We start from the raw sequence: 57,671 nt of genomic DNA on the forward strand, positions 1-57,671 counted from the left end.
ATTTCCCTGCTCGAATTTCCCTGCTCTAGAGGCTTCAGGATATGCTTGAACTGCGAGGCGCGCCCGCCCTTTCTGCCTTCCGTCATGCTCGGCTGTTAACGGTGTTGCGTGAACGTGTTCCCGAGGTGGAAGCGCTGTCTGCCCACTATGTTCATTTTATCGATGTTCACTCCCACGACGAGCTAGATGACGCTGCCCGCGAACGCTTGGTGCAGTTACTGGATTACGGTACTCACTTAAACGTAGAGGTTCCTGAGCGCGCCCAGCGCTTTTTAGTAGTGCCGCGCCTAGGTACCCAGTCGCCCTGGTCGTCAAAAGCCACCGACATCGCCCACAACTGTGGCTTGCGCCAAATTAGCCGCATCGAGCGCGGCATCGATTACCGGGTCAGCTTCACCGCTATGCCGGACGAAGAGAGTTTGAGCGCGCTGGCGGCACTGCTGCACGACCGTATGACGGAAACCGKGCTAGCCGATGCCTCGGACGCCGCTAAGCTGTTTGCCCAACATGATCCAGCACCGCTGGGCAGTGTGGATATTCTGGAAGGTGGCCGGGACGCGCTGGCAGCGGCCAACCAGGCCTTGGGGCTGGCGTTGGCAGAAGATGAAATCGACTATCTTGTCGACGCCTTCAATGAGTTGGGGCGTAACCCCAGCGACGTTGAGCTGATGATGTTTGCTCAAGCCAACTCTGAGCACTGCCGTCACAAAATCTTCAATGCCGATTGGGTGATCGACGGCGAGCCGCAGAGCCACTCGCTGTTTAAGATGATCAAGAATACCTTTGCGTCATCGCCGGATAACGTGCTCTCGGCCTACAGCGACAACGCTGCGGTGATTAAGGGCAGCCAAGCCGGACGCTTCTTTGCCACGCCATTGACCGGCGTTGATGACGAGCGTGCGAACTACGCCACTCATCAGGAGCCCATCCATATCCTGATGAAGGTAGAGACCCACAACCACCCCACCGCGATTGCCCCTTTCCCGGGAGCGGCGACCGGCTCCGGTGGTGAAATTCGTGATGAAGGTGCTACCGGCATTGGCGGCAAGCCCAAAGCGGGCCTGTCAGGCTATACCGTTTCTAATCTACGCATTCCTGAGTTCGTGCAGCCCTGGGAGGCGTTTGATTACGGCAAGCCCGAGCGCATGCAGTCGGCGCTTAATATTATGCTCGATGGCCCCATCGGGGGCGCGGCGTTCAACAATGAGTTTGGTCGACCCAACTTAACCGGCTACTTCCGTACCTACGAGCAGGAGTCGCTTAACGATGGCGGCATCGAGCGGCGCGGCTTCCATAAGCCAATTATGCTCGCCGGTGGTTACGGCAATATTCGTGCCCACCACGTTCAGAAGGGCGATATCCCCGTCGGTGGCAAGCTGATTGTGATGGGCGGCCCGGCGATGCTGATTGGCCTTGGCGGCGGTGCAGCCTCCAGCATGTCATCCGGCACCTCTAGTGCCGATTTGGATTTTGCCTCGGTACAACGTGAGAACCCCGAAATCGAACGCCGCGCACAGGAGGTTATCGACCGCTGCTGGGCGCTGGGCGATCACAATCCGATTCGCTTTATCCACGACGTGGGCGCCGGCGGGCTTTCCAATGCGCTGCCGGAGCTGGTCAAAGACGGCAACCGTGGTGGCTGCTTTGATCTGCGTGCGGTACCCAACGCCGAGCCGGGTATGAGTCCGCTGGAAATCTGGTGTAACGAAGCGCAAGAGCGCTATGTGCTGGCCGTTGCGCCGGAAGATTTAGCCACCTTTGACGCGCTATGTAAGCGTGAGCGCTGCCCCTATGCGGTGGTTGGCGAGGCCTTGGACGCGCATCACCTTGAAGTGCGCGATGGCCACTTTGACAGTAAGCCGGTCGATTTGCCGATGAGCGTACTGTTTGGCAAAGCGCCTAAGATGCAGCGCGAATTTGAGCGCCACGAACCGGCGCTTTCCGGCATGATGCTTGATAACCTCGACCTGCGCGAAGCGCTGGATCGGGTGCTGCGTCTACCTACTGTGGCCTCCAAAAACTTCCTGATTACCATCGGTGACCGCTCAATTACCGGCCAAGTGGCCCGCGACCAGATGGTCGGCCCCTGGCAGGTGCCGGTGGCGGATGTAGCGGTTACCACGGCAAGTTTTGATACCCACACCGGGGAAGCCATGGCCATGGGCGAACGCCCGCCGGTGGCGTTGATCAATCCTGCAGCCAGCGCTCGTTTGGCCGTCGCCGAAGCGATTACCAACTTGGCCGCAGCGCCGATCGCCAAGCTAAGCGATATCAAGCTCTCCGCTAACTGGATGAGCGCCGCCGACCATCCAGGTGAAAACCAGGCGTTGTATGACGCCGTTTATGCGGTGGGCATGGAAATGTGCCCGGCACTGGGCATCGCCATTCCGGTGGGCAAAGACTCTATGTCCATGCGTACCGCCTGGGTCGATGAGAATGAGCAGGATGAAAGCGAACCTGAAGAGAAAAGCGTAACCTCGCCGCTTTCGCTGGTCGTCACGGGCTTTGCCCCGGTGACGGATGCCTTGGCGACGCTTACCCCGCAGATCAATCTGGATCAAGATGAATCGGATCTGATTTTGATTGATTTAGGCAGCGGCCAAAATCGTCTGGGCGGCTCTGCTCTGGCGCAGGTGTACGGCCAAGTAGGCAATGACTGCCCAGACGTGGACGACCCGGAAGATATCAAGGCGTTCTTCGAAGTCATTCAGGGTCTTAACCGCGACGGTAAGCTATTGGCCTACCACGACCGCAGCGACGGCGGCCTGCTGGTGACACTGTTGGAAATGGCCTTTGCTGCCCACGCAGGGCTAGAGATTAAGCTCGACTGGATGATCGATGAGCCGGTGGAGGCGTTGAACGCGCTGTTTTCGGAAGAGTTGGGGGCGGTGATCCAGGTTAATCGCCAACACACCGAAGAAGTGCTGGCGCAGTTTGCCGTTGCAGGTATCGAAACCTGCGGCGTTATCGCCCGTCCCCGCTATGACGACCAGGTGCGCGTCACGCTGTTCGAAGAGCCGCTGCTGGAAACCACGCGTCAACTTACCCAGCGCACCTGGGCGGAAACCAGTTACCGCATGCAGGCGCTGCGCGATAATCCCGAATGCGCTAAAAACGAATTCGACAATCTGCTCGATAGCCGCGATCCGGGGCTCTCGGCAACACCGACCTTTGATATCAACGACGATATCAGCGCACCGTTTKTGAATACTGCCAAGCCCGCCATGGCCGTACTGCGCGAGCAGGGCGTTAACGGGCAGGTGGAGATGGCCTGGGCCTTCGATAAGGCCGGGTTTGAAGCAGTGGATGTGCATATGAGCGACATCCTTGAAGGGCGCGTGTCCTTGGAAGAGTTCAAAGGCCTGGTGGCCTGCGGCGGCTTCTCCTATGGCGATGTGCTCGGTGCTGGCGGTGGTTGGGCCAAGTCGGTGCTGTTTAACGAGCGCGCCCGGGAGCAGTTTGCGGCGTTCTTCGCCCGCGACGACAGCTTCTCACTGGGTGTGTGCAACGGCTGCCAGATGCTGTCACAGTTGAAGACGTTAATTCCCGGCGCTGAAAACTGGCCGACCTTTGTGCGTAACGAGTCAGAACAGTTTGAGGCGCGGGKCTCCATGGTGCGGGTCGAGAAGAGCCCTTCGATCCTGCTTGCTGGCATGGAAGGGKCAAAACTCCCCATCGCCGTGGCCCATGGTGAAGGACAGGCGGCGTTCCGCGACAGCGCGCATTTGCGCAGCATGCAGTCGAGCAGCCAAATCGCCCTGCGTTACATCGATAACTATGGCCAGGCAACTACCCGCTACCCCGCCAACCCCAACGGCTCGCCTGCCGGCATTACCGGCCTGACTACGCCGGATGGCCGGGTGACCATTATGATGCCACACCCGGAGCGTGTCGCCCGCGCAATCACCAACTCCTGGCGCCCGGCAGGGTGGACGGAAGATGGCGCTTGGCTACGGCTATTCCGCAACGCTCGGGTTTGGCTCAACTGATACCAGTAGCGCTGCAAGTCACGCGATGGGAGTAGCGAACAGATTAACGGCGGTTTTTTGCCGCCGTTTATCTGTTACGTCAATTGTTAAGAGTGCTGTTGAGGCGTGCTCGCCGGTGTTTCATCTGCTCCCGKCGGCGGCAGTCCTAGCTTGGCTTCCAGTGTTTCAAGCTCTAAACGGTAGCGCTCAACGAGGTATTCAAAGCGCCCAAAGTCATGTCCGCAATCCATACAGAACACATGGGCTTGACCACGCCGTGTGGCGGGTAGGCGTTTTAAACGGCTACTGCATTCTGGGCATTCAGGGCTGAAATGATTAGTTGTCATGGCAAACCTCTTGATTAAACTTTCTCTCCACAACGCGGGAGATTAAAAGTGGATTTAAAACCTTCACTATTAAGATGCGACGAAAGTCGCAATAGTTCAATAGCAGGCTATTTAATTTGCCGATACCCAACGCCTCACGGACGTCTTCTCTAACGCCCCAGCTTCGCCCCTATCAGCAGGAAGCGGTAAAGCGCGTGGTGGTGCATTTCCGTGCCTCCAGCGATCCTGCTTTGGTGGTATTACCTACTGGCAGCGGCAAATCCCTGGTGATTGCTGAGCTGGCGCGCTTAGCTAGGGGGCGTGTGCTGGTGTTGGCCCATGTGCGCGAGCTGGTGGAACAGAACCACGCCAAGTACCAGGCCTATGGCCTTGAGGCGGATATTTTTAGCGCCGGTTTAAAGCGCAAAGAGGCGAGTCGCCAAGTGGTGTTTGGCTCGGTGCAGTCGGTGGTGCGCAATTTGGAGAGTTTTAACGACGCTAACTTTACCCTGTTGGTGATCGATGAGAGCCACCGCGTATCGCTTGATGAGGACGCCAGCTACCGCCAGGTGATTGAGCACCTGCGCCAACACAACCCGCAGCTTAAAATACTCGGACTCACCGCAACGCCGTACCGTTTGGGGCAGGGGTTTATCTATTATCGCCACCACCACGGCATGGTACGGGGCAGCGAAGAGAGCTTTTTCCGCGACTGCGTGTTTGAGCAACCGCTACGGCTGATGGTTAAGCAGGGCTATCTCGCCGCGCCCAAGCGACTGGATATGGCCATTGAGGGCTACGACTTCTCTGCGCTGAAGCCCTCTTCAAGTGGTCTGTTTGCGGAGGAGGCGCTTAATCGCGTGGTGGCGGGTAGCCGCGCTACGCCGGGCATCATCGGGCAAATTATCGAACGTGCGGTTGAGCGCCAGGGAGTGATGATTTTTGCCGCCACCGTATCCCACGCCGAAGAAATTATGGGCTATTTGCCCAGGGCAGAAGCAGCGCTTATTACCGGCGCAACGCCTTCCCAGGAGCGCACGGCGCTGATCGATGCCTTTAAAGCGCGGCAACTGAAATATCTGGTCAACGTGGCGGTGCTGACCACCGGCTTTGATGCCCCTCACGTGGATTTAATCGCTATTTTGCGGCCTACCGAGTCGGTCAGCCTTTATCAGCAGATGGTGGGCAGAGGTCTTCGCCTGTCGCCGGGTAAAAGTGACTGCCTGATCCTGGATTACGCCGGTAACCCCTGGGATATCTTCGCCCCGGAAGTGGGCGAACCAAAGCCGGATAGCGACAGTGAACCGGTTCAGGTAGAGTGCCCTGACTGCGGTCATGCCAATCTTTACTGGGGAAAGCGCGACGGTGATTTAGTGATTGAGCACTTTGGCCGTCGCTGTCAGGGGCTAATTGCAGATGATGAAGGAAGGCGGCGCCAATGCGACTTCAGGTTCCGCTTCAAAGTCTGCGATGAGTGCGGTGCCGAAAATGATATTGCTGCCCGTCGCTGCCACGGTTGCGAAAAACTACTGGTAGACGCGGATGATAAACTCAAAGACGCCCTAAAGCTGAAAGACGCCAAGGTATTGCGGGTAAGCGGTATGCAGCTGGAAGCGACCACCAACGGCCGTGGTCTGCCGCGCTTAAAAGTCACCTATCATGACGAAGATGGCACCCATCTTTCCGAGTGGTACGCGCTGGAAAGCCCCGCTCAGCGGCGTGCTTTCTATGCCGCCTTTCTGCGCTACCATCTGCGCGCACCGGGAGGTAAATGGCAGCCGCTAAGCCCCGAGGAAGTCGTCGCCGAACAGCGCCGCCTACGCCATCCTGATTTCGTCGTAGGCCGCAAAGTGGGGCGCCATTTCCAAATCCGTGACAAGCTGTTTGACTATGCTGGCCGCTACCGTAAAGCGGTGGAGGCGGGGTAGCATGTGCCTTGTGTCGATAAACCATCTATTATTCAATATTTAGGCTGTAAACTGCAGGAGCGCACGATGCCAACGGTGCTACGCTTGCAGGGTTTTAGGTTCTTCTTCTATTCAAATGAAGGTAATCCTTTAGAGCCTGCTCACATCCATATATTTAAAGCGGGCGCTGAAGCTAAATTTTGGCTCTCGCCTGATGTGCAGTTGGCGAGAAATGATGGCTTTGATGCCAAGGCGCTACGCACTATTACGACGATGATTATTCAACACCGCGATACACTAGAGGGGGCCTGGCATGACTACTTCTCCTAAGCGAGTTACGTTTGATGAGGATAATTTCTGGGTTGAGTTAAGCGATGGTCGCACGGTAGGCGTACCGCTAGCTTGGTACCCGCGCCTTCTTAAAGCCTCAGCCCAACAATTGGCGTGCTATGAATTGAGTGCCCGTGGAATTCATTGGGACGCGTTGGATGAAGATGTGTCTATTGATGGAATTCTGGCCGGGCAGGGCGATTTGACACGCCACCGCCAGGCTGTCGCCTGATTCCAAACATCCCAAGAGAGCCGACCCGCGTGAGCGAGACGCCAAGCGTTAATAGCGACATAGAAACACCTGATTCTCAGCCTAATGAGCCTGTGCAGGTGTCGTTTGGGCGTCTGTTTAATGAGCCGATTACGCAAATGCCAGAGGATTTATACATTCCTCCGGAAGCGTTGCGGGTCTTTCTGGAAACTTTTGAAGGCCCACTGGACTTGCTGCTCTATCTGATTCGCCGTCAGAACCTGGACATTCTAACCATCAATGTGGCCACCATCACCCACCAGTACATCGAGTATGTGGAGCTGATGAAGGCCATGGAGATTGAACTGGCGGGGGAGTATCTGCTCATGGCCGCCATGCTGGCTGAGATCAAGTCTCGCACGCTKTTACCCCGCCCGCCGAAGGCAGAAGGCGACGACGAGGAAGACCCCCGCGCTGAGCTGATCCGTCGCCTGCAAGAGTATGAGCGACTTAAAGAGGCCGCAGAAACGCTGGATACGCTGCCGCGTATGGGGCGCGACTGGTTTAGTGTGCAGGCGGGCTTGCCACCGCTGGAATCCCGGGTAATACATCCTGAAGTCGAGCTCGATGAACTGCTCAGCGCGCTATCGGATATTCTCAAGCGTGCCGAGCTGGTGCAGGCCCACCAGATCAGCCGCGAAGTGCTGTCCACTCGCGAGCGCATGCTCAAGATTATGGAGCAGCTCAGTCACGATGACGACCACCACCGCTATACCTCCTTTGAAGCGCTGTTTACCCTAGAAGAAGGGCGGGCAGGCGTCGTAGTGACCTTTATGGCAATTTTAGAACTGGCTAAAGAAGCCATGATAGAAATTGTCCAGAATGCGCCTCTGTCGCCGATTCACGTGCGCGCCCGGCGTGCGGCCCTTGCTGACGATGAGGAGGGAGCTTTTGAGGAGGGCGAGATAGAAGATGATGCCTATGGCGAGTCCGCTTTTGAGCCTGGCGAGGAGACGCCATGAGTAACGCCGTCACCGCGTTAGATGACATTGTTTTAGATGACATTATTGAAGCAGCGCTGCTGGCCGCTGGCGAACCTTTGCCTCTTGAGCGTTTGGAAACCCTTTTTCTGGAAGGCGAATGCCCAACGCGCAAAGAGTTTCGCGATGTGTTTGAGCGTTTACAGCAACGCCACTCCGGCGGTGCTCTAGAACTGCTGGAAACCGTTTCAGGCTACCAGCTACGCATTCGTCCGCGGCTTTCCCAGTGGGTGTCGCGATTATGGGACGAGCGCCCACAGCGCTACTCCCGGGCGCTACTGGAAACCCTGGCATTGATCGCCTACCGCCAGCCGGTTACCCGGGGCGATATCGAAGAGGTACGCGGGGTTAGCGTGAGTAGCTCCATTATGCGTACCTTGGCGGAGCGTGGCTGGATTCGGGTAGTGGGGCATCGAGATGTGCCGGGCCGCCCGGCGGTTTACGCCACCACGCGTAGTTTTTTGGACGATTTTGGCTTAAAAACCCTCGATGCACTGCCGCCCATGCACACGCTGGCCAGTTGGGAGGAGAACGAAATACCTGAGGAAGAGGGCTTGGTGTCCAATGGTGAGGACGCCAATGCAGCAAGTCTCCCCGATACACAGAGTGAAGCACTAGACGAAACGCATAAAACGGTGCAGGATGCGCCTCCCCAGAAAGATCAGATTACTGCGGCTGAAATAGCCGACAAGCACGCCGAGACGGCGTTAACCCAGCCGCTGAGTTTTGCCGATTTACAGGCACGGCTAGCGGCACGTGCGCAGCGCGCTGACGACGATGAGCGCGAGCGCACGGAGACTACCGATGTGAGGTCAGACGACCATGAGTCAGAGTGATAACACCACGCCCCCCACCAGCGAAAAGCTGCAAAAAGTCTTGGCCCGTGCAGGCCTTGGTTCGCGGCGCGAGATGGAAACAGCGATTTCCGCCGGGCGCGTTAAAGTGAATAGCCAGGTGGCCAAGCTGGGCGACCGCGTTGAGGCGCGGGACAAGGTCAGCTTTGATGACCGCCCAGTGGCGCTGCGTCCGGAAGAAGAGGCGCCGCGTCGGGTTATTATGTACAACAAGCCGGAAGGCGAGCTGTGCACCCGTAAAGACCCGGAAGGTCGACGCACCGTATTTGAACGTTTGCCGCGCCTGAAAGGCGAGCGCTGGATTGCGATTGGCCGCCTGGATATCAATACCAGCGGTTTGCTGCTGTTTACCACCGATGGCGAATTGGCCAACCGCTTGATGCATCCCTCTACCCAGGTAGAGCGCGAGTATGCGGTTCGCGTGATGGGGGAAGTGAAGCGCGAACATATCCTGGCCATGGTCGATGGCGTTATGTTGGAAGATGGCCCGGCGCGCTTTACCGATGTGCAGGAGTTTGGTGGCGAGGGTATCAACACCTGGTTCCACGTGGTGATTCTGGAAGGGCGCAACCGTGAAGTGCGGCGTCTTTGGGAGTCTCAGGCGCTGACGGTGAGTCGTCTGAAGCGCGTACGCTATGGCAATATCTTCCTCGATAAGCGGGCAAAAGCCGGCGAATGGGTCGAACTTACTCAGGATGAGGTGGATGACTTAGCCACGCTGGCTAACTTGGAAACCCGTAAAGTGCCAGCGCTGACGCCCGATGAGAAGAACCGCTGGAACCGTGATAAGCACAAGCGCAAGCCGGTACAGGCGCTGCGCAAGCCGAAAAGCAAAGCCCGTTAAACGCGGCTGTCTGAGCCCTCTCTTGGTCTCCGCTGTTAGCGTTTAGTCTCGTAAGCGTGTCTGCCCGCATTGAGTGATGTGAGCAGGCACGAAAATGGTTCATTATCGTAGAGTGAAGGCAAAAAACGCTTGCTATCAATAAGGTGTAAGCGTAGGATATGCATCCGTTCAGGCGGGTCGTTAGCTCAGTTGGTAGAGCAGTTGACTTTTAATCAATTGGTCGCAGGTTCGAATCCTGCACGACCCACCATTCAAACAGTTGATCAGTTTTTATGAAGTCAGTTTGAATTCAGTGATGAACGTTTAATGTAGGTAGCGTATGTGTGGTAACGCTAGTAAGTGAGTAGCAAAGCAAGTTTGGGTCGTTAGCTCAGTTGGTAGAGCAGTTGACTTTTAATCAATTGGTCGCAGGTTCGAATCCTGCACGACCCACCAAATTCAACGCCCTTGGCAGTTTACTGCCAGGGGCGTTTTGCTATGCAAGCAGAAAATTATCTGCTGTGACAAGTTGCTTGCAGCAAGCAGCAATTTCCCACCACAATAGTCTAGAATTGATTCTAAAGCGGTAGGCCTCCGCGAGAGACGCATCGGCCCACCGCGCACGCGAGCGGCATAGCATATGCAAGATATACTGCCTTATGCCGTGACTCAGTGTTTGACAGGGGGATTCCCTGTTCGTCGCAGTGGTAGACACAATGACTATTATGACTACGCAAGCAGAGCTCAGTGCTCAGCTACCCACCGCCTACTGTCCGACCCGTATTCCAGCGGAAGATCAGGCCCGGGTTGAAGAGATAAAGCGGCTTCTAAACGCCCATAACGCCGTTTTGGTCGCCCACTACTACACCGATGATGCCATTCAGCAGCTAGCGGAAGAGACCGGCGGCTGTGTCGCTGACTCGCTGGAGATGGCGCGCTTTGGTGCTCGCCATGACGCCACCACGCTGGTCGTTGCGGGGGTTAGATTTATGGGTGAAACCGCCAAAATACTCTCGCCTGAAAAGCGCGTGCTGATGCCTACCCTGGAGGCCACCTGCTCGTTGGATATTGGCTGTCCTGCCGATGAGTTCAGTGCTTTCTGTGATGCCCACCCTGACCGCACCGTGGTGGTGTATGCCAACACCTCTGCGGCGGTTAAAGCGCGTGCGGACTGGGTAGTGACCTCGTCGATTGCGGTCGAGGTGATTGAGCACCTGCAAGCCAAGGGCGAGAAGATTCTCTGGGCACCCGACAAACATTTGGGTGGCTACATCCAGAACAAAACTGGCGCCGATATGTTGATGTGGGACGGCGCCTGTATCGTCCATGAGGAGTTTAAGGCCAAGGGCGTTGAAGACCTTAAGCGCATCTATCCGGATGCCGCGGTGCTGGTGCATCCAGAGTCGCCGGAGCCGGTGGTTAAACTGGCTGATGTGGCAGGTTCCACCTCGCAGCTGATCAAGGCGGCTAAAGAGCTGCCCAACGATAAGCTTATTGTGGCGACGGATCGGGGTATCTTTTTCAAGATGCAGCAAGCGGTGCCCGACAAAACCCTGTTTGAAGCGCCGACAGCGGGCAACGGTGCCACTTGCCGCAGCTGCGCTCACTGCCCATGGATGGCTATGAACGCGCTGGATAATCTGGCGGGTGCGTTGCGCGAAGGGAGTGGTGAGATTCAGGTGGATGAAGCATTGCGCCTACAGGCCTTAAAACCCCTTGAACGCATGCTTAACTTCAATGCTTAGCGAGAAAAGATTAACCGAATGTCATTGCGAACAAAGTGAAGCAATCTCGGAGTGACTGCTACCGCAGGTTGAGATTGCCGCGTTGCTGCGCTCCTCGCAATGACATAGGTTTAGTTAAAATCTTCCAGGGTTTCGCGATACGCAATAAAGTCTTCTCGGCGTTGTTCTATTCTTGCCAACGCCTGCTGGTCATTTTCCCGCTCGGCGGCATCCCGGGCGATGGAGAGCTGGCGAATGCCGCGATCTACGCGGCCGGKCAGCTGAAGATACTCTGCGCGCGCTAAATGACCCCAGCTGTCATGGCCGCTGCGCCCGGCTGCTTCCGCCAGCAGGTTAAAGCCTTGCGGGTTTTCCGGGTTTTGCGCGGTAATATCGTTCAGCAGTTGATAAGCCGCCGGAGGGTCACGCTGCAGCTGCGCCTCAGCCAGGGTCAGCTGGGCAGGCAGGTAATTGGGTATAAAGCGTAGTAATCGCTGGCTGCGCTGAATGGCCTGGTCGTAGCGGCCAGCTTCCAGCGCGACGCTCGCCGCAGAGGCGGGTAGCATGGCATAGTCGGGGTGCTGATTGGCAAGTCTATCCAGCTGCTCCAGGGCGCTGTCGATTTGGCCGTTGCGAGCGTCGATTAGCGCGGCTAAATAGTTCTGAGCGGCTTGTTCGGCACCTTCCTGCGCAAGGCGTGAAGCGGCTTKCTGGGGAGTGTTGGCGTAAATACTCAGCAGTGCGCGGGCGCGCATCATGTCGTAGAGGGTGTCGCTGGTGTAAGCATCGGTGACATTGAGTTGGGCTGCGCGGGCTTGCGCGGCGCTTAAGCGATTATCGGAGACCGGGTGGGTGAGCAAGAATTCCGGCGGTGTATCGCCCTGCAGGCGGGCCATGCGCTGCATGGCCGAGAACATACGCACCATTGCCTGGGGGTCATAGCCCGCGTCGGCCATAGCCTGCAAGCCTATGTTGTCGGCTTCCTGTTCAAACAGCCGTGAGTAGCTGAGCTGATCCTGAATCAACGCCGCCTGAGAGCCCATGGCGGCCGCCATGCCAACGTCGCCGCCCCCACTGGCGGCAATCAGCATACCTGCCAGCATGGCCGCCATGGCGGGCAGTTGGGTTTGAGCCGCGCGGGCACTCCCGCGGGCATAGTGGCGTTGAGAGAGGTGGCCCAGTTCGTGGGCTAACACCGAGACAAAAGCCCCTTCATCTTCGGCAAACGCGAAGAGGCCCGAATTGATACCCACTACGCCGCCAGGTACGGCAAAGGCGTTAAGTGAGCCGTTATCGMCCATAACGGTGATCGTGCGCAGGCCGCTAATTTGGCTATGTGGGGCTAATCGGGCAATCAGACTTTGCAAATAATCATTGGCAATGGGGTCTTGCCACTGGGGGGCTTGGGCACGAAACTGGCGCAACCAGGCGCGGCCCAAGCGATACTCTTCATTGCTGACGGAGGTAGATGCCGCCCCTAAACTTGGCAGGCCATAATCGTTATTAGCCGCGCTGGGTGGGCTAAACAGTAGGCTGCCACAGGCACAAGCGAACGCACATATCCAGCCTGGGTAAGCGGTACGAAGGGTCGGCATGGCATCCTCTTAAGTAGTGGTTAAGTACAGCGGTCAGGGTATGCATTGATTGAGAGTGTGACATTGATAAACACGGGGAAGTGCCGTTAAATCGACTACCTAGTGAAATCAATCGCTAAAAGACAGTGTATGCCGCAGGGTTTATTAAACAACGTTTATGCAACAGCATTGATAAATCTATGTAGCCAATAGGCAGGTCATTTTGAGGGAGAGTGTATGTCTGAGCAAACCGGGGGCTTTCAACCCGACACGGTGCTTGACGCTTGTGGGCTGCATTGCCCGTTGCCATTGCTAAAAGCGAAGCAGGCTTTGTCGAGCTTGGCGGCAGGTCAATTATTGGAAGTACGTTCGACGGATGCGGGTTCGTGGCGGGATATGGCGTCGTTTACCGACCAGAGTGCACATACCCTGGAAGGTCGTGAACAGCGCGACGACGTTTATGTGTATTGGATTAGAAAAGCTGGGGATGCGCACCCATGACCCTGCGCACGATTCTAAAAAGCTGGGTGGAGCGTTACTTCTCAGACGAAGAGGCGCTGATCCTGCTGGTAGTGCTGGTGGCAGGCTTTGCAGCGATTATTTGGTTCGGGCGGATGCTGGCGCCCTTTTTTACCGCGCTGGKAATTGCGTTTCTGTTGCAAGGCGTAGTGGGGGCGTTTACCCGGCGAGGAGTGCCGCACCTGCTGGCGGTGATCCTGGTGTTTTTAGCCTTTATTAGTGTGCTGCTTACCCTGGCGTTTATTCTGATGCCGCTGATCTGGAACCAGCTAGTGGGGCTGGTGCAAGAGACGCCGCGGATGTTCGCCAGTGGCCAGGGGTGGTTGGATGAGTTACAGGCGCGCTACCCGAATATTATTACGCCGGATCAGATGCAGAGCTGGATTGGGGTGGCGAGCCGTGAAATCAGTCAACTGGGTCAGCGCGCCTTAACGCTCTCGCTGGCGTCGTTAGGCAATATCATGTCGCTGATTATCTACCTGGTGCTGGTGCCGATTCTGGTCTTCTTTATGCTCAAGGATCGCGACGTACTGGTCGGTTTTATACTTTCGCTACTGCCCCAAAAGCGCACTCTGCTATCGCGTATTTGGCGTGAAATGGATGATCAAATTGCCAACTATATCCGCGGCAAGTTCATTGAAATCATTATCGTGGGTACGGTAGCGTTCTTTACCTTTGCATTCTTTGGGTTGCCGTATACGGCGTTGTTGGCTGTGTTGGTAGGGCTTTCGGTGTTAGTGCCGTATATCGGGGCGGCGGTGGCCACGCTGCCGGTTGCTGCAGTGGCGGGGTTCTATTTTGGCCTTAGCGAGGATTTTGTCTATGTGCTGGTGGCTTATGGCGTGATTCAAGCGCTGGATGGCAACGTATTGGCGCCGGTTCTGTTCTCTGAGACCAATAATATTCACCCGGTTTCTATTATTGTGGCGGTACTGTTCTTCGGCGGGGTTTGGGGGTTCTGGGGTATTTTCTTTGCCATTCCACTAGCTACCCTGCTGAAAGCGCTGATCTACGCTTGGCCGCGCAGCATGCATGGACGTGATGCGCGGCAGGGCCTGCAAGCGCCGGCGGCTCAAGAGGTCGAGTAAGGTTTACCCATTACCCGTGGCGGGTCGGCACCGGGTAATGGGTTATCTGAAGGAGCGTTGGAAAAGCTAGCTAGCGGCGTTAAGTTGTTCAGCCGCAGCCAGCACTTCTTCAGCGTGGCCAGGCACTTTCACGCCGCGCCACTCCTGGGCTAGCTTGCCTTCCTTGTCAATCAGGAAGGTACTGCGTTCGATACCCAGATGCTCCTTGCCGTACATCTTCTTGAGCTTGATAACGTCAAACAGCGTGCAGACATTTTCATCTTTGTCAGAGATCAGGTCGAAATTGAAATCCTGCTTGGCCTTAAAGTTCTCCTGGGCGCGCAGGCCATCGCGGGAGACGCCAAGAATCACCGTATTCGCCGCGTCGAAGGCGGGTTTGCGGTCGCGGAAATCACCGCCTTCGGTGGTGCAGCCGGGTGTGCTGGCTTTGGGGTAGAAGTAAATAACCACTTGTTTGCCGCGTAGTTCCGACAGGGTCACGCGGGTATCCCCGGTGGCAGTGGCGGAAAAATCTGCGACAGACTGGCCGATTTCAACAGACATGATGAGATCCTTATTAACGTTGGATGTTAAGGGTGATTACACGCAAGCCAGGGGCTATTGTCAAAGCGCAAAACAGGGTGACGAAAAACTCACACCGCTTTACGCTGTACAGGCTCGAATCGCCTGAGTACCATTTGGCCTCTGTGCGAGTTGGGCACTTGGGGCAAAATAGCCCGATTGCTCTCAATACTTAGCACTTAAAACATGTAGCACTTAAAACACGTATCGCTTAAAACACTTGGCACTTAAAAAACACAGATAGTTGATATCACAATTTGGCTGGTGAGGAATAAACGGATGATCACAGGCAGCATCGTCGCCCTGGCGACGCCTATGAAGGTCAATGGCGACATCGACTGGGAGGCGCTTCGTCGTCTGGTGAACTTCCATCTCGACAATGGCACTGATGCCATTGTGGCTGCTGGCACCACGGGCGAACCTACGACCATGTCCTTCGCGGAGCACTTTGATGTGATTCGCAGCGTGGTAGAAGAGGTCAATGGCCGTATTCCCGTGATTGCGGGCACCGGGGCCAATGCCACTTCAGAGGCAGTAGAGCTGGCGCGCTACGCCGGTGAAGTCGGGGCTGATTACTGCTTGTCAGTATGTCCTTACTATAACAAACCCACCCAGGAAGGCCTCTACCAGCACTTTAAAGCGGTCGCTGAGGGCAGCAAGCTGCCGGTGATCCTGTATAACGTGCCGGGCCGCACCTGCTCGGATCTCTACAACGAGACCGTGTTACGTCTGGCCGACGTCGATAATATTATTGGTTTAAAAGATGCCACGGGGAACCTAGAGCGTGCAGAAGATCTAATCACTCGCCTAAAGGGCAGTGGTTTTATGCTCTACTCCGGTGACGATGCGACCGCCTGTGACTTTATGCTGATGGGTGGCCATGGGGATATCTCCGTCACCGCCAATGTTGCCCCTCGGGCGATGCATGAGCTTTGCACGGCAGCCGTGTCGGGTGATTCCGATAAGGCGCACCAGATTAATACGCGGCTGATGCCGCTGCACACCAACCTGGGCATAGAGTCGAATCCTATCCCGGTGAAGTGGGCGCTGAACCGTATGGGTTACGCGGACGCGGGTATTCGTTTGCCGCTAACCTGGTTGTCGGAAAAATACCACGCCACGGTGAGCGAAGCGCTGCAGCTGGCGGGCGTCGTAGAGGAGTAACCCCGACGCAATACCCTTTGCTACCCAGCTCACTTAATTCTGAGCTGGGTACCTGATTTGTTGACTTAAGGTGGCTTGATGAGCTCTGTGCTTGAAATTCGTGCGCTTAAATGGGTTCCGCTGGCAATCGCAGCGGCTGTCGCGCTCTCTGGTTGTGCGCGGGATGGTTTTTACGACGACCGTAATCTTGACTACACCGACGCTGCGCCAGCGCCGCCGCTAGTGTTGCCAGAGACCCGCAATACCCAACGCTACCGCGATGCGCTGCCGGTTCCTCAAGCCGCCGCCCAAGGTACGCGACTTGACGAAGCGGCAGAGATTCGTCCCCCACAGTCACTGGCTATTGGCAGTGGAATGGAGCCTGAGTACGTTGAGCGCCGCGAAGTCGGCGATCAAACCTGGCTAGTCGTCGCCGCTGATACCGGTACGGTGTGGCCGCAGCTGGAGGAGTTTGTGCGTAGCCGTCAGTTGGAAGTGCTACAGAGCAGTGCTTCCCAGGGAGTTATCGTTACCTCCCAGGCGGAAATACAGCTACAGAGCGCGCTACGTGCAGGCAGCAGCGAAGTTCGCTGCGAACGCGGTGGGCAAACCATGGCTAGCTGCCTGGATGCGCTGGAGAGCCATCTAAGTTCGCGCAGCGCGTCCGCCAGCGTCTCTTCTTCCTGGACCGCTCAGCGTCTTACCGATGAGCAGACACTGCAAATTCGCCAGCAAGACGACGAATGGGAAGTGGTTATACCGCAGCCAGTTGACCGCGTGTGGGCCGAGTTGAACCACTACCTTGAGCTGGACTTTGCTCAGGAAGGTCAGCGCGATTTGCTGGCCGCAGATCCTGCTAGTCACGAGTTTATGGTTGAATATATGACCGAAACCGAGCGCAACCGTAACCCGTTGCAAATCGTCTTCAGCGCGGACGTGCGCAAGATGTCTCAACAGATCCGTCTTGCCTTGCAGCCTGATGGCGATCAGACGATTCTGCGTGCCATTAACGCCAGCGAGCGGACATTCAGCGCCGATGATCAGCGCGAGCTGCTTGAGCGTGTCTCCGGCTATTTACGTTAATTTGTTGATCTTTAACCCTTTACGGAGCCCCCATGGAAAAGCGCCAAGAACTCTACGCCGGTAAGGCGAAATCTGTGTATACCACCGACGATCCGGATTTGTTGGTGCTCAACTTTCGTGATGACACCAGCGCCTTCGATGGCAAGAAAGTGGAATCGCTGGCCCGCAAGGGGATGGTCAATAACATCTTTAACGCTTTCATTATGGAGCGGCTTCAGGAAGCGGGGATTCCCACCCACTTCGAAAAGCAGCTCTCCAATACGGAGAGTCTGGTCAAAAAGATGCAGATGATCCCGGTGGAGTGCGTAGTGCGCAACATCGCCGCGGGTGGCTTGGTCAAACGGCTTGGCGTCGAAGAGGGCATCGCCCTTACGCCACCTACCTTTGAACTGTTCCTGAAGAACGATGAGAAGGGCGACCCGATGATCAATGAGTCGCTTGCGGAGACCTTTGGTTGGGCCACGCCCGAGCAGTTAGCCAAGATGAAGGTATTAACCTTCAAGGTTAACCATATCCTCAAGGCGCTGTTTGCTGAGGGCGATATGCTGCTGGTGGATTACAAGCTGGAGTTCGGCGTATTCAAAGGTGAAGTTGTGCTGGGCGATGAATTCTCCCCGGACGGTTGCCGCCTTTGGGACGCCAACACCCGTGAAAAGCTGGATAAAGATCGCTTCCGCCAGGGGTTGGGTGGCGTGATCGAGGCCTATGAGGAAGTTGGCCGTCGTTTGGGTATTACCTTTCCCGCCGCTTAAGCTGCCGCGGATGGGCCATTACTCAGCGTAAGGTTCGATAGCCATCACCTCTAAGGTGGTGGCTTCGCCATTTTGGCGAGGACAAAACTTAACGTCCACATCGCGCAGCCGAAGGCCATAAAGCCGATCAGAATCGCTATCCTTTTGCTTATAGGCGGGCCTGGGGTCCTGGCTTAGCACCTGCTCAATTAATGCCAGCAGGGTGGCGCTGTCCTGGCGCTGGGCCAGGCTAGCCAGTGCTGTGGGATGAAAGGTGACCGCCATCAGTGAGGGTGTCTCTGGGGCAAAGCCTGCCTGTGCGTTAGGATGAGCTTCAGCCCAGGGCAGATAAGGCTTGATATCGACCACCGGGGTGCCGCTGACCAGGTCGCAGCCCTGGAGCTGCAGAGTGACACCGTGCTGGGTGTCGATGCCGACTAATTTCACCAGTGAGAGCCCCAAGCGGTTAGGGCGGTGAGTGCTGCGACTGGCAAAAACGCCCACCTTTTTATTGCCTCCCAGGCGTGGCGGCCTGACCAGCGGTGACCAGCGTTCGGGGCTGTGATGAAAAATGAAGCTCAGCCACAGGTGGCTGAAGTCTGCTAGGCCGCGCACGGCGAGTGGGTCGTTGTAGGGTGCCGTGAGTACAAGCCGGGCATTGGCAGCAGGGGCGAGCCCTGGCTGGCGGGGAATGCCGAACTTATCAGGGTAGTCGCTGACCACATGGCCTATGGGCGTGAGCGTAAAGTGCTCGTTGTTAGGGGCGTCGTCCATCACACTGCACTGCCTTTTGCTGAGATTGATGCGCATAGAATTGATGCGTAGAGGGTTGCTGCGAGTAGTATAAAGCAGACCAATGGCTTAAACGCCATCAATGGGGCGTGACCCAGTGGGCATGATCGAATGAGTCTTGATTGAATGTTAGCTGAACAGCTCAGAGGTGACGCATGACCAATACCGCAGAGCAACAAACGCCTGTGCCGACAAGCGCGCGCGTCATGTATCGGGCGGCGCTGGCACGCGATGCCGCCGACCAGGCAGAAGTGTTTTACCACGCCGTGATGCAGGGCGCGGCGACGCATTACACGCTTTCAGAGCGAAAGGCCTGGGCACAGGCATTGCCCCGTGAAGGCAGTGCCTGGGGCGTGCGACAAGCGCTGTATACCACCTTGGTGGCTGCCTGCGATGGTCGCTGCGTGGGTTTTTTGGAGTTGGACTTAGCCGCCGGGCGGGTTGAAACCCTCTACGTTTGGCCGTCGCTGACCGGTCGCGGTATCGGCACCACGCTGCTGGTGCATGCCGAACGGCTGCTGCTTGAGCAAGGCAAGGGGCAAATTGAGATAGAGGCGAGCGCTATGCTCTATGAGCGCCTGCTGCGCCGTGGTTGGAAAAACCACGGCGAGGAGTGGGTCGAACGAAGCGGGGAGCGACTGTTGCGTTATAAGCTCACCAAGCGGCTTAACGCCGTCGAAACGTAAGCAGAGTTACACGCTGTAGCTGCGCGTAATGCGCATTGAGAGATCAATGGAGGCGATATCTTTGGTCAGTGCGCCGCTGGAGATACAGTCAACGCCGGTATCGGCGATTGCGCGCAGGGTGTTGGCATCCACATTGCCTGAAGCTTCCAGGGTGGCGCGGCCGCCGTTGATTTCGACTGCAACGTGGAGGTCTTCAATGGCAAAATTGTCGAGCATGACAATGTCGGCACCGGCTGCCAGCGCCTGATCCAACTCCTCAAAGGTTTCTACCTCGACTTCCACGGGCAGGTCGCTGGCCAGCTTGCGCGCTTGCGCAACCGCCGCTTTAATGCCCCCGCAGGCGGCAATGTGGTTCTCTTTGATCAAAAAAGCATCCCATAGGCCAATGCGGTGGTTGTGGCCGCCGCCACAGGTGACCGCATACTTCTGCGCCAAGCGCATGCCGGGTAATGTTTTGCGGGTATCCAGCAGGCGCACGCCGGTACCATCGATCAGGTCGACATAAGCGCGGGTGGAGGTGGCAGTGGCCGACAGTGTTTGCAGCACGTTCAGCGCCGCACGCTCCCCAGTGAGCAGAACGCGGGCGGGGCCTTCCAGGGTTAAAAAACACTGCTCAGCCTCAAGCCTATCGCCGTCGGCGGCGTGCCAGGTCAGGCTTACCCGACTATCCAGACGGCGGAACAGCTCATCCACCCAGGGTGCTCCGCACAGTATGGCGGCTTCACGGGTAATAACGTCAGCGCTGGCCCACTGATGTTCAGGGATCAATTGCGCGGTAATATCACCCGGGCCAACGTCTTCTGCTAGCAAGCGAGCGGCGCTGGCGCGGATTTCTTCAGCAAGAGCGGATTGATAATGCATGGCAGTGAATTCTCTGAACGTCGTCTTCGATGACAGGCATTGTAGTGAAAAACAGCGGTGAAGGTGAAAGAGAACACAGAGAGAGCGCTAACGTAGAGGAGCCCTTGCCAGTGGAAAACAAACAACCCTCCGACGGGTGGTGGGAAAACGCGCGTAAAGTCGTTTCACCAAACTGTGACTCTCGGCCCTCCGGTGAGGTGTCGTTGATAGTGATTCATGCGATCAGCCTTCCCCCTGGTCAGTTTAGTGGTCATGCTATTGAGGCGCTATTTACCAATCAATTGGCGCTAGATGAGCATCCGTTTTTCGCCGAAATTGCCCATTTAAGAGTCTCTGCACACCTGCTTATTCGTCGCGATGGCGAGTGCGTGCAGTTTGTTGATACAGATCAGCGTGCTTGGCATGCGGGGCGCTCATGCTGGTGGGACACTCGCCAAGCAGGGTGGCGAAGGGCGCTTAACGATTTCTCGGTGGGGATTGAGCTTGAAGGGGATGACGTTACCCCCTATAGCAAAGCCCAGTATGACGCGCTGGTAGACGCGGTGGTGTGGCTAATGGCGAGTAACCCCCAGCTAGATAGCAGCCGTATAACCAGCCATGCCCATGTGGCGCCGCTGCGCAAAACAGACCCTGGCCCGGCGTTTGACTGGGCGTATTTTCAGCAGCGGCTGGGATCGCGCCTTGAGCGTTAGCGGTTGGATTACGTTTTTCCGCGCTAAGTATTTCACTAATAACGTAATAAAACGGTAGTTTAATTACATTGGGTGACTGGTTGGTAACCCTGGAAAATGCTCTATGTATTGCTTATGTTGCAGTGCAATAGTTTGTTTTCGATAGGCTTTTACGCTGCGACAGAATTGGCAGCGTGGCGACTTTGAGGTATCTTCCCCTATACAAAAGGCTAACTTTTAACAAAATTGTGTAGCTTTACTACATCAATAAGTACGTAGCTTATTGAATGTAGAGCTAAAACCCCTATCCGGCGTTTAATCACCGGCTGAATGTAGGCGAGTGGTGGAGTTCGACACCGCCGTCCCAGGCCATTCGGGTAGCGGGGATTATTGTCATTTATCGTCATTCGGAGAGACCTCTATGAGTCTGGAGACAAGAGAAGATCTCGATCCGATCGAAACCACGGAATGGATTGATTCCCTGGAATCGGTATTGGATCGTGAGGGCGAAGATCGTGCCCGCTACCTGATGACCCGCCTGGCGGATCGCCTGCGCCGGGACGGCATGAAGGTGCCCTTCTCGGTGACAACCCCGCACCGTAATACGATCCCGGTTCACCGCGAAGCCCCGATGCCTGGCGACCTGTTCATGGAGCGCCGTATCCGCTCTTTGATCCGCTATAACGCCATTGCGCAGGTCATTCGTAATAACCGCGCCAAGCCCGGCCTGGGTGGCCACATTGCCAGCTTTATGTCCTCGGCAACGCTGTATGACGTGGGCTTTAACCACTTCTTCCGCGCTCCCCAGGGCGACTTTGCCGGTGACTTGGTCTATATCCAAGGGCACGTGGCGCCGGGTATCTACGCGCGTTCCTATTTGGAAGGCCGTCTGTCTGAAGAGCAGATGGATAAGTTCCGCCAGGAAGTGGATGGCGATGGCCTCTCTTCCTACCCGCACCCGTGGCTGATGCCGGACTACTGGCAGTTCCCCACGGTCTCCATGGGKCTTGGGCCGATTCAAGCAATTTACCAAGCGCACGTGATGAAGTACCTGCATCACCGTGAGCTGAAGGATATGTACGACCGCAAGATCTGGTGCTTCATGGGCGACGGTGAGTGTGACGAGCCGGAATCCCTGGGTGCCATTTCACTGGCCGGTCGTGAAAATCTCGACAACCTGATCTTCGTTATCAACTGCAACCTGCAGCGCCTGGACGGCCCGGTACGCGGCAACTCCCGCGTCATGGACGAGTTCGAAGGCGTCTTCCGCGGGGCTGGCTGGAACGTCATCAAGGTCGTTTGGGGCCGTCATTGGGATCCGCTGTTCGAGAAGGATAAGAAAGGCATCCTTCAGAAGCGTATGGACGAAGCGGTCGACGGCGAGTACCAGAACTACAAGGCCAACGGTGGCGCGTATACCCGCGAGCACTTCTTTGGTAAGTACCCAGAAACCGAAGCGATGGTCAAAGACCTCTCTGACGAAGATATCTGGAAGCTCAACCGCGGTGGCCACGACCCGTTCAAGGTTTACGCGGCGTATAACGAAGCGGTTAACACCTCCAACGGCAAGCCCACGGTCATCCTGGCGCACACCGTTAAAGGCTACGGCATGGGCAGCGGCGATGGCGAAGCGGCCAACGAAGCGCACCAGGTCAAGAGCATGGAGTACGAAGCGCTCAAGACCTTCCGCGATCGCTTCGGTATTCCATTAACCGACGAGCAGCTCAAAGACGTGCCGTACTACAAGCCGGAAGAGGACTCTCCCGAGCTCAAGTATATGCACCTGCAGCGTGAGCGACTGGGTGGTTACTTGCCCAGCCGCCAGAGCGACTTTGAGGCCCTGGAGATTCCTAGCCTCGAAGACAAAACCTTTGCCTCGCAAATGGGTGGCTCGAAAGGTCGTGAAGTCTCGACCACTATGGCGTTTGTACGCGTCCTCAATGGTCTGGTGAAAGATAAGCAGTTGGGCAAGAAAGTCGTGCCGATTATTCCCGACGAGGCGCGTACCTTCGGTATGGARGGCATGTTCCGCCAGTTGGGTATCTACACCTCGGAAGSCCAGAAGTACGAGCCGGTAGATAAAGGCCAGATCATGTTCTACCGCGAGGATCAGAAAGGTCAGATCCTTGAAGAGGGCATTACCGAAGCGGGCGCGATGTCGGCCTGGATCGCCGCGGCGACCTCCTACAGCAACAACAACGTCACGCTACTGCCGTTCTACATCTACTACTCGATGTTCGGCTTCCAGCGCATTGGTGACTTGGCTTGGGCGGCTGGCGACCTACAGGCGCGCGGCTTTATGGTCGGCGGCACCGCGGGGCGTACCACCCTTAACGGCGAAGGCTTGCAGCACCAGGATGGTCACAGCCTGATTCAGGCATCCACCATTCCCAACTGCCGCAGCTACGACCCGACCTACGCCCATGAAGTGGCGGTCATCATGCAGGATGGCCTGAAGCGTATGTTCACCGATAAGGAGAACTGCTTCTACTACCTGACGGTAATGAACGAGAACTACGAGCACCCGGCGCTAGAAAACGTMCCTGCTGACGATATCGTCAAAGGCATGTACCTGCTACGCGAAACCAAGGGCGACAAAGGCCGTGTTCAACTGCTGGGCTCGGGCACTATTCTGCGTGAAGTGGAAGCCGCCGCTGAGTTGCTCGAGAACGATTGGGGCATTGGCGCCGACATCTGGAGCGTGACCAGCTTTAACGAGCTGCGTCGTGAAGCGCTGCTGTTGGATCGTGAAGCCTTCCTAAGCCCTGAGGCCGAGGCCAATAAGCCCCACGTCACCAAGTGCCTGGAAGGGCGCGACGGCCCGATTATCGCCTCGACCGACTACATGAAGCTGTATGCCGATCAAGTGCGCGCCTGGGTGCCGGGTGACTACACTGTACTGGGTACCGATGGTTTTGGCCGTTCCGATACCCGTGAGAAGCTGCGTTACTTCTTCGAAGTAGATCGCTACTTCGTTACCGTGGCGGCGCTGCGTGCGCTGGCTGAACGTGGTGAGATTGATCGCAAGCAGGTTGGTGAAGCGCTTAAGAAGTATGGCATTGATGCCAATAAGCCTAACCCGCTGACTAGCTAAACCGCTGACCGGTGGGTGCTTGCCCACCGGCTCGATCCGATTTGGAAGGAGCGCGACCTTGAGTAGCGAAATCATCAAAGTTCCCGATATCGGCGGCGATACCGATGTCGAAATCATCGAGATTGCGGTGTCAGAAGGCGACGTCATTGAAGCGGAAGACACCCTAATCACGCTGGAATCCGACAAAGCCAGTATGGATGTACCAGCCCCGAAAGGTGGCAAGGTACTGAAAGTGCTGGTCAAAGAAGGCGATAGCGTCTCGGAAGGAGACGATATCGTTGAGCTGGAAGTCGAAGGTGGCAGCGACGAGAAACAAGAGAGCTCGTCTGACAGCCAGCCTGAAGAGGCCCCAGCCAAGCAAGAAACACCCAAAGAGCCGTCTCAAGAGCAGAAGCCCGCGGCTAAAAAATCAGCGGGTGGCAAGCAGACGGTTGATATTAAAGTGCCGGATCTCGGCGGCTCGGACAGCGTCGAAATTATCGAAGTCGCCGTTAGCGAAGGCGATGAAATCGAAGCCGAAGACACCCTGATCACCCTGGAGTCTGACAAAGCCTCCATGGACGTGCCCAGCCCCCATAGCGGTAAGATCGTTAGCTTTACCGTGAAAGAGGGTGACACGGTCTCGGAAGGCGATGTGATCGGCCAGATGGAGATCGTCGGCGAAGGCGATGACAGCGAAGACGCTGCTGACGAGCAGGCATCCAGTCAAACCAGCAGCGAGCCGGAAGCGACGGCTGTACAGGATGACGAGCCAGAAGAAGCCGCCAGCGAATCGCCTGCGCGCAAAGAGATTCGCGTGCCGGATCTTTCCGGTGCTTCTGACGTGCCGATTATCGAGATTGGTGTAGCGGCAGGCGATGAAATCAACGAAGAAGATCCGCTGATTACCCTGGAGTCCGACAAGGCCTCTATGGACGTGCCTAGCCCCTATAAAGGTAAGCTCCTTGAGCTAACCGTTAAAGAGGGCGACACCGTTTCCGAAGGCGATGTGATCGGCTATATGGAAGTGGCGGGTGCCAAGAGTCAGCAAGCGGCACCGAAAAAAGCGGCGCCCGAAAAATCTGAGCCTAAAAAAGAGGCCAAGGCCACTGAGTCTCCGGCGGGCACGCCCAGTCCTGAAGCCCAGATGGCGGCCCATAAGCCCCGTGATGGCAAGCTGGTTCACGCCGGTCCCGCGGTGCGTATGCTGGCCCGCGAGCTGGGCGTCGACTTGGGGCTTGTGAAGCCCAGCGGCCCGAAAGATCGCGTGCTCAAAGAGGACGTGCAGTCCTACGTGAAGCAGGCGATTGCCAATCAGGGCAAAGCCCAGCCCGGCGCGGCAGCCGCGGCGACGGGTGGTGCGGGTATTCCGCCGATCCCGGAAGTCGACTTCAGCCAGTTTGGTGAAGTGGAAGAGAAGCCCATGGGGCGCCTGCTCAAGATGGGCGCGACCAACCTGCATCGCAGCTGGCTTAATGTGCCTCACGTTACCCAGTTCGACGAAGCGGACATCACCGAGCTGGAAGCTTTCCGCAAGGCGATGAAGGCCGAAGCGGAAGCCCAGGGCGCCAAGCTGACGCCACTGCCGTTTATGGTTAAGGCCTGTGCTTTTGCGCTGCGTAAATTCCCGCAGTTCAACGTCAGCTTGAAGGGTGACGGTGAAACTCTGGTATGGAAGAACTATGTCCATATCGGTATCGCCGTGGACACGCCTGATGGCCTGATGGTGCCAGTGGTACGTAACGCCGACAAAAAATCCTTGATCGAGATTGCCAAGGAGATGGCGGAGCTAGGCAAAAAAGCCCAGACCAAAAAGCTCAAGCGCGACGAGATGACCGGTGGCTGCTTCACTATTTCGAGCCTCGGTTCGATTGGTGGTACGGCATTTACACCGATCGTCAACGCGCCGGAAGTGGCTATTTTGGGTGTCTCGAAAGCGCAGATGAAGCCGGTTTGGGATGGCAGCGCCTTCCAGCCGCGCCTGATGATGCCGCTGTCGCTCTCCTACGATCACCGCGCGATCAACGGCGCCGACGCGGCACGCTTTACTGCCTTCCTGGCAGATGTGCTGACTGATATTCGTCGCTTACTGCTTTAATTGGTAGCGATGTGCTCTCACAAGCGGCGCCCCTCGGGGCGCCGCTTGTGTTTACTAAGCGTAAATGCTGCCTAAACCTCTCGCAGGGCGACCAAAGTGGTAGATTTAGGGCATTTGGCTGTTTTAATTTAAAAAAATTGAAATAAAAGCGGGTCTCTCAGGCTTTTGGGGAGTTGTGTCGCTTGAGAGGCGCGGTTATTGTCAGTTAACAGAATTTACATACTCATTTTTCGAACTCTTTTTTCATACCAAGAACTTCAAGGAGCAGTGCCATGCGTTTAATCCTGTTGGGTGCCCCCGGCGCGGGGAAGGGGACTCAAGCTCAGTTTATTTGCGAGCAATTTAAGATTCCTCAGATTTCCACCGGGGATATGCTGCGCACGGCCATTAAAGATGGCACTGAGCTGGGCCTGAAAGTAAAAGAGATCATGAACAGCGGTGGCCTGGTGTCTGACGATATCATTATTGACCTGGTCAAAGAGCGCATCAGCCAGCCTGACTGCGAGAACGGTTTTCTGTTCGATGGCTTCCCACGCACGATCCCCCAGGCTGATGCCATGAAAGAGGGCGGCGTTAAGCTGGATCACGTAGTGGAAATTGCTGTGCCCGACGAAGAGATTGTCAGCCGCTTGGCGGGTCGCCGTGTGCACCAGGCATCGGGCCGGGTTTATCACGTAGACCACAATCCGCCCAAAGAGCCGGGCAAAGACGATGTGACCGGTGAAACGCTTATTCAGCGTGAAGACGACCAAGAGTCCACGGTGCGCAATCGCCTGTCGGTTTATCACGACCAAACCGCGCCGCTGGTTGATTACTATCAGCAGTGGGCCGAGCAAGACCCCCAGAGCGCCCCCCAGTACCACCGCATCGAAGGCGTAGGCAGCGTGACGGATATTACCCGCCAGGTAAAAGAAGCCCTGAGTTAATAAGAGCCCTTAACTGATAAAAACGCTTAGCTTACTATAAGCGTTTTTCGCCTTTGCCGATGGCCCGCATTAAGCGGGCCATCGTCGTGTTGGCGTGACAAAGGTATAATGCCGCAATCTTTCTTTCGAGTGGCCAATTTGCTATGCCGTTACATCTGCTTGCCCTGGACGCCTCTTCAAGCGCCTGCTCTGCAGCACTGCTGCGCCAAGACGACTCGGGCACTGAGTGCTTGGCGCGCTTTGAGATGACGCCCCGCGCCCATACCCGTCGGCTGCTGCCGATGGTGGATGAAGTGCTTGCCGACGCACAGCTAACGCCTTCCCAGCTTGACGCCGTGGCCTTTGGCCGAGGCCCTGGATCTTTTACTGGCCTGCGTATAGCGGCGGGAGCCGCTCAAGGGCTGGCGTTTGGCCTCGACTGCCCATTGTTGGGTGTGTCTACCTTGGAAGCGTTAGCGCTGCAGGCCCATCGCCGCTACCACCTTCGCCACGTGGTGACCGCCTTGGATGCGCGCATGGGCGAGGTGTATGCCGCGACCTGGCACTGTCTTAAAGACACCCTTACCCCTATGAGCAAGGAAGCCGTGCTCGCGCCTGAGGCGCTGCGCCTGCCAGGGGAAGAGACCGACTGGGTCGGTGTGGGCAGTGGCTTTACGCTGTGGGAACGCTTCACTGTCGACGTACAGCTCAGCATGCCCCAACATTTGGATGATTTAGAGCCCCGCGCCGAAGAGATGGCGTGGCTGGCGGCGCGTGATTTTGCCGCTGGGCTGGGGCAAGCCGCGCATCTGGTTCAGCCGGTTTATCTGCGCAACGACGTGGCCTGGAAAAAGCCTGCATGAGTTTTGTAGAACGCTATGTTGAGAGCCTCGTTGAGAACGACGTTGAGGGTATTGTTCTACCTGATGACCTGCGTTTAGAGCAGCGCGATGAAGGGTTAGTGCTGATCGGTGATGAGAAGCGCTACGGCAAGCCACTCAGCGTTGACTTTGCGGCGGGCAAAGCGGCTCATCGGCGCCGCTTCGGCGGTGGCCGTGGCCAGCTAATTGCTAAGGCCTGTGGGCTTGCCAAGGGAGTGACGCCCAGTATCGTTGATGCAACGGCAGGGCTGGGGCGTGATGCCTTTGTATTGGCTAGCCTAGGCGCCCAGGTGTTGTTAATTGAGCGAGTCTCGGCGATTGCGGCGCTGTTGGAGGATGGCTTGAAGCGTGCCTCCAGACATAGCGATACGGCGGAAATTGCTGCCCGGATGACGCTGCGTCACGGCGATGCCGCTCAAACCTTGGCGGAGCTTGTCGCCAGTGCTGACTTTACGCCGCAGGTGATACATCTGGATCCGATGTTTCCCCATCGTGAAAAATCGGCGTTGGTGAAAAAAGAGATGCGCCTGTTTCGCGAATTGGCCGGTGATGATGACGATGCCCCACGCCTGCTGGAAGCGGCGCTGGATGTGGCGACGCATCGCGTGGTGGTAAAGCGCCCCCGTAAAGCGCCGCCTATTGCGGGTCCGGCACCGCAGCATACCCTTGAGGGTAAAACCAGCCGTTATGATTTGTATGTCCATCGTTCATTAGTGCGTTAATCGGCTTACTTATTAGCGCTAACGCAAGGAGCATCCATGCAGAACGCGTGGCGAGAAGGTAATCGATTTACGCTGCTACCGGAGGCCACACGCTTTCTACCCGCTATGTTTGAAGCGGTGCATGCCGCGCGGCACTATGTGTTGGTAGAGCTCTACTTGATGGAGTCGGGGGAGCTGGCAGATCAAGTCAGCGATGTGCTGATTGAGGCTGCCCAGCGCGGCGTCAGCGTCTGCTTGCTGCTGGATGGGTATGGCGCGATGGGGCTCTCCAGTGATGATCGTCTAAACCTACTGCACGGCGGCGTTCAATTGCGCTTTTTTAACCCCATTGGCTTTCACTCTTTAGCGCGGAACCTGAGCCGCGATCACCGCAAAATAGTGGTTGTTGATGGTGAGCTTGCTTTCACTGGCGGATTTGGCGCAGTGGATGAGTTTCTCAACGCCTGGTACGAAATTGCGCTGCGTATTGAAGGCCCGGTGGTGGCCGAGTGGGAGCTGCTGTTTCGGCGCCTGTGGCACTCGCGGCTGACCCGCGGTGAGAAGGGCGATGGCCGCGCGGTGGCTCTCCCAGAGCGCCGCGAGCCTAAGGCGCTGGCCAATGGCGTGCCGGGGCGGGCAATGTCAGCCCGTGGCTACCGTTATCAAGCAATTCGCCACTCGCTGCACCACCGTGTCAGTCAGGTCGAGCAGCGTCTCTGGCTGTGTACGCCCTATTTTGTGCCCACCTTTGCCCTGCGTCGACGCTTGATTAAGGCGGCTCGTCGCGGGATTGACGTGCGTTTATTGTTGCCGGGGGCCAAGCATGACCATCCCAGTGTGCGTTTTGCCGGTCAACGCTTCTATCACACTATGCTCAAGGCAGGGGTGCGCATTTTTGAGTTCCAGCCGACCTTTATCCACGCCAAGTTTGTGCTCGCCGATGAGTGGGTGAGCATTGGTTCGTGTAATTTTGATCACTGGAATCTGCACTGGAACTTAGAGGCGAACCAAGAGGCGATGGACCCTCAGCTAGCGGCTGATGTGCACGCCCTGTTCGAGCGTAACTTTGCCGCCAGCGAGGAGGTAGACGCCGCGGCTTGGGCGGCACGGCCCTGGGGCCAGCGCGCCCGTGAGTGGCTCTATGGCGTGCTGGATGCCATTGTGACGCGGCTTAAGTAACGAAAAGTGCCTAGCGCTTTTTGCCCTTTGCCGGCGTTTTTTTACGCGGTTTGGGTTTGGGGGTTTCCGGCGGCACGCGGTAGTGCAGGTAAAGATCCAACACCAGTTCCGGCAACTGCACCACCAGCGACTCTTGACGCGTTTGATCTTTCGCCAGCTCGGCCATATCCGGCTCGTCGTCGAATAGCCCAGAGAGCAGCATAAACGGCAGCAGCAGCGTGGCGGCGGCCTCTTCATCGTCCTGGAACCAAGCGCTCTCGTCGCTGAAGACGCCCTCCATAAAGCCTGCACACCAATCGCCAATGGGGGTATCTTCGGCGGGTTCGCCGCCTAGCGTTAGCTCAAAGGGGAGTTCCGGTAAGCCGCCTTGTTCAAGTACCGCCACCGCGTTGTCACGCAGCAGTGTTAGCAGGGTGATAATCTCATCACGCTCGCTATCATCGGCATAGCGTGGCTCGCCCTGAAACAGCTCCGCCAGCCACTGGGTCGGCGGCACTTCGCTAGGCGCCACCGCAAGCGCCACTAAAAAGCCATGGGCGGAGATCAGGTCAAGGGCGTCTTCACCCACTTGATCAGAGTCGAGGAAGTCGTCCAGTCTATCCAACTGCTCATCCTCGAGCAGTGGCTGCGGCGGCGTGTTGGTGTCGGGCGTGTCACTGCGCTCTGCCATGGGTAAAGCCTCATCTATACAATCGTTCATCAATGGTTATCTTTAACGGCTAGTTTATCACTAATGAAGACATTACCACTGCCCCCTTGGCCCGCCGCTGAATTGGCCGCCATGTCGGAAACAGCGTTACACCGGGCCGCGCGGACGCGCGTTGAACAGGCGTGGCAGCGCTGTTGTGAAGTGAGCCCTGCGCTGCCAGCCCCCAAAGTGTGGTTTAACCTACGCGGCGCGTCGGCCGGTCAAGCCCACCTGGGGCATGGCGGCTTACGCTTAAACCCGGTGCTGCTGAATGAAAACCGCGCAGCGTTTTTTGACGAGGTGATTCCCCATGAAATGGCCCACTGGCTGGTGTTTCATTTGGACAATGGCCCGCGTTTAAAACCCCACGGCCGCGAGTGGAAAACGGTGATGCGTGATCTGTTTGGCTTAGTGCCCAGCGTGACCCACCGGTTTGATATTAAGCAGGCGCAGTCCGCACCTTATCGTTACCAGTGTGATTGCCGGTTTCATCAGTTTACCCCGCGACGTCATGCTTTAGTGGTAAACGGGCGCCGTTACCGCTGCCGACACTGCGCTAAGACGTTGGTCTACAGGCCGGAAGATGTGCTTTGATTCGTTTATAAATATCTGTTTTTTAAATGAAAAATGCTAATACCAATGTCTAAAGGGAAGCCCGCGTGAGGAGGTTTATGCTAGGGGCACATTACTGGGTGTCGATACGACGAATAACGTTCAATAACCCCTGACACAATAGTATCGACTATATTTTCTAGAGAGTGCATTTCCACGGACAGAGGCAATTTCATGAGCAATCAACAGAACGTCTATCCGGTGCGCGACGATTTCGCCGCCAATGCCTGGGCCAACCAAGCCAAGTACGAGGCCATGTATCAGCAGTCGATGGACGATCCGGAAGGCTTCTGGGCTGAGCAGGCTAAACGCCTTGACTGGATTAAAGCGCCCAGCAAAATCAAAAACACCTCTTTTGCACGTGACAATGTTGATATTCGCTGGTTTGAAGATGGGCTGCTTAACGTTAGCGCCAACTGCCTGGATCGCCATCTAGACAAGCGCGGCGACCAAACGGCGATTATTTGGGAAGGCGATAATCCCAATGACTCCAAACACATTACCTATCGCGAGCTTTATGCACGTACCAACCAGCTTGCCAACGCGTTGAAAGAGCTGGGCATCGGTAAAGGCGACACCGTAACACTGTATATGCCGATGATTCCCGAAGCCGCCATGGCGATGCTTGCCTGTGCACGTATCGGTGCAGTGCACTCGGTTGTCTTTGGCGGCTTCTCACCCGATGCCGTTGCTCAACGGGTCATTGGCGCCGACTCCAAGCTGGTGATTACCGCCGATGAGTCGGTGCGCGGTGGCAAGCACGTGCCGTTGAAAGAGAACGTGGACGCCGCGCTAACCCGCGAAGGCACTGACGTGTGCAAAAACGTCCTGGTGGTGAAGCGCACCGGCGGTGAGATTGAGTGGAAAGAAGGCCGCGATGTGTGGTTTGACGAGCTGGTCGACAAGCAGTCCAGCGAGTGCGAAGCCGAAGCTATGGGCGCCGAAGACCCGCTGTTTATTCTCTACACTTCAGGCTCAACCGGTGCGCCTAAAGGCTTGAAACACACCACAGGTGGCTACCTGACCTACGCCGCCATGACTCACCAGTACGTGTTCGACTATCAAGAGGGTGAGATTTACTGGTGTACTGCGGACGTTGGCTGGGTCACCGGGCATAGCTATATTGTTTATGGCCCCTTGGCGAACGGTGCGACCACCTTAATGTTTGAAGGTGTTCCCAGCTATCCGACCCATGGTCGGCTGGGCGATATCGTTGATAAGCACAACGTTAATATCCTCTATACTGCGCCCACCGCGGTACGTGCACTGATGGCCCATGGCGATAACGTCATGGATTCGAGCAAACGCGATAGTCTGCGTCTGCTGGGCTCCGTGGGCGAGCCGATTAACCCGGAAGCCTGGGAGTGGTTCTACCGCGTTATCGGCAACGAAAAATGCCCGATTGTGGATACTTGGTGGCAAACCGAAACCGGCGGCATCATGATTGCGCCGCTGCCGGGCGCTACGCCGCTTAAACCGGGTTCTGCGACGGTTCCTTTCTTTGGTGTGAAGCCCGCTCTGGTGGATAACGAAGGTAATATCCTGGAAGGTGCCACTGAAGGCAATCTGGTGCTTCTTGACGCTTGGCCGGGGCAGGCGCGCTCTATTTGGGGTGATCACGAACGCTATACTCAGACCTACTTCTCGACCTACGACGGTATGTACTTCACCGGTGACGGCTGTCGTCGCGATGAGGATGGTTACTACTGGATCACTGGCCGTGTGGATGATGTTCTGAACGTGTCCGGTCACCGCATGGGGACCGCCGAAATTGAGTCCTCGCTGGTGGCGCACAGTGCCGTTGCTGAGGCAGCCGTTGTTGGCTTCCCGCACGATATTAAGGGACAAGGCATCTATATCTATGTCACTCTGAACGACGGTATTGAGGAGTCCGACGAACTCAAAAAAGAGCTGACGCAATGGGTGCGCAAAGATATTGGCCCGATTGCTTCGCCGGATGTTATTCAGTGGGCGCCAGGCTTGCCGAAAACCCGCTCGGGTAAAATCATGCGCCGTATCCTGCGCAAGATTGCCGCTAACGAGTGTGATGGCTTGGGCGATACCAGTACGCTGGCGGATCCGTCGGTGGTCGATGAGCTGATTGAGCATCGCGTCAATCAATAATGGTGACATCGATCTAAGCTGTTTAGCCGCCCCCAGCCCTTGATAAAACCGTGCCGACCCGAGTAGGTCGGCACGACTGTGTTTGTAGATACGAGTTTATAGATATGCGTTTATAGATACGCATTTCACTTGTATGAACTATCTATTATAAATTGTGCATGTGATGCTTGGGCATGATGAAGCCCATGGGGTACCATGCTTCACAACCGTAAGAGCCTAGCGTCGCGGCGGCAGACAACCCCGCTGCTCGAGGAACCGGAGGAATATCCATGGCAGTAGCTCATAAGTTTATCGTCGCTGACGATCACCCGCTGTTTCGTGCAGCGTTGACCCAAGCGTTACGCCAGTTGGCCCCCCAGGCGGAAATTGTCGAAGCGGATMCCATGGAAGCCACCACTGATGTGGTGAATCGCCACCCCGATGCCGACTTGATTCTGCTGGATCTGCATATGCCTGGAGCCCACGGCTTCTCAGGTTTGATCCAACTGCGCGGCCAGATGCCCGATATCCCCGTCGCGGTGGTGTCAGGCAGCGATGAGCCCTATGTGGTCCGTCGTGCTATTGACTACGGCGCGTCGGGTTTTATCCCCAAATCGTCTTCACTGCAGCTTATTGCTGAGGCCGTAGGCGAAATCCTACAGGGCGAAGTGTGGTTGCCCGAGGCGTTGGCCAACGTGCTGGAAGAGACCAGTGAAGAGGAGTCGCGCTTTGCTGAGGCGATTGCATCGCTAACGCCCCAGCAGTTCCGCGTTTTGAATATGCTCACCGAAGGCCTGCTGAATAAACAGATCGCTTATGAACTGAGCGTCTCTGAAGCGACCATCAAGGMCCACGTGACTGCGATTCTACGCAAGCTGGGCGTTCMCTCCCGCACCCAGGCAGTGATTGCTGCCCAGAAGCTGGAAGTCGAACCGCCAAAAGTGGTGTCGTAAGGACGTCCTTTATTCACCGCTTGATAAAACCATCATCTGCGGCGCTTAACGCGCCGCGCGATTGGCCTGTAAAGTGCGCGTCAGAAGCGCCCGCAGCGCCGCCGGTTTAACGGGCTTCAGCAGTAGTTGATAGCCCGCCCGCTTAATCTCTTCGGCCACCGCTTCGGTACGATCTGCAGTAATCACGATCCCCGGTACTGCCCCCTCAAAACGCTCGCTGAGCGCTTCTAGCGCCATTAAACCGGTCACTTCGTTGTCCAGGTGGTAGTCCGCCAAAATAGCGTCCGGGTCGCCATCCATATTGCGTAGTATCGACTTGGCTCCGCCGATACTGGTGGCGGTAAACACCTCGCACCCCCAGCCGCTCAGCATGGCGGTCATGCCTTCCAGAATCAGCGTCTCGTTGTCGATACACACAATCCGCGTTCCGCTCAGCTTATGGCTACCGCGTCGGTTCTGTGGTTCTAGCTCGGCACTGCTCGCCTCACGGGCGGTCACAATCGGCACGCTAACCGAGAAAACCGCCCCTTTGCCGACCGTCGAGCGTACTTTAATGGGGTGGTCCAGCACCCGGCTCATACGGTCGGCAATCGAGAGACCCAGCCCCAGCCCTTTTTCACTCTCTTTGTGTCGGGAGACCTGATCCAAGCGGCGGAATTCCTGGAAAATCTCGGTCAGCTTGGATTCCGGAATACCCGGGCCGCTGTCCCACACTTCAATTGATAACCAGCCGTTGTGGCGGCGACAGCCCAGCAGAACGCGACCCTCTTGGGTGTAGCGAATCGCATTGGACAAGAAGTTTTGCACAATACGCCGCAGCATTTGAGGATCTGAGTCGACCCAAAGCTGGGTAGGCACGACTTCTAAGTCCAGCCCGCGATCGTCCGCCATCACTTCAAATTCGGCGCGTAGCGGGCGGAAGATATCCGCTAGGGCAAAGTGACTGCGCCGCGGCGTTAAGGCGCCTGCGTCCAGCTTGGAGATATCCAGCAGGGTGCTTAGCAGTTCCTCGGCGGCCTGCAGCGAGTTATCGATATGGCCAACGATGCGCTGGGTGTCGGTAGTGGTCACGTTTTGCATCAGCGCGGAAGTAAATAGCCGTGCCGCGTTAAGTGGCTGCAGTAAGTCGTGGCTGGCCGCGGCCAAAAAGCGCGTCTTAGAGGCGTTGGCATCTTCCGCGAGCTGCTTAGCCTGGCGCAGAGCAAGCTCCGCCTCAGCGCGCACCCGGTTCTCCTGGCGCAACGCCGCGTTGGCTTCAGAGAGCGCCTGGGTGCGTTCGCGCACGCGCTCCTCAAGAGTTTCGTTGGTCTCTTTAAGGGCAATTTCGGCCTGACGGCGCTCGGTAATGTCCTGATAGAGTGCAAAGAAGCCCAGGATGGCCTGACTGTCGCCAAAGTGCGGCGTGTAAGTGACCAGCATATAGCGCATGGCCTCGTTGACCCGCAGCGAGACTTCAAAGCTAACCCGCTCACCGTTTAGCGCGCGGTTCACCCAAGGTGTGCGCTCCTCTGCCTGCTTGACCGGCAATACGTCTTCAAAGCGGCGACCAATCACCGCATTGCGGTCAATATTGAACGCCTGCTCATAGGCGCGGTTGGTAAACAGATAGCGGCACTCTTTATCGAAGTAAGCAATCAGTGCGGGCACGTTATCGGTGTAGATACGGATATTGTTTTCCGAGCGAATCAGCGCCTCTTCGATACGCTTCTGCTGGGTAATATCCTGGTAGGTATACACAAAGCCGCCGCCGGGCATCGGGTTGCCCTGCACCTCCAGCACGCTGCCATCCTGGCGGTAGCGAACGTAGCGGTGGGGTTGGCCTTCGCGAATATTGTCGAGTAGCAGTTGCACATGCTCTTCCGGGTCGCCCGGGCCGTATTCACCGTTGTGAGCGTTGTAGCGGAAGATGCGGTCAATGGGAGCGCCAACGCGAATTAAGKGGTCAGGGAAGCGGAATAGCTCCAGATAGCGCTGGTTCCACACCACCAGGCGCAGGTTCTGGTCGACCACGCTGATACCCTGGTTGATATTTTCGATGGTGGCTTGCAACAGCGCCCGGTTGAACTCCAATACCTGGGAGGCTTCATCGACAATCGAAATCACATCCGAGATACCGATGCCGCGCCCTTGAAGCGCTGAGTTAACCACGATGCGCGCCGAGGAAGCGCCCAGCACCGAGGCCAGAAAGCGTTCGGTGAACTGGATAATATCAATTGAGGCGCGGGTGCCGTTGTCAAGTGGCTTACCCACCCGGCGGGCGTAGTCTTCAAAGGCGCGATCCACTTGGCCCGCGCCTAGAAAGCGCTCGCAGAGGACTTTTAAATCGCCGACGGTGGTCGCCCCGGTCCAGGGGCGGTTAACCGAGGTTTGGCGGGTTTCCACGCTATCGACAAACAGCGACGCCTGAATACGCTCAACTACGCGCTGGGAAGTGACCTGGGATACAAAAATGTAGCAGAACAGGTTAACCCCCAGTGACAGCATCACGCCGTGGGTAAAGCTGTCGCCTAAGTTGAGGCCGAATAGCGCTGTGGGGGATAGCCAGTTAAGCCCCAGTGGGCCGCCGTCAAGCCAGCCGGTGGGCAGCACGCCCGCATTGATCATGGCAGGCATCAGTAGGCTATAGGCCCAGATGGCGAAGCCCGCATTCATACCGACGATCACCCCAAGGCGATTGCCACGCTTCCAGTAGAGCCCGCCAATCAGCGCCGGAGCAAACTGGGCGGCGGCGGCAAACGAGAGCATGCCGATCGAGGCCAGCGAGGTGAATTCGGCAATCAGCTGATAGAAGCCGTAGGCCATCGCCAGCACGGCAACAATGGTCAGGCGCCTGGCGCGTAGCACCAAGCGGCCATAATCCCGCGCCTTGGTATCAAACCAACGCAGCCGGAACAGCGCTGGAATAACGATCTCATTGGAGATCATGATCGATACCGCCACGGCGGCGACAATCACCATGCCTGTCGCCGCCGAGAAACCGCCGATAAAGGTAAGTAGCGTTAACCACTGGTGGCCCGAGGCCATGGAAAGTGCCAGTACGTAGGTATCGGGCTCTACGCCGCTTTCAGAAAATAGCAAAAGACCAGCGGCGGCTAAGGGCACCACAAAAAACGCAATGGCTAGCAGGTAGAGCGGAAACAGCCAGCGCGCTTTGGTGGCGTCATCAGGATGAATATTCTCCACCACTGCCACATGGAACTGGCGGGGCAGACATAGAATCGCCAGCATCGCCAGCAGGGTTTGCGCCCAGAAACTCTGCCCAAAATCCTGATTGGCCAGCTGGCGCTGGAGTTCGAGTTGGCTTTCGGCGTGCCCCATTAGCTCACCCAGGCCATCGAACATGCCCCAGGTCACAAAGGCGCCGAGCACTACAAAGGCCAGCAGCTTGACCAGCGATTCGAACGCCACGGCGTGGATTAAGCCTTCGTGGTGTTCGGTGGCATCGGTGTGGCGGGTGCCAAATAGAATGGCAAAGATCGCCATCACGATCGCCACATAGAAGGCCGTATCGCCAAATAGCGGCGTATGGGTCACATCGGTGGCATCGGTCAGGACGCTGAAGGTGGTCGAAACCGCTTTCAGCTGTAGCGCGATGTAGGGCAGGGTGCCAACCAGGGCGACTAAGCTGGCAAAGGCGGCCAGCGACTGGGTTTTGCCGTAGCGGGAGGCAATAAAGTCGGCAATCGAGGTAACGTTTTGATGCTTGGCAACCCGGATCATCTTGGCCAACACCGGCCAGAACAGTAAAAACGTCAATATCGGGCCGACGAAGATACTCGCAAACGACCAGCCCGCGGTGGCGGCCTGGCCAACGGCGCCGTAAAACGTCCATGAGGTACAGTAAATAGCCAGCGCCAGGCTATAGATGATCGGACGCCGGCGAGTGGCGCCATGGGTACGCGCGCGGCGGTCACCGTACCAGGCGATGCCGAATAGAACGGCAATGTAGAGTAGTGATACCGCGACCAGTAGCCCGCCGTGAAACATGCCTTTCTCCCCGCCAGAGTGTGCGACCCACTAAACGTGCGCTAATAAAAAAGGCTTCATTCTAGGCGAAATGGAGGGTCGTGTACGACCATTCTCGAAGCTTGTTTATACCACAGACTTTATTTGTCTATGTGCACACGTTATTGAGTAGCGGAGATGTTTCGCGCAGCGTGCGTATCTCTTCGAGAATAGGCTCGCGAGACTCTTCATCCAGTGGGACCAACTCCCGGTTCTCACAATTGAGTACGTAGGGCTGGGTTATCAAAATATCGGTGTGGTGACGTTCAAACTGATAAAGAATAAATTCTGCTAAGCGGGCGCCGTCTTGCTCGCTGATGCGAATATTTTCACTATCGACCATGCTGAACTTAGTGGTCATGGGAATGGCAAAGGTCCATGGGCGCCATACCGCTGTGCTGCTCTCCGTTGATATCACTGTAGCGGTCTCAGGAAGTTGCGCCTGCTTATGTTCAAACCAGCTGTACTCGACCTGAACTTGATAGCCCAGCATACCCAGCGCGCCAAACACCGGCACTATCCACTTGGGCAAACGTTTGCCGCTCAAAGTGCGCAGTATCAAGCCAATCCCTGCAGCCGCAAGGCCTGCAAACACGGCGGCGATCAAATGCCAAATCATAAATTATCCTTTCAAAAAGCCGGCTATAAAAGCTATCTATAAAAGCCATCGGGCCTCCCGAAGGAAGCCCGATGGTAAGGTCGATCCCCAGCGTTATCACCGCATGGCGACAACGCGTTAGGAAGGAGTATGACTTAGTGATCTATCGCCATACCAGCACCTTTCGGATAGCGAACGCTTTCCACCAGATCCTGAATTTCCTGCGGCGGTGCAGCGGTCACTCTGGAGACCGCGAAGGCAACGACGAAGTTGATCATCGCGCCTACGGCACCGAAGGAGAGCGGCGAAATGCCAAAGATCCAGTTATCCGGCGTGTTTGCCAGCATATTGGTATCCGGCACGAAGAACCAGCCCAGGTAGGTAAAGATGTAAAGCAGGGTGCAAATCAAGCCCGCCAGCATACCGGCGACCGCGCCTGAGCTGTTCATCCGCTTGGAGAAGATGCCCATCATTAGCGCGGGGAACAGTGATGCACCGGCGATACCAAAGGCCAGCGCCACCGTTTGCGCCGCAAACCCAGGCGGATTAAGCCCCAGGTAGGTGGCCAGCAGTATCGCGCCGCCCATGGAGATTCGCGCCGCCAACATCTCGCCTTTCTCGGAGATCTTCGGATTGATCATGGTCTTGATCAAATCGTGACTGATCGCCGACGAGATCGCCAGTAGTAAGCCTGCTGCGGTTGATAGGGCAGCCGCGATACCACCTGCTGCGATCAAACCAATAACCCAGCCGGGCAAATTGGCGATTTCCGGGTTGGCGAGTACCAGGATATCGTTATTAACGGTTAGTTCGTTGCCTTCCCAGCCACGATCAGAGTAGTCAGCTGCATCGTTATACATCTGAATACGGCCGTCGTTGTTGAGATCGTTGAAGCTGATCAGGCCGGTTTCTTCCCAGGTGCGAACCCAGTCTGGACGCTCTTCGTAGAGAATCGGGTTTTGCGCAGCCTCTTCGTAGTTCTCAACCTGCCCTGCCATTTCGGGGTACACAGTGGTCGCTAAGTTCAGACGTGCCATCGAACCAACGGCTGGCGCGGTGAGGTATAGGAGTGCAATGAACACCAGTGCCCAACCAGCAGACCAGCGAGCGTCGGCCACTTTCGGTACGGTGAAGAAGCGGATAATAACGTGAGGAAGACCGGCAGTACCGACCATCAGCGACAGGGTGAACAGCACCATGTTGAGCTTGTTATCCACATCGGCCGTGTAATCCTGGAAGCCCAGGGCACTGACGACGTCATCCAGTTTTTCAAGCAACGGAATACCAGATTCAGTATGCGTGCTGAACATGCCGAACATCGGAATCGGGTTGCCTGTTAGTTGGAAGGCAATAAACACCGCAGGAATGGTGTAAGCGATGATGAGAACGATGTATTGCGCCACCTGGGTGTAGGTGATGCCCTTCATACCGCCAAATACGGCGTAGAGGAAAACGATCAGCGCGGCTAACCAGATACCCCAGGTGTTGCTGACTTCAAGAAAGCGCGAGAATGCCACGCCCGCACCGGTCATTTGACCGATAACGTAGGTAACCGACGCTACAATCAAGCACACGATCGCCACTAGGCGAGCGGTGTTGCTGTAGAAGCGGTCGCCAATGAAGTCGGGCACGGTGAACTTACCGAACTTACGCAGGTAAGGGGCTAACAGCATCGCGAGGATAACGTAGCCACCGGTCCAACCCATCAGGAAGGTAGAGTTGGCGTAGCCACCAGAGGCCAGCAAACCCGCCATGGAAATAAACGACGCCGCTGACATCCAGTCCGCCGCAGTGGCCATACCGTTGGTGATGGGGTGAACCCCACCCCCTGCGACATAGAAGTCTTTTGTTGAGCCGGCGCGCGCCCAGATCGCAATGCCTATATACAAGGCAAAGGAGGCGCCGACGAACAGTAAGTTAATCGCAAACTGGCTCATACCGGCTTACTCCCCAAGGCCAAATTTTTGATCGAGCTTGTTCATCTTCCAGGCATAGAAGAAGATCAGCACGATAAACGTTAGAATTGAGCCCTGTTGTGCAAACCAGAAGCCAAGATCAGTGCCGCCAACCGGAATGCCGGCGAGCAGTGGGCGAAACAGGATAGCGCATCCGTAAGAAACAAATGCCCAAACGGCCAGGCATCCGAAAATTAACCGGACGTTTGCTTTCCAGTATTCAGCAGCATTGGTTTTGTCGTCTGCCATTGTGTTGCTCTCCACTTGTGATTTTTAAGGTTGGGAAAGTTCACGAGGAATAGCGTGTGACCCATCAGGGCAATCGCACGTCTAAAGCCACTCAATCGTTAGGAGTGGTGAGTCAGTTCCTGTTGGCACGTCACCTTATTATTCGATATGAAATGTCGAGTTAGTTAGTGACGTGCGATTACCCTGCATGACTCATTGTTAATACTGGGCAATAAACGTCAAAAAATAAATCCCAGACTTTGGTATCAATAAACAGAGAAGTGGCTCTTTGCTAACTGCATGTTGTTGAAATTGAGTGCTTTTGAACGCCCGTTAAGCGAATTTTGTAGGTGTTTGCAGGGCTATGGGACAATAGTCTAGTAAGCAAATAAATGCACTTATTGGCTACTTTAAATACATGCGCTGCGTTTAATGGGCAGTGGCGGTTATTAACTATCGATACTTTGGTCGCGTATCAAAGGKCGCTTCGACCTTAGCGTGATAGCTAAAGGTATAACAAGGTTCTACTTGCTACTTGGGAAGTGAATCCTTTATACCCGTACAGCCACCTTCATATAATAATCGATAACTGCTTTCTGAAGCGTTGGAGTGGATCAGTTTATGTGGGTCAGCATCGAGTCACGATATTTATTTGTTTTTTCTTATGTCTGCTAGCTCGCCTTAAGGCAAAAACCGGTTAGTCGCAGCCCCGTTTAATGAGGTCAAACCCCATGGTTGATGTGGATCTATCCCAACTGCCGTTTACGCTCCTTGACGATGAGGGGCGTGAGCACATCCGCCGTGGCATTGACCTTGCCTATTTTGATCGTGATGAAATCATTTTAGAGACAGGGCAGGCGGGTGAGTTTGTCTTTCTGATTCATAAAGGCGAAGTGGCAGAAATCGACCCCACGCTGCCCTCATCTACCGCGCGTATCGGCCACTACACGGCGGGGGATCTGTTTGGCGCGATCAGTATTCTCAATGGTAAAAGCCGCTACCGCTTTAAAGCTGAGCAGGAGTGCCTGTGTTACTTACTGCCCAAAGCGCTGTTTCAGCAACTGTGTCGTCACTACCCTGACTTCAGCAATTTCTTTCGCCAGTCGCTGACCCATAAGGCGCGTCTGCTGACCGAAAAGCGCGCCGAAGGGGGTGTCACCATGGCGGGCTTTATGTTGGCCAAAGTGAGCGAGTGTATGCGTGAGCCGCTGCTAATGGCGGCGACGACCGATATAGCCAGCGCGGTCAAACAGCTCAACGCTAGCCACGCCGATAGCCTGCTGGTAGAGACCCAGGACACCCTGGGGATGGTGACTAAAACCGATCTGCTCAATGCCCTGGTGCTGCAGGGCAGCGCGGTAACATCGCCGGTGGATGAGATTGCCCATTTTAATTTGGTGACTGTCGCGCCGGATCAGTATTTATTTGAGGTATTGGTGCTGATGACCCGCCATAAAGTGGCCCGGGTGGTCGTGATGGAGCAAAACGCCTTGAAAGGCGTTGTTGAGCTCACTGACGTGCTTAGCTACTTCTCAAGCCGTAGCTATGTGGTGAGTCTGCAGGTAGAGCAGGCAACCAGCTTAGAGGCGCTTGCAGCCGCCAGCCAGCGTACCCCGGAGCTGGTCAAAGCGCTGATGGCCCAGGGCGTTAAGCTGCGCTTTGCGATGGATCTGCTCGCCGCACTGAACGGTCGCATCATCAGTAAAGCCTGGGAGTTCACCATTAATGAACGCTACCACGGGCAGAGCTGCATGATGGTGATGGGCAGCGAAGGGCGCGGTGAACAGATTCTCAAAACGGATCAGGATAACGGCCTGATTCTGGCCGATGAAACCCAGTGGCCTGACCTTACAAGCCATATGCAGACGCTCACTGATACGCTGATTCAGCTCGGTTATCCGCCGTGCCCCGGCAATATTATGGTGTCTAACCCCGAGTGGGTGGCCACGGTGTCGCAGTGGAAAGGCCATATCGCCAAGTGGGCCAGGGAGCGTGATGGCGACAGCCTGATGAAGCTGGCGATTATGCTCGATGCCCATGCGGTGGCGGGTAACCCAAGCCTACTCGAAAGCGTTCGCGAAGAGCTGTTTGAACGCTGCTCGGGCGATGAGCTGCTGCTCTCCTATTTCGCCCGCACGGCGCTGCGTTTCTCGACGCCGCTGACGCTGTTTGGCTCATTGAAAAAGCCCCAGCACGGTATCGATATTAAGAAAGGCGGCATTTTCCCGATTGTTCACGGCGTGCGCACCATGGCACTTGAACGGCGGATTAAAGCCACTTCAACACTCGACCGGCTTGACGCCCTGGCCGCCGATGGCCGTTTGGATCGCCGCTTTGCCGATGACCTGGGTGAAGCGTTGGCACTGTTTTCCGAGCTGCGTCTTAAACAGCAGCTAAGCGTTTTGGAGACGCCTGCCGGTCATCAAGCCGGTGCCTCAGACGTCAACGCCCAAAACGGCAGCCGCGCTAACCGTGTGGTGGTGCAAAATCTCTCTTCCCTGGAGCGCGACCTATTGCGCGAAGCGATGCATATTGTCAAAGACTTTAAGCAGCGGCTTTCCCATCGTTATCATTTGGAGTATTCGTGAGCGGAATGCGGCTGTTAGATCGACACGTAGGGCTATTTAGCGGTTCATTGCGCACCTTACTGCGCCGTGAAAGTGATCGTCGGCGTTGTGCGGATTCTCCCTATGCGTGGCTGTTTCAACCTTATATGGGCGATGAGCTGGTAGCCCTCGTCTGTACGACAACGCTCACGTCGGCATCGCCGGTGATCAGCTTGGCGGCGGTGGTGCTGAGCCAGCAGCAGGTACGAACCAGCCGCGCTTTTGTGATGACGTTAGGCAGCACGAAACAGCCCGAAAGTGCGAAGCTGCGCCGTCATCATTTGCTATGTGAGGCAGGGGAGGTGCAGCCGCCAAGCAGTGATAACTTGAGCGCGTTAGTGGAATTTATCGGCAACCGGCCCATAGTGGGCTGGCAGTTGGAGCAGCGCATTGGAGCGTTGAATACACTACTGACTAAGCGGCTGAATTTTGCGCTACCCAATGCCCAGGTTGATGTGGCGAGACTGCATCAGCGCCAACTGCGGCGTTTGCATCCGGAGGTAGAAGCGCCCAGCAGCTTCGCCCAGGCGCTGGCATGCTGGCAGGTGCCTGCCATGGGTGTGCAAAGCGTGCTTGCCGAGGCAACCGCCAGCGCACTTCTGTATATGCGCCTACAGCGCGTTATGGCGGAGGTGGCATAGGAATGGTGGAAGCACTAGTGTTTGGGTCAGGCGGTGAGTGTTGTTAGAATGTGGCAATATTTCCTCTTTTAGCGCCTTTCACTATCGGCAGTGCTTATTTCATGCAATCCCTAGATTATTTCGACCCGCATTTTGACACGCCAGATGTTGCTCCTGCAGCCTCTCCAGACGCTGTGCAGGCTGATGCTAAGCAGAAGCGTGAATTTAACAAGCTGCAAAAGCGTCTGCGCCGAGAAGTGGGCAATGCGATTATTGATTACCAAATGATCAATGAAGGCGATCGCGTGATGGTGTGCCTCTCCGGCGGTAAGGACAGCTACACGATGCTGGAGATTTTGCGCAACTTGCAGCGCAACGCGCCAGTTAACTTTTCGTTGATAGCGGTCAATCTGGATCAGAAGCAGCCGGGCTTCCCTGAGCATGTGCTGCCTGCCTATCTGGACAAACAGGGGGTGGAGTATCATATCGTAGAACGCGATACCTACTCGGTGGTGAAAGAGAAAACCCCTGAAGGTAAAACCACCTGCGCGCTCTGTTCACGGCTTCGCCGCGGCTCGCTGTATGGGKTTGCCGAAGAGATTGGGGCCAATAAAATTGCCCTGGGCCATCACCGGGAAGATATTCTTGAAACCCTGTTTCTGAATATGTTCTTCGGCGGCAACCTGAAAGCGATGCCGCCCAAGCTGCTATCCGATGATGGTAAGAATATCGTTATTCGGCCGTTGGCCTACTGCAAAGAAGCGGATATTGCGGAATTTTCGCGGCTGATGGCGTTCCCAATCATTCCCTGCAACCTGTGCGGCTCCCAGCCTAATATGCAGCGTCAGGTGGTCAAAGAGATGCTCGCCGAGTGGGATGAGAAGTTCCCTGGCCGTCTGGAAAGCATGTTTAAAGCGGTGACCAATATTGCGCCCTCCCAGCTGGCAGACCGAAGCCTGTTTGATTTTGAGGGCTTAGAGGCGAAGCAGGCGGAGCTGCTGGCGGGTCGCATCCAGGCCTTCAACGTCAGCTAACCGTTTGCTCTTCCTCTTCGGCGAGGGTAATCAAACGCGGCATATCGAGAATATTGACCTCTCGCCCGGAAACCGCCACCACGCTTTGTTGCTGAAAGCGGCTTAAAATGCGGCTGACGGTTTCCACCGCTAAGCCCAGGTAGTTGCCAATATCGGCCCTCGGCATTGAGAGGCGAAAACTGTAGGGCGAGTAGCCCCGGCGACGAAAACGGTCCGAAAGGGTAATCAAAAAGGTGGCCAGCCGTTGATCGGCGGTTTTTCGCGAGAGTAGGCGCATCATGCGTCGGTCATCGCGTAACTCTTTGCTCATGCTCCGATACAGCTGGCCACGTAGCTCAGGGATCTCTTCTGAGAGCAAATCCAGGCGGTCAAAAGGAATCTCGCAAACGGTGGTGGTTTCCAGGGCGATAACGCTACCGGGGTAGTGCTCTTCATCAATGCCATCCAGCCCCACCAGTTCACTGGGCAGGTAGAAATTGGTCAACTGCTCACTGCCGTTACCTTCGGCGGTGACCTGTTTCAAACTCCCCGAACGCACCGCGTAAACGCTGGTAAAAGTATCACCCTGGCGAAACAGCGGCTCGCCTTTTTTCAGCGGCGCACGGCGGCGAATAATCGCATCGAACTGCCCCATATCGTCCAACTCAAGGGCAAGCGGCAGGCACAGCGAGCTAAGGCTGCAGGTTTGGCAGCGCGCTTCGTGGAGTAGCGAGCGTCGGCTGCTCATAGGTTCCAACATGCGGTGCTCCTTGAGTGGGTCAGGATAAAATTAGCAAATTCTTACTTATTGTGGTGCCGTTAGCATGCCTGCAATAAGGTGATTAAACAATCTTAGAGTAGCGCTGCCCTATTTGCCCAGAAAGATGGGTATCGAACGCCATGGCTAAATGGCGCACCAGCAGTCGACCCATGGGCGTGGCGTTAAGTCGATCACCACTACGGGTCAGTAGGCCATCTTGCTCAGCGCTCTGTAAACGCTCCAGAGCGGGGGCAAAATAGCGGGGGGCATCGATGTTCCAGCGCTGGCTGACCGCAGCCAGATCAATGCCCATATCGCACATCAGCCGCTCAATCACATCCCGCCGGATTAGGTCGTCATCACTCAACCGCACGCCTCGCACAGTAGCGAGCTGACCCTGATCCAACGCCGCCTCGTAGCTTGCCAGATCGCTCGGGTTCTGCGCGTAGACGTCATCAATACGTGAAATCGCCGAAACGCCAAGCCCGATTAAATCGCACTGGGCATGGCTGGAGTAGCCTTGGAAGTTGCGCTGTAGCGAGCCGTCGCGCTGAGCAATGGCCAGGCTATCATCAGGCCGGGCAAAGTGATCCATGCCGATATGTACGTAGCCAGCCGCGGTGAGCATTTCAATCGTGGTGCGCAGAATTGCCAGCTTCTCTTCACCGCCCGGCAAATCATCGACATTAATACGCCGCTGGGGAGCAAAGCGCTCGGGCATATGGGCGTAGTTAAATACTGAAAGACGCGCCGGATTGAGTTCAATCACCTGGCGGAGGGTATTCGCAAAGCTCTTTTCTGTCTGAAACGGTAAACCGTAAATAAGATCGAGATTGAGCGAGCGAAAGCCCAGGCGATGCGCCTCTTCCATCAGCGTTTCGGTGAGTACCCGCGGTTGAATGCGGTTAATGGCTTTCTGTACCAACGGGCTTAAATCCTGCACGCCCAGGCTAATGCGGTTAAAGCCTAACGACTGCAGGTGGCGCAGGGTAAATACATCCGCTTCCCGGGGGTCTATTTCAATCGCGTAGTCGCGATCGGCAGAGGACGAAAGGCCAAACCGGGCATCCAAACGATCAATCAGGTCGCCCATCTGATTCAAGCTAAGAAAGGTCGGCGTTCCGCCACCCCAGTGTAGCTGCTCCACCGGTCGTGATGTATCCAAGTGGCGTGCGGTCAGCACCATTTCACGGTCGAGCCGGGATAAGTAAGGCTCGGTCAGGGCGGTGTTCTTGGTGGCGATTTTATTGCATGCGCAGTAGAAACAGATCTTGCGACAAAAAGGCACGTGAACATACAGCGACAGCGAACGCTGACTGGCATTGCTACGCTCTAGTGCCTGGGTCAGGTCACCGGGGGTGAATTGGTCGTGAAATGACAGCGCCGTGGGGTAAGACGTGTAGCGTGGTCCGCTGGTGTCGTAGCGGCGCAGCAGGGCTTCATCCCACACCGGCTGCAAGGGCGCTGCCGCCACAGACGAGGCAAGAGGTGAAACCGCAGGGGCATGAACGGGCATGAAGGGGCGCTCCGACGTGAGGTAATGCCGCTAGCCTAACCCGTGACGAAAGCGTAAAGATTGAGCCATGTCATGCTATTAGAGGTTGTGTGCCGTAAGAGTCCAGAGCTGCCACAGCGCAAACGCGATAATCGTTAGTGCCGCCACGCTGCGCGTCGCCGGGTGGCGAATCAAGTGGCTTAGCTGGCGCGCAGCGAGGCCAGTGACGAGCAGCGCCGGCAGGGTGCCTAGCCCAAATGCGCCCATTAGCAGCGCGCCCTGGAGCGGGTCGGCAATCGCCAAGCTCCAGGCCAACATGGAGTAGACCAGCCCACAGGGTAGCCAGCCCCAAAGTGCGCCCAGCGCGAAGGCTTGAGGGATATACACCACCGGCATTAAGCGCCGCCCCACAGGCTCGATAAAGCGCCATAGACGGCGGCCAACCGCCTCCACTTTGAGCAGCCCTTTCCACCAGTTGGCGATATACAGTGCCATCAGGATCAGCATCAGCGCGGCAAACACCTGAAGCAGCATTCGTGCCGTGGCGGAAAGCGAAAATAGCGTGCCCAGCAGGGCAACCAGCGCGCCTGCGCTCATATAGCTAATAATACGGCCAGCATTGTAGCTGAGTAGCAGCCCCCCCATACGCGCTGGATGGCGCATGCTGGGGGGTACTGCAAAGGTGAGGGCGCTCATAATGCCGCCGCACATACCAATGCAGTGGGCACCGCCCATTAAGCCAAATACGAATGCCGCCAGCAGCGGCGGTAGATCAAGCCCTGTGGGATTCATGGCCGAGGCTCTTGGTCGTCGGGGGCGTTTTTATCTTTTGGTGCGACGGTTTTTTGCTTGGCTGGCGGGCGCTGGCGGCGCTGTTCGGGGGGAAGATCGTTGTCGTCCTCATCAAACAAGATGCGGTGCGCCGGGCCTTCTAAATCGTCGAACTGATCATTTTTGACCGCCCAGAAGAAGGCCCAGACGGCGAGTCCGAGCAGAATCAGCGAAAGCGGAATAAGCAGGTACAGAATCGTCATGCGGTTACCGGTGTTGACGTGCCAAGCGTTGGTGCGGGCTGGGGGCGCCAGCGTGACAGCCGCAGGGCGTTACCCACCACCACTAGCGAGCTAAGCGACATACCAATCGCGGCTAGCCAGGGCGGCACCAGCCCCATCGCCGCCAGCGGCAGCGCCGAAACGTTGTAGCACACTGACCAAATCATGTTCTGGCGCATGATACGCCGCGTTGCGCGGGAAATCTCGATGGCCTCAAAAATTCGCATTAGACGTGGGCTGAGCAGCACCGCATCGGCGCGGGTCCGGGCAAGATCTGTCGCTCCATTCATGGCAATCGCTACATCAGCGCCAGCCAAGACTGGCACGTCGTTGATGCCGTCACCAATCATCACCACAGTTTCGCCAGCGGCTTGGAGTTCTTTCATTCGGGCCAGCTTGCCCTCTGGACTGGTACCCGCGTGCCAGGTGGTAATATTGAGCTGGCTGGCCAGGCTTTCCACTGCATCCTGAGTGTCGCCAGAAAGCAGCTCTACGTTTAACCCCTGGGTCTGGAGGGCCGCGATCGTCGCCGCAGCGTCATCGCGAACGCCGTCATGCAGACCAAACCAGGCGCGGGGCATGCCGTTTTCGCTAAGCAGCAGCCATTGGCCCTTGGCGGGCGCCGACATACTGCTAGCCACGGCGCCATCGACAGCAAATTCGTACTTGCCCAACCGCCAGCGGGCACCGTTTAAGCTGCCTTCAAGCCCTTGCCCGGTGTGGCTGTGAATATCTTTGGCTTGCAGCGTCGCATCCCGGAATGGCCGAAAGGCGCGGGCAATGGGGTGCTCCGAATGGGCCTCAAGGGCGGCGGCAATCGCCCGGGCACGCTCGGCGGTTAATTCGCCGAGAGGCTGAGTTTGGGTAAGCTGCATCTCGCCGCGGGTCAGGGTGCCGGTTTTATCAAAAATCACCCGGGTAACGTTGGAGAGGGTTTCCATGGCATCGGCGCGGGTAATCAACACGCCGCGCTTACGTAGCTGGCCGTGACCTGCGGTCAGTGCCGCGGGGGTGGCCAGCGCCAGTGCGCAGGGGCAGGTCACCACCAGCACCGAGAGTAGCACCCAGAGCATCCGCGAGGGGTCGATAAACCACCATGCGATCGTCACGCAGGCGGCCACCAGCAGCAGTCGGAGTACAAAGAGGTGGGCCATTCGCGCCGCCATCTGCGCAAGCCGCGGGCGGCTGGCAAAGGCGCGGKCGGTAAGGTCGACAATGCCCGCTACCCGGGCATCGCGCCCGGCGTGAGTCACCCTGATCACCAGCGGGTTTTCCATGTTTTGGCTACCGCCGGTAATGCGGTCGCCCACCCGGCGGGTGACCGGTAGGTATTCGCCGGTCAGCATCGACTCATCCAGGCTCGATTCGCCTTCCTCGATAATGCCATCGGCAGGGACGCCGTGGCCGGGCTTGATCAATACACGGTCGCCGGGGGCGAGTTCGCTGGCGGGTAGAATGCGCTCGCTGCCGTCGCTTTCCAGCCGCGTGGCCGAAATGGGTAACACGCCGCTCAGCGCATTGCCGCTATGGCCGCTGCGGCGTCTGGCGCGGCCCTCTACGTAGCGGGCAAAGAGTAAAAAGAAGGTAAACATCGCCACCGAGTCAAAATAGACCTCGCCGACGTTAAACATCACCGCATAGCTGCTGGCAAGGTAAGCCCCGCCAATTGCCAGCGAGACCGGCACATCCATACCCAGTACCCCGGTGCGTAGGTCACGCAGGGCGTTGCGGAAAAACGGCTGGGCGGAGAAAAACACCACCGGCGTGGCCAGCGCAAAAGAGAGCCAGTGAAACAGGGCATAGAAGTCGTCGCTGATTTCTCCGGGGCCGGAGACATAGATCGGGATCGAGAACATCATCACCTGCATCATGCCCACAGCGGCGATAATGAGCCGTCGCACGTTCATGCGCTCTTCATGCTGKATGCGCGCCTGGGCTTGATCGGGCTCGTAGGGCTGGGCGTCGTAGCCGATGGCGGCCAGTTCCGCCAGCAGCTGCGAGAGCTTCAACTGCTGAGTATTCCAGCTTACCCGCAACCGGTGGTGGGTTAAATTCACCGCGCTGGAGGTGACCCCTTCCAGGGCGTTCAGGCGGTGCTCGATCAGCCAGGCACAGGCGGCGCAGGTAATGCCCTCAATGGCGAGGGTAGCTTTGACGTTGCCCTCGTCGCCATCGGGGTGGACAAACTGTGCCTGCAGGCCAGGGTCGTCAAACACTGACCAGGTGTCCGCTTTGGCGGCCTGGCGCTCATCCGGGCGTTCGGGCAGTTCGGTACGGTAGCGGTAGTAGCTCTCTAGGCCACCGTCGACGATGGCATGGGCCACCGCCTCGCAGCCGGGGCAGCAAAGCGGGTGGGTATGCTCATCCAGGCTAATCGACCAGGGTGCTCCAGCGGGCACCGGATTACCGCAGTGGTAGCAGGGGGTGGCGTCGCTCATTCGCTTGCTTTGCGCCCTCCCGGCAGCAGCTTGACGCTGTTTTCATTGGGGAAGGTCGCCTCACCGGTGAGGCGCCAGTCGGCATCTTCTAGCGCAGGCTGGATCTGCAGATACCAGCGGTAGCGCAGATTGTCAGGGCCTTGGGTAATATAGCGGCCGTCGCGGACATGCTCGAGCACGAACGACTGGTCACGGTTATCTTCGGTAGGGAAAATAAGGTCTAAATAGAGCGTATCAGGGCGCGTGTCGCCGCTTAAATCCACCACGATATCGCTGGTGAGCGGATCGAGGCGCAGCTCGGCGCTTAGGTTTAGCTCGCGGGCCTGCTCCTGCTTGGCCAGCACCATATTGATGGCTTTGCCGTGCTCGTAATAATCTTCCTGAACGACCATACCGTCAAAGCTCTTGATCGACATAACCGCAAAGCCGGTGCTGACGATAATCGATGAAAACAGTATGCCGAGCAAAAACCACGGCCAAAACTGCTTATACCAAGGCGTCACCTTAGCGCCCGAAGGTAGGGATGACATAGTGGCTTATCTCCTAATATTGCCCAGAAAGCTGGTTTCGCGCTCAAGGCGAATATCCGCATCCTGCTGGGCCTGCAGCGTGAACACAATAGGGTGGCTGGGATGCTGTAAGTCGTCGGGGTCGGCGGTCACGGTAACGGCTTCAAAGCGCGACTCTCCGGCGGGCACGCTGATCGACGTACTATCCAGGGTTAAGCTGGGCAAACCGGCAACGCTTAGCTGGTAGGTGTGGTCTTGATCATCCAAATTGCGGATAGTCAGGCTAAACACATTGCTAATTTGCCCGTCGCGGGTCACTTGGTAGAGCTGGGTGCGCTCGCGTTCAGCGTCAAAATTAAGCGGCATGCGGTCGTTAATGGCCCAGGCAAAGGTGCCCACCATTAGCACCAGCGCAGCGAAATAGCCTAGCAGGCGAGGGCGCATGATATGGCTCTTTTTACCCTCAAGAGCGTTTTCGGTGGTGTAGCGCACCAATCCCCGCGGGTAGCCCATTTTATCCATCACGCTGTCGCAGGCGTCGATACAGGCGGCGCAGGTGATGCACTCATACTGCAGCCCATCACGGATATCAATACCGGTGGGGCAGACCTGCACGCAAAGGTCGCAATCGATACAGTCGCCATAGCCCGCCTCGCGGGCTTCTAGGTGGCTAAGGTTTTTCTTACGGTGCCCGCGGGGCTCGCCGCGTGTTTCGTCGTAGGAGACGATCAGCGTGTCGCGGTCAAACATAACCGATTGAAAGCGAGCGTAGGGGCACATATAGATGCACACCTGCTCGCGCAGCCAACCTGCGTTCAGGTAAGTAAACACTAGGAAAAAGCCAACCCAGAAGTAGGACCAGCCGTGAGCCTCTAAGGTGGGGAGTTCAGCCACTAAATCGCGAACCGGCGTGAAGTAACCCACAAAGGTGACACCGGTGGCGAGGGCAATCAGCAGCCAGGCGGTGTGCTTGGCCCCTTTACGCCAGGCTTTATCCGCGCTCATCGGTTGATTATCGAGCTTAATGCGTCGATTGCGCGAGCCTTCGATGCGGTGTTCAAGCCAGATAAACAGAAACGTCCAAACGCTTTGTGGGCAGGTATAGCCGCACCAAACCCGACCCGCAAACACGGTAATAAAAAACAGCCCAAAGGCGCAGATGATCAGCAGCCACGAGAGGAGGATGAACTCCTGTGGGTAAAACGTGGCGCTAAAGATATGGAATTCCCGGCTTGGCAGGTCGAATAGAATTAACGGCCGACCACCGATATTAATCCAGGGTAAGAGAAAAAAAGCCAGCATTAACGCCCAGTTGGCACCGCGTCTTAGCTTCTGGAAAACGCCCTTTATTTCGCGCACATAAATGTGGCGTCGTTTGGCGTACATTTCCTGGCTAACCGTTTCACTTGAGGGGCTGTGATGCCCTACCGGGTTCGGCGTGACGTCTTGGCTTGGTATCTTTTCCATGGTGGTATTCCCGGCTCAAAAGGCAGGAGAGGTAGCACCCAGTGCTCATTTAAGCTAGGTGCTTGGTTAAACCAATTGCTTAGTTAAACCTGATGCGTCGTTAAAACTGATGCTTAGTCGGTCTGGGTGTTGCATTGCTATTGTATCGGGTTGCGCAAAATCGTATTGGATTGGGTATAAAGAAAGGGTGCGGTTTGGGGCCGCACCCTTGCTGGGCTAACGTGGCTGACATTGATTGCTCGCTGTCAGCGATCCAATTAGTCCGCTAAGCGCAGGCTATACACGTAGGCGGCGACCAGGTGAACACGCTCTTCACCAATATAGGCCGCTTGTGCAGGCATATGACCGTTACGGCCATTACGCAGCGTTTGACGGATAGAGTCACCCACCTCTTGGCCCGGTGCCAGGTAAAGCCAGATGTCATCAGTCAAATTGGGCGCGCCAAGTGCCGTGTTGCCGGTACCGCTGGGGCCGTGACAGGCAGCACACACCGCCATAAAGGTGCTTTCGCCCTGTTCAGCCTGTGCCTCGTCATGCTCTTCATTAGACAGCGAGAGCACGTATTGGGTCAGGTTCTCAATATTGTTCTGGCCCAGCTGCTGCCAAGCAGGCATTAGGCCATTTCGACCATTGTTCAGGGTGGTCAAAATATTGTCTGGCTCACCGCCGTACAGCCAATCATCGTCGGTCAGGTTAGGGAAACCATAACCGCCCTGGGCGTTTGAGCCGTGGCACACCGCACAGTTGTTTTGGTAGATACGCTCGGCGACCTGCATCGCCTCGGGATCTTCGGCAAGCTCAGGAATGGGGACTTCCTGATACTGGGCAAAAATCGGCGTAAAGCGCTCTTCGGCCTGAGCGACTTCCTCTTCCCATTGGCCCTCCTGCGACCAGCCCAGTATCCCCGCGTAGTTGCCCAGACCGGGGTAAAGCACTAGGTAGCCCAGTGCAAAAACCACCGTCAAGACGAACAGTTGGAACCACCACTTCGGCAGCGGGTTGTCATACTCTTCGATGCCATCGGCGGCGTGGCCAGTGGTTTCTACGTTACCTTCTGCATCAGGCGTTTTATCGGTACGGCGGTTGGCCAGCAGTATCCATACACTCAGCGCGATCGTGCCCAGCGTAATGATAATGATCCAGGCGCTCCAAAAGCCGGATAGGGAGTCACCCCATAAATTATTCATAACTTCTTATCTCCCCTGTCGTCGCGGGAATGCGCTTCGCTGTCGCGTTCACGCGAAGCGTGCTTGTCACTGGTCGGTAGCTCATCGTCGTCGGCAAAGGGCAAATTAGCCGCTTCGTCGAAATCTGGCTTGCGTCGCTTGGAGTACGCCCAGAGGGCGATGCCGATAAAAGCGAAAATCAAGATCAGCGTGATGAGACCGCGAAAAGTTCCCGTATCCATAACTTAACGAGTGCCCTCGAGCACGGTTCCGAGCTGCTGGAGGTAGGCGACCAGGGCGGTTATTTCCTGGGTGCCGCGAACGTCTGCAGTAGCGTTGGCGATATCTTCGTCGGTATACGGCACGCCCAGTTGACGCAGCGTACGCATCTTTTGGGGAGTGGCATCACCATCGAGGGTGTTTTCAAACAGCCAGGGGTAAGCCGGCATGATCGACTCGGGCACTACATCCCGGGGATTGTAGAGGTGAGCACGGTGCCAGTCGTCGCTATAGCGGCCGCCGACACGCGCCAGGTCTGGCCCGGTACGCTTGGATCCCCATAGGAAGTTGTGCTCGTAAACCTGCTCACCTGCCACGTTGTAGTGGCCGTAGCGCTCGGTCTCCGCGCGGAACGGGCGCACCATTTGCGAGTGGCAGCCCACGCAGCCTTCGCGACGATAGATGTCTCGGCCTTCTAGTTCCAGCGCCGACAGCGGCTCCAGGCCTTCAACCGGCTCGGTGGTCTGCTTCTGGAAAAACAGCGGAACCACCTCAGCCAAACCGCCGAAACTGATCACGACAAGGATCAACACGGCAAGCAGGCCAACGTTCTTTTCGACAATCTCGTGTTTCATTGGTCTCAACTTCCCCGGTTTAAGCAGCTTGTGGCGCTGAATGGCTGATGGCCTCACGACGCTTAACGGTCATGTACACATTGAACGCCATGATCAGCATGCCGGTGACCCAGAAGAGGCCGCCGATTAAGCGAACAAAGTAGCCCGGTGCGCTGGCTTCAACGGCTTCAACAAAGGTGTACATCAAGGTGCCGTCAGGGTTAATCGCCCGCCACATCAAGCCTTGTAGAATACCGTTCACCCACATGGAGGCGATGTACAGCACAGTGCCGATCGTGGCCAGCCAGAAGTGCACGGCTATCAGGTTGATGGAGTGCATTTCAGTGCGACCAAAGACGCGAGGGATCAAGTGATACATCGAGCCGATGGTGATCATCGCAACCCAACCCAGTGCACCGGAGTGTACGTGGCCGATCGTCCAGTCAGTGTAGTGGGAAAGCGCGTTGACGGTCTTAATCGCCATCATCGGGCCTTCAAAAGTGGMCATGCCGTAGAACGACAGAGCCACTACCAGGAAGCGCAGCGTGGGATCCGTGCGCAGCTTATGCCAGGCCCCCGACAGGGTCATCATACCGTTGATCATGCCGCCCCAGGAGGGCGCCAGCAGAATGATCGACATGATCATACCCAGCGACTGTGCCCAGTTAGGCAGCGCGGTGTAGTGCAGGTGGTGAGGGCCTGCCCACATGTAGATCATGATCAATGCCCAGAAGTGGACGATAGAGAGACGGTAGGAGTAGATCGGACGCTCTGCCTGCTTGGGTACGAAGTAGTACATCATGCCCAGAAAGCCAGCGGTCAGGAAGAAGCCTACCGCGTTGTGGCCGTACCACCACTGCACCATGGCATCTACCGCACCGGCGTAGATCGACGTGGAATACATTGGGGTAACCGGGATGGCCGCGTTGTTGACGATGTGCAGCACCGCAACGGTCAAAATAAACGCCGCAAAGAACCAGTTCGCCACATAAATATGCGACGTAGTGCGTTTTTTGATCGTCATTAGGAACACGATGGCGTAGCTGATCCAAACGACCGCGATCAGAATGTTGATCGGCCACTCCAGTTCAGCGTACTCCTTGGTCGTGGTGTAGCCCATGGGCAGCGACACGACCGCAGAGATAATGACCGCTTGCCAGCCCCAGAACGTAAAGGCCGCTAACTTGTCAGAAAAAAGCCGCGTCTGACAGGTACGCTGAACCACGTAATACGAAGTAGCAAAAAGCGCCGAGCCGCCAAAGGCGAAAATAACGGCGTTAGTGTGCAATGGACGCAGGCGTCCAAAGCTAGTCCAAGGTAGGCCGAGGTTCAGTTGCGGCCAAACCAGTTGCGAGGCGAGGATGACACCCACTGTCATTCCCACAATGCCCCACACAACGGTCATAATCGCGAACTGCCGAACTATCTTGTAGTTATAGGTCGGGTGTTCAAATGCTGTGCTCATGTCATGTTCCCATCGAACGCGGTTAGGGGGTAACCCGTGGCATTTTGCACGGGTGCGGCCACCCGCTTGATGATGCAGGTCAAGATCCGTCCAAGATTCTAGCGCAGCCGGGGCATAACCTGAACATGCCAATTAGTTAAAGAGTGAATTATCAGGAGTGATAGGTGTCACATTATGCTTTGTCTGGATATATCGAGGTGCCTGCTACCGAGTTAAAAGCGGCACTTGAGCACCAGCCAAATGGGGCTTTTTTGGTGCAGGGCATGGGGCCGTTGGCTGTCCACGGTCAAGCAAGGTTAGGCCGCTTGTTGTTTGCCCATGGCGCAGGGGCGGGTCAGCAGTCACCCTTCATGCGTCAATTTGTCACCTCGCTGGCTGCTCGGGGCATTCAGGTTTTATGCATTGACTTCCCCTACATGCAGCAAATGCAGGAAACCGGCAAACGCCGACCACCGCCACCCATCGCCCAGACCCTTGCCCAGTTTGCCCAGTGGTATGGTCTATTGGATTGTCTGTTTGATGGGCCGCTGTGGGTTGGGGGGAAATCCATGGGCGGGCGCGTGGCGACCTTATTTGCCAGTGGACAGTTTGCTAGTGAGCCGTTTGCCAGTAAACAGCTAGCCAGCGAACAGCCACGCCTAGTTGGGGTGCCTGGCGTTGTAGTCGCTGGTTATCCGTTTCATCCCACCAACGCGCCCGACAAGCTGCGCCTGGATCACTGGCCTGCAATTGCCTGCCCTATGCTAATTTTACAAGGCGAGCGTGATCCCTTCGGTACCCGGGAAGAGGTGACCCGCTATGCGTTGCCGCCGAACGCGCAGCTCAGTTGGTTAAAAGATGGTGACCACGATTTTAAGCCGCGTCGCTCTTCTGGACTAAATCAAACGGTTTTGATTGACGAAGCTACCCAGATTGCGGCATCCTTCGTCCGCGCTCAAACGCCAGACGTTGAGTGAAGAGCTTCGTAGCTTGGATTAAAGAAACACTTGTTTAAATCGCTGATTTTAAAAGTCGTTTTTAAAACCAGTTTTAAGCACAGTTTTTAAACCAAGTAGGTTGACTTCCCTCAAGTATTCGGTAGAATGCAGCGCCACGTGACCAGCGGGTGGTTAGCTCAGTTGGGAGAGCACCAGCCTTACAAGCTGGGGGTCACTGGTTCGAACCCAGTACCACCCACCATCTTAATCAGTTTGATTAGATGATCTGGAAGTGTAAAGTAGCAAGTATGATTAAGATTTGATGTGCATAACGGACCGGTAGTTCAGTCGGTTAGAATGCCGGCCTGTCACGCCGGAGGTCGCGAGTTCGAGTCTCGTCCGGTCCGCCAACATCAAACAATACCTGCTCAAGCTAGTGGTTTGAAAATAGCTATTTAGACGTAGTTATTCAGACATAGC

49 protein-coding genes and 4 tRNA genes are annotated in these 57,671 nt (G+C 56.5%); 32 read left to right on the plus strand and 21 right to left on the minus strand.

Features of this window, described 5'->3' with window-relative positions:
• The first annotated feature begins 41 nt into the window (after window positions 1–41).
• Window positions 42–3,989, plus strand: a complete 3,948-nt coding sequence (purL, locus tag HALO_RS05175; RefSeq protein WP_050713142.1) for a phosphoribosylformylglycinamidine synthase — start codon at window positions 42–44, stop codon at window positions 3,987–3,989.
• 86 nt (window positions 3,990–4,075) lie between these two features.
• Here the strand turns inward: purL and HALO_RS05180 are convergent, their stop codons facing one another.
• Window positions 4,076–4,315, minus strand: coding sequence for a hypothetical protein (locus tag HALO_RS05180; RefSeq protein WP_050713143.1), 240 nt, complete (start codon window positions 4,313–4,315; stop codon window positions 4,076–4,078).
• 116 nt (window positions 4,316–4,431) lie between these two features.
• Between HALO_RS05180 and HALO_RS05185 the strand changes: the two genes are divergently transcribed.
• The 9 genes from HALO_RS05185 (at window position 4,432) to nadA (ending at window position 11,183) form a co-directional block, all read left to right on the plus strand.
• Entirely contained in the window at window positions 4,432–6,222 is a 1,791-nt protein-coding gene (locus tag HALO_RS05185; protein WP_035585493.1) for a DEAD/DEAH box helicase, read from the plus strand.
• Window positions 6,223–6,288: 66 nt separating this feature from the next.
• Complete coding sequence (locus tag HALO_RS05190; RefSeq protein ID WP_035585491.1) at window positions 6,289–6,531, plus strand: DUF4160 domain-containing protein; 243 nt, start codon at window positions 6,289–6,291, stop codon at window positions 6,529–6,531.
• Window positions 6,515–6,763 (plus strand): DUF2442 domain-containing protein, encoded by a 249-nt coding sequence (locus tag HALO_RS05195; RefSeq protein WP_035585489.1) that lies wholly within the window; start codon window positions 6,515–6,517, stop codon window positions 6,761–6,763. The genes HALO_RS05190 and HALO_RS05195 overlap by 17 nt, the downstream gene beginning before the upstream one ends.
• Window positions 6,764–6,792: 29 nt before the next feature.
• The gene (locus tag HALO_RS05200) at window positions 6,793–7,743 is read left to right on the plus strand and encodes a segregation and condensation protein A (RefSeq protein ID WP_035585487.1); all 951 of its coding nucleotides are present in this window, start codon (window positions 6,793–6,795) and stop codon (window positions 7,741–7,743) included.
• Window positions 7,740–8,597, plus strand: coding sequence for an SMC-Scp complex subunit ScpB (gene scpB, locus HALO_RS05205; RefSeq protein WP_035585484.1), 858 nt, complete (start codon window positions 7,740–7,742; stop codon window positions 8,595–8,597). Before HALO_RS05200 ends, scpB begins: the two co-directional genes overlap by 4 nt.
• Entirely contained in the window at window positions 8,584–9,459 is an 876-nt protein-coding gene (gene rluB / locus HALO_RS05210; RefSeq protein ID WP_035585482.1) for a 23S rRNA pseudouridine(2605) synthase RluB, read from the plus strand. Before scpB ends, rluB begins: the two co-directional genes overlap by 14 nt.
• Before the next feature lie 174 nt (window positions 9,460–9,633).
• Window positions 9,634–9,709, plus strand: a tRNA-Lys gene (locus tag HALO_RS05215).
• 109 nt (window positions 9,710–9,818) lie between these two features.
• Window positions 9,819–9,894, plus strand: a tRNA-Lys gene (locus tag HALO_RS05220).
• A gap of 260 nt (window positions 9,895–10,154) precedes the next feature.
• Window positions 10,155–11,183: a quinolinate synthase NadA gene (nadA, locus tag HALO_RS05225; RefSeq protein WP_035585480.1), complete on the plus strand. Its 1,029-nt coding sequence runs from the start codon at window positions 10,155–10,157 to the stop codon at window positions 11,181–11,183.
• Window positions 11,184–11,293: 110 nt separating this feature from the next.
• Here the strand turns inward: nadA and HALO_RS05230 are convergent, their stop codons facing one another.
• Complete coding sequence (locus HALO_RS05230; protein WP_050713145.1) at window positions 11,294–12,757, minus strand: M48 family metalloprotease; 1,464 nt, start codon at window positions 12,755–12,757, stop codon at window positions 11,294–11,296.
• A gap of 216 nt (window positions 12,758–12,973) precedes the next feature.
• Here HALO_RS05230 and HALO_RS05235 point away from each other — a divergent pair, with 216 nt between their 5' ends.
• A complete protein-coding gene (locus HALO_RS05235; protein ID WP_035585476.1) occupies window positions 12,974–13,237 on the plus strand; it encodes a sulfurtransferase TusA family protein in 264 nt (87 codons plus the stop codon).
• Window positions 13,234–14,343: an AI-2E family transporter gene (locus HALO_RS05240; RefSeq protein WP_050713146.1), complete on the plus strand. Its 1,110-nt coding sequence runs from the start codon at window positions 13,234–13,236 to the stop codon at window positions 14,341–14,343. Before HALO_RS05235 ends, HALO_RS05240 begins: the two co-directional genes overlap by 4 nt.
• Window positions 14,344–14,409: 66 nt before the next feature.
• On the opposite strand, the gene HALO_RS05245 is transcribed toward HALO_RS05240, so the two are convergent.
• Window positions 14,410–14,886 (minus strand): peroxiredoxin, encoded by a 477-nt coding sequence (locus tag HALO_RS05245; protein ID WP_035585472.1) that lies wholly within the window; start codon window positions 14,884–14,886, stop codon window positions 14,410–14,412.
• A 297-nt stretch (window positions 14,887–15,183) separates the two neighbouring features.
• Between HALO_RS05245 and dapA the strand changes: the two genes are divergently transcribed.
• The 3 genes from dapA (at window position 15,184) to purC (ending at window position 17,882) form a co-directional block, all read left to right on the plus strand.
• Window positions 15,184–16,068 (plus strand): 4-hydroxy-tetrahydrodipicolinate synthase, encoded by an 885-nt coding sequence (gene dapA, locus HALO_RS05250; RefSeq protein WP_035585470.1) that lies wholly within the window; start codon window positions 15,184–15,186, stop codon window positions 16,066–16,068.
• A 78-nt stretch (window positions 16,069–16,146) separates the two neighbouring features.
• The gene (gene bamC / locus HALO_RS05255) at window positions 16,147–17,130 is read left to right on the plus strand and encodes an outer membrane protein assembly factor BamC (protein ID WP_035585469.1); all 984 of its coding nucleotides are present in this window, start codon (window positions 16,147–16,149) and stop codon (window positions 17,128–17,130) included.
• A gap of 32 nt (window positions 17,131–17,162) precedes the next feature.
• A complete protein-coding gene (gene purC / locus HALO_RS05260; protein ID WP_035585467.1) occupies window positions 17,163–17,882 on the plus strand; it encodes a phosphoribosylaminoimidazolesuccinocarboxamide synthase in 720 nt (239 codons plus the stop codon).
• An 18-nt stretch (window positions 17,883–17,900) separates the two neighbouring features.
• On the opposite strand, the gene tsaA is transcribed toward purC, so the two are convergent.
• Complete coding sequence (gene tsaA / locus HALO_RS05265) at window positions 17,901–18,635, minus strand: tRNA (N6-threonylcarbamoyladenosine(37)-N6)-methyltransferase TrmO (protein ID WP_035585465.1); 735 nt, start codon at window positions 18,633–18,635, stop codon at window positions 17,901–17,903.
• Between the two features lie 173 nt (window positions 18,636–18,808).
• Between tsaA and HALO_RS05270 the strand changes: the two genes are divergently transcribed.
• The gene (locus HALO_RS05270) at window positions 18,809–19,339 is read left to right on the plus strand and encodes a GNAT family N-acetyltransferase (protein WP_035585463.1); all 531 of its coding nucleotides are present in this window, start codon (window positions 18,809–18,811) and stop codon (window positions 19,337–19,339) included.
• 6 nt (window positions 19,340–19,345) lie between these two features.
• Here HALO_RS05270 and nadC read toward each other — a convergent pair whose 3' ends face one another.
• Complete coding sequence (nadC, locus tag HALO_RS05275) at window positions 19,346–20,200, minus strand: carboxylating nicotinate-nucleotide diphosphorylase (protein ID WP_035585461.1); 855 nt, start codon at window positions 20,198–20,200, stop codon at window positions 19,346–19,348.
• 110 nt (window positions 20,201–20,310) lie between these two features.
• Here nadC and ampD point away from each other — a divergent pair, with 110 nt between their 5' ends.
• The 7 genes from ampD (at window position 20,311) to HALO_RS05310 (ending at window position 29,708) form a co-directional block, all read left to right on the plus strand.
• Window positions 20,311–20,892 carry a 1,6-anhydro-N-acetylmuramyl-L-alanine amidase AmpD gene (gene ampD, locus HALO_RS05280; protein WP_035585459.1) on the plus strand — a complete coding sequence of 194 codons (582 nt, stop codon included), beginning with the start codon at window positions 20,311–20,313 and terminating at the stop codon, window positions 20,890–20,892.
• Between the two features lie 400 nt (window positions 20,893–21,292).
• Window positions 21,293–23,965: a pyruvate dehydrogenase (acetyl-transferring), homodimeric type gene (gene aceE, locus HALO_RS05285; protein WP_050713147.1), complete on the plus strand. Its 2,673-nt coding sequence runs from the start codon at window positions 21,293–21,295 to the stop codon at window positions 23,963–23,965.
• A gap of 58 nt (window positions 23,966–24,023) precedes the next feature.
• Entirely contained in the window at window positions 24,024–26,042 is a 2,019-nt protein-coding gene (gene aceF / locus HALO_RS05290; RefSeq protein ID WP_035585454.1) for a pyruvate dehydrogenase complex dihydrolipoyllysine-residue acetyltransferase, read from the plus strand.
• Window positions 26,043–26,314: 272 nt separating this feature from the next.
• A complete protein-coding gene (gene adk, locus HALO_RS05295) occupies window positions 26,315–26,968 on the plus strand; it encodes an adenylate kinase (RefSeq protein ID WP_035585452.1) in 654 nt (217 codons plus the stop codon).
• Between the two features lie 143 nt (window positions 26,969–27,111).
• Window positions 27,112–27,810, plus strand: a complete 699-nt coding sequence (tsaB, locus tag HALO_RS05300) for a tRNA (adenosine(37)-N6)-threonylcarbamoyltransferase complex dimerization subunit type 1 TsaB (protein WP_035585450.1) — start codon at window positions 27,112–27,114, stop codon at window positions 27,808–27,810.
• Entirely contained in the window at window positions 27,807–28,550 is a 744-nt protein-coding gene (locus HALO_RS05305) for a class I SAM-dependent methyltransferase (RefSeq protein WP_035585448.1), read from the plus strand. Before tsaB ends, HALO_RS05305 begins: the two co-directional genes overlap by 4 nt.
• 36 nt (window positions 28,551–28,586) lie before the next feature.
• Window positions 28,587–29,708: a phospholipase D-like domain-containing protein gene (locus HALO_RS05310; RefSeq protein WP_035585446.1), complete on the plus strand. Its 1,122-nt coding sequence runs from the start codon at window positions 28,587–28,589 to the stop codon at window positions 29,706–29,708.
• Window positions 29,709–29,718: 10 nt separating this feature from the next.
• On the opposite strand, the gene HALO_RS05315 is transcribed toward HALO_RS05310, so the two are convergent.
• Complete coding sequence (locus HALO_RS05315) at window positions 29,719–30,378, minus strand: YecA/YgfB family protein (RefSeq protein ID WP_035585751.1); 660 nt, start codon at window positions 30,376–30,378, stop codon at window positions 29,719–29,721.
• 63 nt (window positions 30,379–30,441) lie between these two features.
• Between HALO_RS05315 and HALO_RS05320 the strand changes: the two genes are divergently transcribed.
• The 3 genes from HALO_RS05320 (at window position 30,442) to HALO_RS05330 (ending at window position 34,064) form a co-directional block, all read left to right on the plus strand.
• Window positions 30,442–30,990, plus strand: a complete 549-nt coding sequence (locus HALO_RS05320) for a SprT family zinc-dependent metalloprotease (protein WP_035585444.1) — start codon at window positions 30,442–30,444, stop codon at window positions 30,988–30,990.
• Between the two features lie 192 nt (window positions 30,991–31,182).
• Window positions 31,183–33,132, plus strand: a complete 1,950-nt coding sequence (gene acs / locus HALO_RS05325) for an acetate--CoA ligase (protein ID WP_035585443.1) — start codon at window positions 31,183–31,185, stop codon at window positions 33,130–33,132.
• 269 nt (window positions 33,133–33,401) lie between these two features.
• A complete protein-coding gene (locus HALO_RS05330) occupies window positions 33,402–34,064 on the plus strand; it encodes a response regulator (protein ID WP_050713148.1) in 663 nt (220 codons plus the stop codon).
• Between the two features lie 45 nt (window positions 34,065–34,109).
• Here the strand turns inward: HALO_RS05330 and HALO_RS05335 are convergent, their stop codons facing one another.
• From HALO_RS05335 to HALO_RS05350, 4 genes are all read right to left on the minus strand, one after another.
• On the minus strand, window positions 34,110–38,051 hold the full coding sequence (locus tag HALO_RS05335) for a hybrid sensor histidine kinase/response regulator (RefSeq protein WP_050713149.1): 3,942 nt from the start codon (window positions 38,049–38,051) through the stop codon (window positions 34,110–34,112).
• A 127-nt stretch (window positions 38,052–38,178) separates the two neighbouring features.
• Complete coding sequence (locus tag HALO_RS05340) at window positions 38,179–38,688, minus strand: hypothetical protein (RefSeq protein ID WP_035585439.1); 510 nt, start codon at window positions 38,686–38,688, stop codon at window positions 38,179–38,181.
• 134 nt (window positions 38,689–38,822) lie between these two features.
• Window positions 38,823–40,604 carry a sodium:solute symporter family protein gene (locus tag HALO_RS05345; RefSeq protein ID WP_035585436.1) on the minus strand — a complete coding sequence of 594 codons (1,782 nt, stop codon included), beginning with the start codon at window positions 40,602–40,604 and terminating at the stop codon, window positions 38,823–38,825.
• A gap of 6 nt (window positions 40,605–40,610) precedes the next feature.
• Window positions 40,611–40,871, minus strand: coding sequence for a DUF4212 domain-containing protein (locus tag HALO_RS05350; protein ID WP_007113808.1), 261 nt, complete (start codon window positions 40,869–40,871; stop codon window positions 40,611–40,613).
• A 710-nt stretch (window positions 40,872–41,581) separates the two neighbouring features.
• On the opposite strand from HALO_RS05350, the gene HALO_RS05355 reads away from it, so the two are divergent.
• The 3 genes from HALO_RS05355 (at window position 41,582) to ttcA (ending at window position 45,110) form a co-directional block, all read left to right on the plus strand.
• Window positions 41,582–43,438, plus strand: a complete 1,857-nt coding sequence (locus HALO_RS05355) for a DUF294 nucleotidyltransferase-like domain-containing protein (RefSeq protein WP_035585433.1) — start codon at window positions 41,582–41,584, stop codon at window positions 43,436–43,438.
• A 5-nt stretch (window positions 43,439–43,443) separates the two neighbouring features.
• Window positions 43,444–44,097, plus strand: coding sequence for a DNA polymerase III subunit epsilon (locus HALO_RS05360; protein WP_035585749.1), 654 nt, complete (start codon window positions 43,444–43,446; stop codon window positions 44,095–44,097).
• 101 nt (window positions 44,098–44,198) lie between these two features.
• Complete coding sequence (gene ttcA / locus HALO_RS05365) at window positions 44,199–45,110, plus strand: tRNA 2-thiocytidine(32) synthetase TtcA (RefSeq protein WP_050713150.1); 912 nt, start codon at window positions 44,199–44,201, stop codon at window positions 45,108–45,110.
• Here ttcA and fnr read toward each other — a convergent pair.
• From fnr to ccoN, 11 genes are all read right to left on the minus strand, one after another.
• Entirely contained in the window at window positions 45,103–45,849 is a 747-nt protein-coding gene (fnr, locus tag HALO_RS05370) for a fumarate/nitrate reduction transcriptional regulator Fnr (protein ID WP_035585430.1), read from the minus strand. The genes ttcA and fnr overlap by 8 nt on opposite strands.
• 82 nt (window positions 45,850–45,931) lie before the next feature.
• Window positions 45,932–47,365 carry an oxygen-independent coproporphyrinogen III oxidase gene (hemN, locus tag HALO_RS05375; RefSeq protein ID WP_035585429.1) on the minus strand — a complete coding sequence of 478 codons (1,434 nt, stop codon included), beginning with the start codon at window positions 47,363–47,365 and terminating at the stop codon, window positions 45,932–45,934.
• Between the two features lie 78 nt (window positions 47,366–47,443).
• Window positions 47,444–48,136, minus strand: a complete 693-nt coding sequence (locus HALO_RS05380; protein ID WP_035585427.1) for a sulfite exporter TauE/SafE family protein — start codon at window positions 48,134–48,136, stop codon at window positions 47,444–47,446.
• Window positions 48,133–48,378 carry a cbb3-type cytochrome oxidase assembly protein CcoS gene (ccoS, locus tag HALO_RS05385; RefSeq protein ID WP_035585425.1) on the minus strand — a complete coding sequence of 82 codons (246 nt, stop codon included), beginning with the start codon at window positions 48,376–48,378 and terminating at the stop codon, window positions 48,133–48,135. Before ccoS ends, HALO_RS05380 begins: the two co-directional genes overlap by 4 nt.
• The gene (locus HALO_RS05390; protein WP_050713151.1) at window positions 48,375–50,834 is read right to left on the minus strand and encodes a heavy metal translocating P-type ATPase; all 2,460 of its coding nucleotides are present in this window, start codon (window positions 50,832–50,834) and stop codon (window positions 48,375–48,377) included. The genes ccoS and HALO_RS05390 overlap by 4 nt, the downstream gene beginning before the upstream one ends.
• Window positions 50,831–51,364 carry a FixH family protein gene (locus HALO_RS05395; RefSeq protein WP_035585421.1) on the minus strand — a complete coding sequence of 178 codons (534 nt, stop codon included), beginning with the start codon at window positions 51,362–51,364 and terminating at the stop codon, window positions 50,831–50,833. The genes HALO_RS05390 and HALO_RS05395 overlap by 4 nt, the downstream gene beginning before the upstream one ends.
• Window positions 51,365–51,370: 6 nt before the next feature.
• Window positions 51,371–52,810 carry a cytochrome c oxidase accessory protein CcoG gene (ccoG, locus tag HALO_RS05400; protein ID WP_035585419.1) on the minus strand — a complete coding sequence of 480 codons (1,440 nt, stop codon included), beginning with the start codon at window positions 52,808–52,810 and terminating at the stop codon, window positions 51,371–51,373.
• Window positions 52,811–53,067: 257 nt separating this feature from the next.
• On the minus strand, window positions 53,068–53,997 hold the full coding sequence (ccoP, locus tag HALO_RS05405) for a cytochrome-c oxidase, cbb3-type subunit III (RefSeq protein ID WP_035585417.1): 930 nt from the start codon (window positions 53,995–53,997) through the stop codon (window positions 53,068–53,070).
• A complete protein-coding gene (locus HALO_RS05410; protein WP_035585415.1) occupies window positions 53,994–54,218 on the minus strand; it encodes a CcoQ/FixQ family Cbb3-type cytochrome c oxidase assembly chaperone in 225 nt (74 codons plus the stop codon). The genes ccoP and HALO_RS05410 overlap by 4 nt, the downstream gene beginning before the upstream one ends.
• Window positions 54,219–54,221: 3 nt before the next feature.
• Window positions 54,222–54,830 (minus strand): cytochrome-c oxidase, cbb3-type subunit II, encoded by a 609-nt coding sequence (gene ccoO / locus HALO_RS05415; RefSeq protein ID WP_035585413.1) that lies wholly within the window; start codon window positions 54,828–54,830, stop codon window positions 54,222–54,224.
• Between the two features lie 19 nt (window positions 54,831–54,849).
• Window positions 54,850–56,274: a cytochrome-c oxidase, cbb3-type subunit I gene (gene ccoN / locus HALO_RS05420; RefSeq protein WP_050713152.1), complete on the minus strand. Its 1,425-nt coding sequence runs from the start codon at window positions 56,272–56,274 to the stop codon at window positions 54,850–54,852.
• A gap of 164 nt (window positions 56,275–56,438) precedes the next feature.
• Between ccoN and HALO_RS05425 the strand changes: the two genes are divergently transcribed.
• From HALO_RS05425 to HALO_RS05435, 3 genes are all read left to right on the plus strand, one after another.
• Entirely contained in the window at window positions 56,439–57,230 is a 792-nt protein-coding gene (locus tag HALO_RS05425) for an alpha/beta fold hydrolase (RefSeq protein ID WP_035585410.1), read from the plus strand.
• Window positions 57,231–57,377: 147 nt separating this feature from the next.
• Window positions 57,378–57,453: transfer RNA gene (locus HALO_RS05430), tRNA-Val, on the plus strand.
• A gap of 71 nt (window positions 57,454–57,524) precedes the next feature.
• Window positions 57,525–57,601 (plus strand) — tRNA-Asp (locus HALO_RS05435).
• The last annotated feature ends 70 nt before the right edge of the window (window positions 57,602–57,671 follow it).

The sequence above is a fragment of the Halomonas sp. R57-5 genome, assembly GCF_900070345.1.
GTDB lineage: Bacteria > Pseudomonadota > Gammaproteobacteria > Pseudomonadales > Halomonadaceae > Vreelandella > Vreelandella ventosae_B.

Bases quoted from the DNA above. Each gene is read 5' to 3' on its own strand.
- HALO_RS05190 (WP_035585491.1), top strand. From the start codon at position 6,289: ATGCCAACGGTGCTACGCTTGCAGGGTTTTAGGTTCTTCTTCTATTCA.
- HALO_RS05195 (WP_035585489.1), top strand. From the start codon at position 6,515: ATGACTACTTCTCCTAAGCGAGTTACGTTTGATGAGGATAATTTCTGG.
- scpB (WP_035585484.1), top strand. From the start codon at position 7,740: ATGAGTAACGCCGTCACCGCGTTAGATGACATTGTTTTAGATGACATT.
- rluB (WP_035585482.1), top strand. From the start codon at position 8,584: ATGAGTCAGAGTGATAACACCACGCCCCCCACCAGCGAAAAGCTGCAA.
- nadA (WP_035585480.1), top strand. From the start codon at position 10,155: ATGACTATTATGACTACGCAAGCAGAGCTCAGTGCTCAGCTACCCACC.
- HALO_RS05235 (WP_035585476.1), top strand. From the start codon at position 12,974: ATGTCTGAGCAAACCGGGGGCTTTCAACCCGACACGGTGCTTGACGCT.
- HALO_RS05245 (WP_035585472.1), bottom strand. From the start codon at position 14,886: ATGTCTGTTGAAATCGGCCAGTCTGTCGCAGATTTTTCCGCCACTGCC.
- dapA (WP_035585470.1), top strand. From the start codon at position 15,184: ATGATCACAGGCAGCATCGTCGCCCTGGCGACGCCTATGAAGGTCAAT.
- bamC (WP_035585469.1), top strand. From the start codon at position 16,147: ATGAGCTCTGTGCTTGAAATTCGTGCGCTTAAATGGGTTCCGCTGGCA.
- purC (WP_035585467.1), top strand. From the start codon at position 17,163: ATGGAAAAGCGCCAAGAACTCTACGCCGGTAAGGCGAAATCTGTGTAT.
- tsaA (WP_035585465.1), bottom strand. From the start codon at position 18,635: ATGGACGACGCCCCTAACAACGAGCACTTTACGCTCACGCCCATAGGC.
- HALO_RS05270 (WP_035585463.1), top strand. From the start codon at position 18,809: ATGACCAATACCGCAGAGCAACAAACGCCTGTGCCGACAAGCGCGCGC.
- nadC (WP_035585461.1), bottom strand. From the start codon at position 20,200: ATGCATTATCAATCCGCTCTTGCTGAAGAAATCCGCGCCAGCGCCGCT.
- adk (WP_035585452.1), top strand. From the start codon at position 26,315: ATGCGTTTAATCCTGTTGGGTGCCCCCGGCGCGGGGAAGGGGACTCAA.
- tsaB (WP_035585450.1), top strand. From the start codon at position 27,112: ATGCCGTTACATCTGCTTGCCCTGGACGCCTCTTCAAGCGCCTGCTCT.
- HALO_RS05305 (WP_035585448.1), top strand. From the start codon at position 27,807: ATGAGTTTTGTAGAACGCTATGTTGAGAGCCTCGTTGAGAACGACGTT.
- HALO_RS05310 (WP_035585446.1), top strand. From the start codon at position 28,587: ATGCAGAACGCGTGGCGAGAAGGTAATCGATTTACGCTGCTACCGGAG.
- HALO_RS05315 (WP_035585751.1), bottom strand. From the start codon at position 30,378: ATGGCAGAGCGCAGTGACACGCCCGACACCAACACGCCGCCGCAGCCA.
- HALO_RS05320 (WP_035585444.1), top strand. From the start codon at position 30,442: ATGAAGACATTACCACTGCCCCCTTGGCCCGCCGCTGAATTGGCCGCC.
- acs (WP_035585443.1), top strand. From the start codon at position 31,183: ATGAGCAATCAACAGAACGTCTATCCGGTGCGCGACGATTTCGCCGCC.
- HALO_RS05340 (WP_035585439.1), bottom strand. From the start codon at position 38,688: ATGATTTGGCATTTGATCGCCGCCGTGTTTGCAGGCCTTGCGGCTGCA.
- HALO_RS05345 (WP_035585436.1), bottom strand. From the start codon at position 40,604: ATGAGCCAGTTTGCGATTAACTTACTGTTCGTCGGCGCCTCCTTTGCC.
- HALO_RS05350 (WP_007113808.1), bottom strand. From the start codon at position 40,871: ATGGCAGACGACAAAACCAATGCTGCTGAATACTGGAAAGCAAACGTC.
- HALO_RS05355 (WP_035585433.1), top strand. From the start codon at position 41,582: ATGGTTGATGTGGATCTATCCCAACTGCCGTTTACGCTCCTTGACGAT.
- HALO_RS05360 (WP_035585749.1), top strand. From the start codon at position 43,444: ATGCGGCTGTTAGATCGACACGTAGGGCTATTTAGCGGTTCATTGCGC.
- fnr (WP_035585430.1), bottom strand. From the start codon at position 45,849: ATGTTGGAACCTATGAGCAGCCGACGCTCGCTACTCCACGAAGCGCGC.
- hemN (WP_035585429.1), bottom strand. From the start codon at position 47,365: ATGCCCGTTCATGCCCCTGCGGTTTCACCTCTTGCCTCGTCTGTGGCG.
- HALO_RS05380 (WP_035585427.1), bottom strand. From the start codon at position 48,136: ATGAATCCCACAGGGCTTGATCTACCGCCGCTGCTGGCGGCATTCGTA.
- ccoS (WP_035585425.1), bottom strand. From the start codon at position 48,378: ATGACGATTCTGTACCTGCTTATTCCGCTTTCGCTGATTCTGCTCGGA.
- HALO_RS05395 (WP_035585421.1), bottom strand. From the start codon at position 51,364: ATGTCATCCCTACCTTCGGGCGCTAAGGTGACGCCTTGGTATAAGCAG.
- ccoG (WP_035585419.1), bottom strand. From the start codon at position 52,810: ATGGAAAAGATACCAAGCCAAGACGTCACGCCGAACCCGGTAGGGCAT.
- ccoP (WP_035585417.1), bottom strand. From the start codon at position 53,997: ATGAATAATTTATGGGGTGACTCCCTATCCGGCTTTTGGAGCGCCTGG.
- HALO_RS05410 (WP_035585415.1), bottom strand. From the start codon at position 54,218: ATGGATACGGGAACTTTTCGCGGTCTCATCACGCTGATCTTGATTTTC.
- ccoO (WP_035585413.1), bottom strand. From the start codon at position 54,830: ATGAAACACGAGATTGTCGAAAAGAACGTTGGCCTGCTTGCCGTGTTG.